At 35.6% G+C, this 57671-nt stretch carries 60 protein-coding genes (2 of these 60 cut by a window edge); 26 read left to right on the top strand and 34 right to left on the bottom strand.

Annotation, left to right across the window (positions count from 1 at the left end; all coding sequences use genetic code 11):
* From trpB to EL260_RS09670, 5 genes are all read left to right on the top strand, one after another.
* Positions 1 to 88, top strand: the 3' portion of a protein-coding gene (gene trpB / locus EL260_RS09690; RefSeq protein ID WP_123860079.1) for a tryptophan synthase subunit beta. Its footprint begins 1091 nt before the window's first position; only the last 88 of its 1179 coding nucleotides appear in the window; its start codon lies beyond the left edge, outside the window; the stop codon is at positions 86 to 88.
* 78 nt (positions 89 to 166) lie between these two features.
* Positions 167 to 901, top strand: a complete 735-nt coding sequence (trpA, locus tag EL260_RS09685; protein WP_123860077.1) for a tryptophan synthase subunit alpha — start codon at positions 167 to 169, stop codon at positions 899 to 901.
* A 31-nt stretch (positions 902 to 932) separates the two neighbouring features.
* On the top strand, positions 933 to 1661 hold the full coding sequence (lipB, locus tag EL260_RS09680) for a lipoyl(octanoyl) transferase LipB (RefSeq protein ID WP_123860075.1): 729 nt from the start codon (positions 933 to 935) through the stop codon (positions 1659 to 1661).
* Between the two features lie 206 nt (positions 1662 to 1867).
* Complete coding sequence (locus tag EL260_RS09675) at positions 1868 to 2827, top strand: protein-glutamine glutaminase (RefSeq protein ID WP_123860073.1); 960 nt, start codon at positions 1868 to 1870, stop codon at positions 2825 to 2827.
* Positions 2828 to 2895: 68 nt separating this feature from the next.
* Complete coding sequence (locus EL260_RS09670; RefSeq protein ID WP_123860071.1) at positions 2896 to 3207, top strand: hypothetical protein; 312 nt, start codon at positions 2896 to 2898, stop codon at positions 3205 to 3207.
* Positions 3208 to 3230: 23 nt separating this feature from the next.
* Here the strand turns inward: EL260_RS09670 and EL260_RS09665 are convergent, their stop codons facing one another.
* Complete coding sequence (locus EL260_RS09665) at positions 3231 to 3986, bottom strand: SDR family oxidoreductase (RefSeq protein WP_123860069.1); 756 nt, start codon at positions 3984 to 3986, stop codon at positions 3231 to 3233.
* 208 nt (positions 3987 to 4194) lie between these two features.
* Here EL260_RS09665 and EL260_RS09660 point away from each other — a divergent pair, with 208 nt between their 5' ends.
* From EL260_RS09660 to EL260_RS09645, 6 genes are read left to right on the top strand one after another with little or no spacing between them, the layout of a single operon-like run.
* Positions 4195 to 4827: an NAD(P)H-dependent oxidoreductase gene (locus EL260_RS09660; protein WP_123860067.1), complete on the top strand. Its 633-nt coding sequence runs from the start codon at positions 4195 to 4197 to the stop codon at positions 4825 to 4827.
* Between the two features lie 30 nt (positions 4828 to 4857).
* Positions 4858 to 5292, top strand: coding sequence for a MarR family winged helix-turn-helix transcriptional regulator (locus tag EL260_RS09655; protein WP_123860065.1), 435 nt, complete (start codon positions 4858 to 4860; stop codon positions 5290 to 5292).
* Positions 5293 to 5718, top strand: coding sequence for an organic hydroperoxide resistance protein (locus EL260_RS09650; protein ID WP_123860063.1), 426 nt, complete (start codon positions 5293 to 5295; stop codon positions 5716 to 5718).
* 37 nt (positions 5719 to 5755) lie between these two features.
* The gene (locus EL260_RS25565) at positions 5756 to 5920 is read left to right on the top strand and encodes a hypothetical protein (protein WP_164466627.1); all 165 of its coding nucleotides are present in this window, start codon (positions 5756 to 5758) and stop codon (positions 5918 to 5920) included.
* Positions 5920 to 6096, top strand: coding sequence for a hypothetical protein (locus EL260_RS25560; RefSeq protein ID WP_164466626.1), 177 nt, complete (start codon positions 5920 to 5922; stop codon positions 6094 to 6096). Before EL260_RS25565 ends, EL260_RS25560 begins: the two co-directional genes overlap by 1 nt.
* A 32-nt stretch (positions 6097 to 6128) precedes the next feature.
* On the top strand, positions 6129 to 7019 hold the full coding sequence (locus EL260_RS09645; protein WP_123860061.1) for a chitinase: 891 nt from the start codon (positions 6129 to 6131) through the stop codon (positions 7017 to 7019).
* A 62-nt stretch (positions 7020 to 7081) separates the two neighbouring features.
* On the opposite strand, the gene EL260_RS09640 is transcribed toward EL260_RS09645, so the two are convergent.
* The 9 genes from EL260_RS09640 to EL260_RS09600 form a co-directional block, all read right to left on the bottom strand.
* The gene (locus EL260_RS09640; RefSeq protein ID WP_123860059.1) at positions 7082 to 7711 is read right to left on the bottom strand and encodes a peptide deformylase; all 630 of its coding nucleotides are present in this window, start codon (positions 7709 to 7711) and stop codon (positions 7082 to 7084) included.
* A 258-nt stretch (positions 7712 to 7969) separates the two neighbouring features.
* Positions 7970 to 8842, bottom strand: coding sequence for a ChaN family lipoprotein (locus tag EL260_RS09635; protein WP_123860057.1), 873 nt, complete (start codon positions 8840 to 8842; stop codon positions 7970 to 7972).
* A gap of 137 nt (positions 8843 to 8979) precedes the next feature.
* Entirely contained in the window at positions 8980 to 10011 is a 1032-nt protein-coding gene (locus EL260_RS09630) for a hemin-degrading factor (RefSeq protein ID WP_123860055.1), read from the bottom strand.
* 4 nt (positions 10012 to 10015) lie between these two features.
* Positions 10016 to 10666 (bottom strand): class I SAM-dependent methyltransferase, encoded by a 651-nt coding sequence (locus tag EL260_RS09625; RefSeq protein ID WP_123860053.1) that lies wholly within the window; start codon positions 10664 to 10666, stop codon positions 10016 to 10018.
* A gap of 2 nt (positions 10667 to 10668) precedes the next feature.
* Positions 10669 to 11442 (bottom strand): heme ABC transporter ATP-binding protein, encoded by a 774-nt coding sequence (locus tag EL260_RS09620; protein ID WP_123860051.1) that lies wholly within the window; start codon positions 11440 to 11442, stop codon positions 10669 to 10671.
* Positions 11442 to 12482: a FecCD family ABC transporter permease gene (locus tag EL260_RS09615; RefSeq protein ID WP_123860049.1), complete on the bottom strand. Its 1041-nt coding sequence runs from the start codon at positions 12480 to 12482 to the stop codon at positions 11442 to 11444. The genes EL260_RS09620 and EL260_RS09615 overlap by 1 nt, the downstream gene beginning before the upstream one ends.
* Positions 12466 to 13344, bottom strand: a complete 879-nt coding sequence (locus EL260_RS09610) for a heme/hemin ABC transporter substrate-binding protein (RefSeq protein WP_123860047.1) — start codon at positions 13342 to 13344, stop codon at positions 12466 to 12468. Before EL260_RS09610 ends, EL260_RS09615 begins: the two co-directional genes overlap by 17 nt.
* Before the next feature lie 21 nt (positions 13345 to 13365).
* Positions 13366 to 14499: an HmuY family protein gene (locus EL260_RS09605; protein ID WP_123860045.1), complete on the bottom strand. Its 1134-nt coding sequence runs from the start codon at positions 14497 to 14499 to the stop codon at positions 13366 to 13368.
* Between the two features lie 12 nt (positions 14500 to 14511).
* A complete protein-coding gene (locus EL260_RS09600; protein WP_123860043.1) occupies positions 14512 to 16626 on the bottom strand; it encodes a TonB-dependent receptor plug domain-containing protein in 2115 nt (704 codons plus the stop codon).
* Between the two features lie 94 nt (positions 16627 to 16720).
* Between EL260_RS09600 and EL260_RS09595 the strand changes: the two genes are divergently transcribed.
* On the top strand, positions 16721 to 17536 hold the full coding sequence (locus EL260_RS09595) for a T9SS type A sorting domain-containing protein (RefSeq protein WP_123860041.1): 816 nt from the start codon (positions 16721 to 16723) through the stop codon (positions 17534 to 17536).
* Positions 17537 to 17721: 185 nt separating this feature from the next.
* The gene (locus EL260_RS09590; RefSeq protein ID WP_123860039.1) at positions 17722 to 19014 is read left to right on the top strand and encodes a T9SS type A sorting domain-containing protein; all 1293 of its coding nucleotides are present in this window, start codon (positions 17722 to 17724) and stop codon (positions 19012 to 19014) included.
* A gap of 189 nt (positions 19015 to 19203) precedes the next feature.
* Here EL260_RS09590 and EL260_RS09585 read toward each other — a convergent pair whose 3' ends face one another.
* The 4 genes from EL260_RS09585 to EL260_RS09575 all read right to left on the bottom strand — a co-directional run bounded on the left by EL260_RS09585 (position 19204) and on the right by EL260_RS09575 (position 21092).
* Positions 19204 to 19494, bottom strand: a complete 291-nt coding sequence (locus tag EL260_RS09585; RefSeq protein WP_089733115.1) for a putative quinol monooxygenase — start codon at positions 19492 to 19494, stop codon at positions 19204 to 19206.
* 89 nt (positions 19495 to 19583) lie between these two features.
* Entirely contained in the window at positions 19584 to 20471 is an 888-nt protein-coding gene (locus EL260_RS09580) for a sulfite exporter TauE/SafE family protein (protein WP_123860037.1), read from the bottom strand.
* Complete coding sequence (locus EL260_RS26110; RefSeq protein ID WP_262697004.1) at positions 20465 to 20596, bottom strand: hypothetical protein; 132 nt, start codon at positions 20594 to 20596, stop codon at positions 20465 to 20467. Before EL260_RS26110 ends, EL260_RS09580 begins: the two co-directional genes overlap by 7 nt.
* 88 nt (positions 20597 to 20684) lie before the next feature.
* Positions 20685 to 21092 carry an RrF2 family transcriptional regulator gene (locus tag EL260_RS09575; RefSeq protein ID WP_109712849.1) on the bottom strand — a complete coding sequence of 136 codons (408 nt, stop codon included), beginning with the start codon at positions 21090 to 21092 and terminating at the stop codon, positions 20685 to 20687.
* A gap of 140 nt (positions 21093 to 21232) precedes the next feature.
* On the opposite strand from EL260_RS09575, the gene EL260_RS09570 reads away from it, so the two are divergent.
* The 4 genes from EL260_RS09570 to EL260_RS09555 all read left to right on the top strand — a co-directional run bounded on the left by EL260_RS09570 (position 21233) and on the right by EL260_RS09555 (position 24267).
* Complete coding sequence (locus EL260_RS09570; RefSeq protein WP_123860035.1) at positions 21233 to 21661, top strand: DUF4268 domain-containing protein; 429 nt, start codon at positions 21233 to 21235, stop codon at positions 21659 to 21661.
* Positions 21662 to 21769: 108 nt separating this feature from the next.
* Positions 21770 to 22408: a hypothetical protein gene (locus tag EL260_RS09565; protein ID WP_123860033.1), complete on the top strand. Its 639-nt coding sequence runs from the start codon at positions 21770 to 21772 to the stop codon at positions 22406 to 22408.
* A 37-nt stretch (positions 22409 to 22445) separates the two neighbouring features.
* On the top strand, positions 22446 to 23264 hold the full coding sequence (locus tag EL260_RS09560; RefSeq protein WP_123860031.1) for a DUF2314 domain-containing protein: 819 nt from the start codon (positions 22446 to 22448) through the stop codon (positions 23262 to 23264).
* A gap of 244 nt (positions 23265 to 23508) precedes the next feature.
* Entirely contained in the window at positions 23509 to 24267 is a 759-nt protein-coding gene (locus EL260_RS09555; RefSeq protein WP_123860029.1) for a T9SS type A sorting domain-containing protein, read from the top strand.
* Between the two features lie 132 nt (positions 24268 to 24399).
* Here the strand turns inward: EL260_RS09555 and EL260_RS09550 are convergent, their stop codons facing one another.
* Positions 24400 to 25797 (bottom strand): phosphatidylinositol-specific phospholipase C, encoded by a 1398-nt coding sequence (locus tag EL260_RS09550; RefSeq protein WP_123860027.1) that lies wholly within the window; start codon positions 25795 to 25797, stop codon positions 24400 to 24402.
* Between the two features lie 320 nt (positions 25798 to 26117).
* On the opposite strand from EL260_RS09550, the gene EL260_RS09545 reads away from it, so the two are divergent.
* From EL260_RS09545 to EL260_RS09535, 3 genes are all read left to right on the top strand, one after another.
* Positions 26118 to 26972, top strand: coding sequence for a hypothetical protein (locus EL260_RS09545; protein WP_123860025.1), 855 nt, complete (start codon positions 26118 to 26120; stop codon positions 26970 to 26972).
* A 129-nt stretch (positions 26973 to 27101) separates the two neighbouring features.
* The gene (locus EL260_RS09540) at positions 27102 to 28286 is read left to right on the top strand and encodes a serine hydrolase domain-containing protein (RefSeq protein ID WP_228445389.1); all 1185 of its coding nucleotides are present in this window, start codon (positions 27102 to 27104) and stop codon (positions 28284 to 28286) included.
* A 60-nt stretch (positions 28287 to 28346) separates the two neighbouring features.
* Positions 28347 to 28706: a helix-turn-helix domain-containing protein gene (locus EL260_RS09535; RefSeq protein WP_123860021.1), complete on the top strand. Its 360-nt coding sequence runs from the start codon at positions 28347 to 28349 to the stop codon at positions 28704 to 28706.
* Between the two features lie 51 nt (positions 28707 to 28757).
* On the opposite strand, the gene gldG is transcribed toward EL260_RS09535, so the two are convergent.
* From gldG to kbl, 4 genes are all read right to left on the bottom strand, one after another.
* Entirely contained in the window at positions 28758 to 30428 is a 1671-nt protein-coding gene (gene gldG, locus EL260_RS09530) for a gliding motility-associated ABC transporter substrate-binding protein GldG (RefSeq protein WP_123860019.1), read from the bottom strand.
* Positions 30429 to 30431: 3 nt separating this feature from the next.
* Positions 30432 to 31160, bottom strand: coding sequence for an ABC transporter permease (locus EL260_RS09525; RefSeq protein WP_123860017.1), 729 nt, complete (start codon positions 31158 to 31160; stop codon positions 30432 to 30434).
* Positions 31161 to 31224: 64 nt separating this feature from the next.
* Complete coding sequence (locus EL260_RS09520; RefSeq protein WP_123860014.1) at positions 31225 to 31776, bottom strand: CopD family protein; 552 nt, start codon at positions 31774 to 31776, stop codon at positions 31225 to 31227.
* 193 nt (positions 31777 to 31969) lie between these two features.
* Complete coding sequence (gene kbl, locus EL260_RS09515; protein ID WP_123860012.1) at positions 31970 to 33166, bottom strand: glycine C-acetyltransferase; 1197 nt, start codon at positions 33164 to 33166, stop codon at positions 31970 to 31972.
* Between the two features lie 158 nt (positions 33167 to 33324).
* On the opposite strand from kbl, the gene EL260_RS09510 reads away from it, so the two are divergent.
* Positions 33325 to 34203: a cupin-like domain-containing protein gene (locus EL260_RS09510; protein ID WP_123860010.1), complete on the top strand. Its 879-nt coding sequence runs from the start codon at positions 33325 to 33327 to the stop codon at positions 34201 to 34203.
* A gap of 26 nt (positions 34204 to 34229) precedes the next feature.
* Here EL260_RS09510 and EL260_RS09505 read toward each other — a convergent pair whose 3' ends face one another.
* From EL260_RS09505 to priA, 3 genes are all read right to left on the bottom strand, one after another.
* A complete protein-coding gene (locus EL260_RS09505; RefSeq protein ID WP_123860007.1) occupies positions 34230 to 36158 on the bottom strand; it encodes a M1 family metallopeptidase in 1929 nt (642 codons plus the stop codon).
* A gap of 87 nt (positions 36159 to 36245) precedes the next feature.
* A complete protein-coding gene (gene dacB, locus EL260_RS09500; protein WP_123860005.1) occupies positions 36246 to 37715 on the bottom strand; it encodes a D-alanyl-D-alanine carboxypeptidase/D-alanyl-D-alanine endopeptidase in 1470 nt (489 codons plus the stop codon).
* A gap of 161 nt (positions 37716 to 37876) precedes the next feature.
* A complete protein-coding gene (gene priA, locus EL260_RS09495; protein WP_123860003.1) occupies positions 37877 to 40324 on the bottom strand; it encodes a replication restart helicase PriA in 2448 nt (815 codons plus the stop codon).
* A 102-nt stretch (positions 40325 to 40426) separates the two neighbouring features.
* On the opposite strand from priA, the gene EL260_RS09490 reads away from it, so the two are divergent.
* Positions 40427 to 41176 (top strand): sulfite exporter TauE/SafE family protein, encoded by a 750-nt coding sequence (locus tag EL260_RS09490; RefSeq protein WP_123860001.1) that lies wholly within the window; start codon positions 40427 to 40429, stop codon positions 41174 to 41176.
* 13 nt (positions 41177 to 41189) lie between these two features.
* On the opposite strand, the gene EL260_RS09485 is transcribed toward EL260_RS09490, so the two are convergent.
* From EL260_RS09485 to EL260_RS09460, 6 genes are all read right to left on the bottom strand, one after another.
* Complete coding sequence (locus tag EL260_RS09485; RefSeq protein WP_123859999.1) at positions 41190 to 42098, bottom strand: AEC family transporter; 909 nt, start codon at positions 42096 to 42098, stop codon at positions 41190 to 41192.
* Between the two features lie 182 nt (positions 42099 to 42280).
* The gene (locus EL260_RS09480) at positions 42281 to 44761 is read right to left on the bottom strand and encodes a beta-mannosidase (protein ID WP_123859997.1); all 2481 of its coding nucleotides are present in this window, start codon (positions 44759 to 44761) and stop codon (positions 42281 to 42283) included.
* Positions 44754 to 45140 carry a GxxExxY protein gene (locus EL260_RS09475; RefSeq protein ID WP_123859995.1) on the bottom strand — a complete coding sequence of 129 codons (387 nt, stop codon included), beginning with the start codon at positions 45138 to 45140 and terminating at the stop codon, positions 44754 to 44756. Before EL260_RS09475 ends, EL260_RS09480 begins: the two co-directional genes overlap by 8 nt.
* A 653-nt stretch (positions 45141 to 45793) precedes the next feature.
* A complete protein-coding gene (locus EL260_RS09470) occupies positions 45794 to 46456 on the bottom strand; it encodes a copper homeostasis protein CutC (protein WP_123859994.1) in 663 nt (220 codons plus the stop codon).
* Between the two features lie 15 nt (positions 46457 to 46471).
* The gene (locus EL260_RS09465; RefSeq protein WP_123859992.1) at positions 46472 to 47038 is read right to left on the bottom strand and encodes a hypothetical protein; all 567 of its coding nucleotides are present in this window, start codon (positions 47036 to 47038) and stop codon (positions 46472 to 46474) included.
* A 155-nt stretch (positions 47039 to 47193) separates the two neighbouring features.
* A complete protein-coding gene (locus EL260_RS09460) occupies positions 47194 to 48189 on the bottom strand; it encodes an isoaspartyl peptidase/L-asparaginase family protein (RefSeq protein WP_123859990.1) in 996 nt (331 codons plus the stop codon).
* Between the two features lie 108 nt (positions 48190 to 48297).
* Here EL260_RS09460 and EL260_RS09455 point away from each other — a divergent pair, with 108 nt between their 5' ends.
* The 4 genes from EL260_RS09455 to EL260_RS09440 all read left to right on the top strand — a co-directional run bounded on the left by EL260_RS09455 (position 48298) and on the right by EL260_RS09440 (position 52043).
* Positions 48298 to 48903, top strand: a complete 606-nt coding sequence (locus tag EL260_RS09455) for a Crp/Fnr family transcriptional regulator (RefSeq protein ID WP_228445387.1) — start codon at positions 48298 to 48300, stop codon at positions 48901 to 48903.
* A gap of 215 nt (positions 48904 to 49118) precedes the next feature.
* Positions 49119 to 49478 (top strand): DUF3302 domain-containing protein, encoded by a 360-nt coding sequence (locus EL260_RS09450; protein ID WP_123859988.1) that lies wholly within the window; start codon positions 49119 to 49121, stop codon positions 49476 to 49478.
* A 5-nt stretch (positions 49479 to 49483) separates the two neighbouring features.
* Positions 49484 to 50641 (top strand): HlyD family secretion protein, encoded by a 1158-nt coding sequence (locus EL260_RS09445; protein ID WP_123859986.1) that lies wholly within the window; start codon positions 49484 to 49486, stop codon positions 50639 to 50641.
* Between the two features lies 1 nt (position 50642).
* Positions 50643 to 52043, top strand: coding sequence for a TolC family protein (locus tag EL260_RS09440; RefSeq protein WP_123859984.1), 1401 nt, complete (start codon positions 50643 to 50645; stop codon positions 52041 to 52043).
* A gap of 65 nt (positions 52044 to 52108) precedes the next feature.
* On the opposite strand, the gene EL260_RS09435 is transcribed toward EL260_RS09440, so the two are convergent.
* From EL260_RS09435 to EL260_RS09410, 6 genes are all read right to left on the bottom strand, one after another.
* Positions 52109 to 52597, bottom strand: a complete 489-nt coding sequence (locus EL260_RS09435) for a DUF6691 family protein (RefSeq protein WP_123859982.1) — start codon at positions 52595 to 52597, stop codon at positions 52109 to 52111.
* Between the two features lie 24 nt (positions 52598 to 52621).
* Positions 52622 to 53185, bottom strand: coding sequence for a YeeE/YedE family protein (locus EL260_RS09430; protein ID WP_123859980.1), 564 nt, complete (start codon positions 53183 to 53185; stop codon positions 52622 to 52624).
* 15 nt (positions 53186 to 53200) lie between these two features.
* Positions 53201 to 54613, bottom strand: a complete 1413-nt coding sequence (locus EL260_RS09425; RefSeq protein ID WP_123859978.1) for an MBL fold metallo-hydrolase — start codon at positions 54611 to 54613, stop codon at positions 53201 to 53203.
* An 85-nt stretch (positions 54614 to 54698) separates the two neighbouring features.
* Positions 54699 to 55493, bottom strand: coding sequence for a sulfite exporter TauE/SafE family protein (locus tag EL260_RS09420; RefSeq protein WP_123859976.1), 795 nt, complete (start codon positions 55491 to 55493; stop codon positions 54699 to 54701).
* A 156-nt stretch (positions 55494 to 55649) separates the two neighbouring features.
* Positions 55650 to 56276: a Crp/Fnr family transcriptional regulator gene (locus EL260_RS09415; protein ID WP_123859974.1), complete on the bottom strand. Its 627-nt coding sequence runs from the start codon at positions 56274 to 56276 to the stop codon at positions 55650 to 55652.
* 19 nt (positions 56277 to 56295) lie between these two features.
* Positions 56296 to 57671, bottom strand: partial view of a family 20 glycosylhydrolase gene (locus EL260_RS09410; RefSeq protein ID WP_123859972.1) — the 3' portion only. Its footprint extends 889 nt past the window's final position; the window shows 1376 of its 2265 coding nt (coding positions 890-2265); its start codon lies beyond the right edge, outside the window; the stop codon is at positions 56296 to 56298.

Genomic DNA, 57671 nt, shown 5'->3' with positions numbered 1-57671 from the left:
GAAAAAATTCAATAAAGAGGATATTGTCGTTATTTGCTTAAGTGGGCGTGGAGATAAGGATATGGAGACCTATCTTAAAAATTTGTAAAATGTAAAAAGTATTCATGTCATATGACAAACCAGATCATAAATACATTTTGCATGAATACATCAATACAATAAAAAAATGAAAAAACTAAATATATACTTCACCGCAGGGATCCCAGAACTGGAAGATACTGCTGACATCATACAACTTATCCAGGACTCCGAAGCAGACATGATTGAGATCGGTATGCCTTATTCTGATCCCGTAGCCGATGGACCTGTGATTCAAAAAGCCCACGAACTGGCTTTACAAAACGGAATGACTATTGAGAAACTTTTTTCTCAATTAAAAACCATAAAAGATAAAATAAAAGTTCCCATCATCTTAATGGGATACATCAATCCTGTACTGAGCTTTGGTTTTGAAAAGTTTTGTAAAGAATGCTCAGAAAGCGGAGTTTCAGGACTTATTCTTCCTGACCTCCCTCCTATTGAATTTGAGAAAAACTATCAGCATATTCTGAAAAACTATGGCCTTAATTTCACCTTTTTGGTTACCCCTGAAACGTCTGATGAAAGAATACAATATTTGGATTCATTAAGCTCAGGATTTTTATATGCAGTAAGCTCATCTTCCACTACAGGAAATGAAAACACTGTTCTAAAGAATGAAAATTATCTGACCCGATTATCTGATCTTCCTCTTAAGAATCCGGTAATGATCGGTTTCGGAATAAAATCAAAAGAAGATTTTGAAAATGTGACTGAAAAAGCAGATGGCGGAATCATTGGAACAGCCTTTGTGAATGTGTTGCTGCAGGATAAAGATTGGAAGAAGAATGCCATAGATTTTATCCATTCCATAAAAGCTTAAAATTCACTAAATTTGTATATCAAAAATTGAAATGAATACAAATCAAAATAAAGCAGTAGAATTTGAAGATTTAGGTATTAAAGAATATCAGCCCGCCTGGGATTATCAGGAACAGCTGATGAAGAGTATTATTGATACCAAAATAAAGAACCGCGACCTGCCTGCAGAACAGCATATTACCACCCCGAATCACCTTCTTTTTGTAGAACACCCGCATGTGTATACATTGGGAAAAAGTGGACACGAAGAAAATATGCTGGCCGGAATTGATAAACTGAAGGAAATAGAAGCCACTTATGTAAAAACCAATCGTGGCGGAGACATCACCTATCATGGCTATGGTCAGATTGTGGGTTATCCTGTTCTGGATCTTGAAAATTTCTTTACAGATATTCATTTATATATGAGAAATCTTGAAGAGGTTATCATCAGAACGATTGCCGAATATGGATTGAAAGGAGAACGTTCTCCCGGAGAAACCGGTGTTTGGCTGGATGTTGGGAAACCTTATGCCAGAAAGATGTGTGCAATGGGCGTAAAAGCTTCCCGATGGGTAACTCTACATGGCTTTGCTTTGAATGTGAATACAGATATGCGTTACTTTGAATACATTGTTCCATGCGGAATCAAGGATAAGCAGGTTACTTCTTTAAAAAGAGAACTGGAAAGAGAATTGACACCGGAAGAAATGGAAGATGTAAAAGCAAAAATCAGAAAGCATTTTGCGGATGTATTTCAAGCAGAACTGATTTATAAGTAATTTTAACAACATACAAGATATCATCCCTATGTAGCCAATACATAGGGATTTTTTATGAATATGATTCACAAAAATGAATTATAAATTATTTTTTTCAAAAAAAACTTGCATATATTTAAATTTTTCATAATTTTAATATCACTAAATAGTGAATAAAGAAAACACTGTTTAGCTTAAAAATCATTAACCACCAAAATATGAGAACTATGAAAAAATTTTTGCTATCCATGATGGTATTTGTATCCGTACTGTCCATCAACTCCTGTTCAGATTCCAATGCGAATCAGGAAGCTGTGAATTCACAGACCAAAGAAACTGCGATGAAAGAGTTCGGAAGAACTGTTCCTGTAGGGATAGATAAAGAAGGGGAAAGATATAAGGTTTCCTTTATTCTTTCAGCCCAGCCTTATGAAATTAAAGATACTAAGGAAAATGAGGCTTATATTTCTATGATTAGCGAGGCTGTAAAAAATGAATCCCCGGTTCATATTTTCCTTAAGGCCAATTCTAATGAAATCGCGAAGGTAGAAAGTCCAACACTGGAAGATATTCGTTTCTTTAAATCTGCTTTAACAAAAGAAGAAAAAGCAGGAAATCAGGTAACCAGAAAATTAGCCAGTGTTATTCCTGATCTGGCCACTTTGAACAGCTTATTTACACAGATCAAAAATCAATCTTGTGGAACTTCTACAGCATCTTCTCCATGTATTACGTTCAGATATCCTGTAGACGGTTGCTATGCAAGAGCACACAAAATGAGACAGATCTTAAACAATGCCGGATATGAATGTGAAAAGCAATTCGTCTATGGAAACTTAAGAGCTTCTACCGGAACTTGTTGTGTATCATGGGTGTATCACGTGGCTATCCTTGTAAGCTTTAAAAATGCTTCCGGAGTGGTTGAAAAAAGAATTATTGACCCTTCTCTAAATGGAACAGGTCCTATCACGGATACTGCATGGAGAGCGGCATGCACCAACTCTACTTGTGGTTCTACTTCTGTTTCATCTTTTACTAACACAGCAGGAAATGTTTACTACAGAAGTCCATCAGGATCTTTATTATATGATAACAACCTGGTCAATACCAATTGTACATTAACAGCTTTTTCAGCCCTTTCAGGCTGTTCAGCTCCAGTACCTAGTACAGCACATTGCGGATTCTAACTCACTTTTATAGAAGCTCCTGCATGTATTAATATATTGCAGGAGCTTTTTACAAATACTTTATTATTATGAAAGCCTGGACCTATTTATTGTTACTGTTTACCATGATTACATCCTGTTCTTCCAACCCTGAATCCCAGAAATTAACCTGGTATAATAATGCAACCATCAACAATATTCTTGAAGACCCGGATAAGCCGGAAGAAGTTGTACGTGTCGCTATTGGAATAAGTGCTCAGGTTTTTTATATTTCAAAAAAGTCTTCTGATTATAAAACCTTGATGGAAAAGGCTAATCTAAGTTTTAAAAAAGGTAAAACCTATAATATAGGGGTTGAAAGTAAAACCAATATGGTCAAAGAGATCAATGAGGTGAAATAATTTTTTTCTTCATTTCCTTCTACCTATGCCCTTATTACAGAAATTCCGGCATCTACTTTGATCTCTGCACCATGAATATAAGATGCGTCTTCTGAAGCAAGGAACAGAACTGCACTGGCAATTTCATCAGGATCACCCTGTCTTTTGAAAGGGATGGTAGGAATAATATCCAGAACTGCAGCATCAATTTGTTCAGGAGCCAACCCTGTATTGTTAAAAATATTGGTTTTGATATGCCCCGGGCTTACTCCATTCACACGAATTCCACGTTCTGTAAGTTCTACCGCAAATGTTTTAATGAACGACTGTACGGCTGATTTTGCTGCAGAATATACTGAAAAGCTATTCATAGCAATCTCTGTAGCCACAGAAGTATTAAAAATAACTGAACTTCCTGTTTTCATCAATGGTAACAACTGCTGAACTGTGAAAAAGGGTCCTTTTACCAATACATTAAAGAGTTCATCAAAATGGCTTTCATTTACACTTTCAACGGGTGCAAACTTTCCATAGCCTGCATTGGCAAAAATAACATCTACTTGTTGAGTATATTTTCTTACCTCTTCCTGTAATTTTAACAAGTCTTTCATATTTCCTGCATCAGAAATGATTCCAAAGGCATTTTCTCCTAATTTCTCCAAAGCATTATTAACCGTCTGTTCACTTCGGCCGGTGATAATCGCACGTCCACCCTCTTCTATGAATTTCTGAGCGGTAGCTAAACCCATTCCATTGGTTCCTCCAGTAATAATTGCTGTTTTGTTTTTAAATCTCTGCATTATTTTTAGTTTAAAATTGTATGACAAAGATTGGAATACTCATCATGGTAAAAAATCCGAAACATGCGGAAAAACATCTATCTCTATCCATTTTATAAAATAAATAATAGTCATCAATAAAATCTTTTAAAATTAAATTGCACGCAATTTAATTGTTTATATATTTGCATAGTTAATTGATCATCAAGTAAAATTTAAAATAAAAAAAATGTCATTAATAGAAAACTTAAACTGGAGACATGCTGTAAAAGCTTATGACCCGACTAAAAAAGTATCAAACGAAGATTTAAATACTATCCTGGAAGCTGCAAGACTGGCTCCTACTTCATCAGGGCTACAGCCTTTCCGTATTATCGTAGTAGAAAATCAGGAATTAAAAGATAAAATGGTTGCCGGTGCTTTAAACCCTGAAGTGATGAGAGATTCTTCTCATGTATTGGTTTTTGCTGCATGGGATAGCTATTCTAATGATAAAATCGACAAAGTATATGACCATCATACTGATGTAAGAGATCTTCCGAGAGGACGTTTTGGAAGCTATACAGATAAGATCAAAGAGATGTATGGAGCACAAACTCCTGAACAACATTTTGCTCACACAGCCCGCCAGACTTATATTGCTTTAGGAATTGCTCTTGCACAGGCTGCTGAACTTAAAATCGACAGTACTCCGGCAGAAGGATTCAGTAATGCAGTAGTAGATGAGGTATTGGGATTAAAAGAATTAGGCTTGAAAAGTGTAAGCCTTTTATATCTTGGATACCGTGACGAAGCCAATGACTGGCTGTCTTCTATGAAAAAAGTCCGTATTCCAATGGATGAATTTATCATTAAAAAGTAATACCTTCACGAATCTTTCGTACTCAATCTTATGGAACATTCAAATACACCCAAATTAGAAAACCAGATCTGTTTTCCATTATATGTAATTGCTAAGGAAATCACAGGATTGTACCGACCTTTTCTTGATGAACTGGACATTACATATTCACAATACCTTGTAATGATGGTGTTATGGAATGGTGACGGGCTTACGGTAAGCCATATCGGAGAAAAACTGTTTCTGGACAGCGGAACATTAACTCCACTTCTCAAAAGGCTGGAAGCAAAAGGGTTTATTACAAGAAAACGCAAAAAAGAAGACGAAAGAGTTGTTGAAGTATTTTTAGATGAAGCCGGAAAACAGCTTCAGAAAAAGGCCTGCGAAATTCCGGGTAAGATCCAGGAAAAAATCGGGATACAGCCTGAAGAACTGTTGGAGCTTAAAGAAACAGTTTTAAAAATATTAAACAAAATCGAAAAATAAATGAAAACGTTATATACAACAAAAGTTACTGCTACAGGTGGAAGAAATGGCCATGTAAAAAGTGAAAACGGAGTCTTGGATCTTGAAGTAAAAATGCCAAAAGCACTAGGAGGAGCCAATGATGACTTCTCTAATCCTGAAATGCTTTTTGCAGCGGGATATTCTGCTTGCTTCGACAGTGCTTTGAACAGAGTAATCAGCTTAGGTAAAGTAACAACTGGTGAAACAACTGTGACTGCTCAGGTAAGCATCGGACAGATTGAAAACGGAGGTTTCGGATTGGCTGTGGAACTGGATGTAAACATTCCGGGAGTTTCTATCGAAGAAGCTCAGTCTTTAACAGAGAAAGCTCACCAGATCTGCCCTTATTCTAATGCAACAAGAAACAATATTGAGGTTAAGCTTTCTGTAACCAACAATGATTAATCCAATTTTTTTATAATTATATTTGAAATGAGCTGTTTTGAAATTCAAAACAGCTCATTTTTATTTTTTACCACAGGTTTTTTCAGATGAACACAGATATGAAGAGTATGTATTTACCATCGAAGGTGAAATGGTAAACTATTTTATTGAAAATAAAGGACTGGATCAAACCTTTTATTGGAATAAATCTCATAATAATTAATGATTGGAGCCAATATTACTACTGATGATAAACTAATGATGAGCTTAACTCTGTATGCAAGTCTGAAAACTGGAAAAGAATATTTCAATAAACTTAAAGATATTTTACAGCCCAATATAGGAATTATTACATTTGTGAATCCGTGGATTATGAAAATGGTGAAGATTTTGTTTTAAGATACCAGAAAAGTATCGAATATAAATAAACAATGAAAACATTACCATTCATAATAATTTCTTTAGGTCTTTTTTTGACTTCTTACAGCCGGTGTTGTGCACAATCCCGGCAGAATAACAACCCTTTGCAACAGATTAATGAGACTAAAGCGGCAGCACATATTAACCAACTTATAGATGCTAAAACCTGGAATCTGTTATTCCCCAACAGAAATAATATTCAGGGAAAAAACAGGAATCACCAGGATTTTTATTCTTATCAGGCATTTATAAAGGCGGTCGCCCACTTCCCTAATTTTCTGAATGAAGGAACACAGGAAGATCAGAAGAGAGAGCTCGCTGCGTTTCTGGCCAATATTGCACAGGAAACAAGTGGCGGCTGGGATAATGCTCCGGGAGGCTATTATAAATGGGGACTTTATTTTATCGAAGAAAACAATAAGGGAAATGGAAATAATTATTCTGATCCTTCTAAGACCAACTATCTGCCGGTAGCAGGACAGGCTTATTACGGCCGTGGTCCTAAGCAGCTGAGTTGGAATTACAACTACGGACAATTTAGTGAAGCTTGGTTTGGTGATAAAAATATACTTTTAAACAAACCCGGACTTCTGGCTGAAAACAATGTTTTATCTTTTGCCTCTGCCATCTGGTTCTGGATGACTCCCCAATTTCCTAAGCCCTCTTGTCATGAAGTGATGACCGGAAAATGGCTGCCTACAGAAAAAGACAAAGAAAGCGGAAGAATCCCCGGTTTTGGAACTACAGTAAACATTATCAATGGTGGTATTGAATGTGGACAATCTACCACACCGCCCCAAACACAATACCGCTATGAATACTACCGCTATTTTTGTCAATATTTTGGAGTGGATCCAGGAAAAAATATCAGCTGCAGTACACAAAAGCCATTTGGTAATTAAGAAAAAGGCTATAACATAATGCTTGTAGCCTTTTTTATAGAATTTATTATATTATCTGGAATCTATCTCTTATTCAAATCACTTTTCTGATAGGCATCTACCTTTTTATAGGAATCATTTTTCTCTTTTTCTTTTTTGTCAGAGATTAAGATTCCGAAAAGGTGATCTATTTCGTGTTGCAAGATAACAGCAGTGAATCCTTCTACGATTTCTGAATATTTTTGTCCTTTCAAATCCACATATTCGAATTGAATGACTTTACTTCTGTAAAACTGATCTCTGAAATCAGGAATTGACAAATCTCCTTCGGGTCCAAGATTCTGCAGATCAGATCTCCAAACAATCACCGGATTGATGAAATATTCCAAAGGGGTTCCTTCTTTATCAAAACGTTGTACCCAAATCACTTTTCTGTTGATTCCTACTTGTGGAGCCGCAATACCTACTCCACCATCCGTTGAAAGAAGAGATTCCTTCATCCTTTTCACGAGAACAGCCGTATTAGGATCAGTTGGGTTGATTTCTGAGGAGAGATTCAGCAAGGTTTTATGCTGATGAGCGTCTGTAGTCTGATAAATTGGTAATGCTGCATTTACATCCCCTTTATTGATTAGGGAAATTTCATCTGAAGTGAATTTTTGAGCACTACATACTCCTGCAAAAAGTATCAATAGAATGGATAGTTTTTTCATACAAATTGAATGTGATGCAAAGGTAGAGATTGTCTGTTGAAAATGGATCATTGTTTTGGAGTTTTAGAATAGGAAGCTGAGAGAGGGAGGCTGGAAATTACTGTTGAAGCTTTGATTTTATGAGTGATTAGGTTTTGGCTAAAGCCATTGGATTTTTTATATAAAAGAAGAACGGGCTAAAGCCCGTTCCTATTGAATTTGATATTGTTCTGATTATTTAAAAATCTGCGTAATCTGTGTGATCTGCGGGAAACAAAATTAAAAGGTCTTCGTCATATCACTCGGAATAATCAGATTAAATTCTGTTGGAATATAATCCTTTGAAGGAACCTTCAGTTCAGGATTTTCTGATTCAAAAACAGAAATCACCGCCATTTTTAAGTTTGGATTTTTCTGTTTGATATACCAATAGGTACCGCCAAATTCCTTGCTGTGATAATTACCGTTATAATGAATAAAAGTCTTTCCTGACTGGATATTTTTCAGAATAGACTCAGCCATGGTAGCATCCTTTGTAGCCTGCGCTGAAATAAAGTTCATCACTTTAGTTCCTTCCGCATGATCCCCCATCATGGCTTTCATTTCAGGATATCCCGGAGTATCTAAGGTTACCTTGATGGGTAATTGAGCAATATATGTTTTTTCTTTATCACTTAGCTTATTCAAAGATTCAATTCCTTCTTTTGCCGTTTGTGACGCATATCTTCTCGGAATATTGGTTGCTATGAAATTAATTTTTTTATTTTTAGCAAAATCAACCAATGGTTTATAATCTGTTGCATAATTATTCCAAAGGCGGGCAGAATCTTTTAATGTTTTAGCATCAAATTTTCCACTCAGATACAGATTCAGCTGAGCCTGGTTGTCTCTTTCAAACATTTCAGCACCCAGAATAAGCTGTCCGTTTTTCTTTTCAAATAAAGCTTCTGTTATTTTAAGCTGAAGCCAGTGATTGATAGAGCTGTTATGATTTTCACCAAAGAAAACTACATCATAATCTGCCAATTCCTTCACCAATTTATCCGTTTTTATTTCTTTACCTTTTTGGTCATAGAACTGATATGCTTTAAAGTTCTGTGCCTTAAGTGAACAGAAACCCGCCAGCAAAACCGCTATTAAAAGATTCTTCATTTTTTATCTTTAGTATTTTAATTTAATGACAAATTACATAATATTTGGGGCTTTTTATCGTGCTTCCCAAAATCTAAAAGAAAAAGACCGCCTTGAATTTTACAAACAAAACGGCCTCTCTTAAAATCATCTAATTATTATTGTTCTTCAAGAGTTGCTACAAGATCTTTCCATTCCTGAAGTTCAGGAATTCCAGGTTTTCTTTTTCCAAAGAACTGAACGATAAAGTCTCCTTCTTTATTGAATACTTCAATCGCTGTAACTTCTCCGTCTTCAGTCGGTTTTTTCACGATCCATGCTTCTGCAATTTTCGTTACATCTAAGTGTAGGTTAAAATCAGGGTCCATTACATTGAACCACTGCTGATGCCAAAGGGTTTTCTTTACATTTCCGGTATGGATCTGGATAATTCCTCTGTTTCCGACGAAAACCATAATGGGTGTACCCTTTTCTGAAGCTTCTTCAAGGATGTTAACTACTTTTGAGTTATCAATTTTCTGAGTAAAGCCTTCCGGAGCCAATCTTAAAGCCTGAGTTCTGCTTACCCCAAACTTTCTGGTCATCATAAAGAAATCGTGAGTATCTTTTAATTCTGTCCATGCCTTTTTAAATCCTTCAACATCAATTTCTGTATCCGGTTTTTCTGTCTGTTTCGGAGCTACTGCCTCAAATGGGAAAGCTTGGCTCTGATCCTCTGCTTTGAATTTTTCAACGATAACATCGAAGGCAGCTTCATCACTATTTTTAGTTAAATAAATCTTATGCAATGCCAACCCGTCTTTTCCAAAGAACTGAAGGCTTTTTTTGTCTCCCTCCACTACTGCAAACGCAAATTTCCAGTGGTTAAGGAAAATTCTAAGATCAATATCCTCTCCTACGAAAAGCTGAGCATGCGGGCTGCTGAAGTCTCCGTTTTGGTAAATTCCTTTTCTTTCATGAACACACTCATCATTACGGGTAAGCGCCATTACTTTTCCTAATTTCTCTGCTTCTGTAAGAATTCCCGGAAAATCAGGGTTTAATAAAGTTACTCCTTCTCCAATCCCTGTTGCCAGTAATTCAGCTTCACTTACGCCAAACTGTGCTGCTGCATTTCTTATTCTTATATGTGGATTTTCTGCTTTCAGAGCTTCCCATTTTTCCTTTAAATCGTTTACTAATATGCTCATTATTTTATTTTTTTATAGTTAAAATTGTATAGATTCTTTGTATGGTTTCGTTTCCTGTTTTACTTTTTATTTCTTCTTCTTTTTCAGAAGTTTTCATTCTTTTAAAATGACTTTTAGATACAAGTTCCTCCATCTCATCATTATTGTACAGGGTAAAATCATAAGCCGTAAATGGCAACTTCTCCATAAAATTTCTTTGTCCGAAGGTCAGTACAAACGTTCCGTTATCCTTTAAAACCCTACAGACCTCATTTAGAAATTCTACAGGATTTTTCCAGAAATAAACGGTATTCACGGTAAATATTTTATCAAAGGTTTCATCTTCGAAAGGAAGTTTTGTTCCCTCATATAAAATAAATTCTGCCTGATTTTCAAATTCATGATTCAATCTTTTGGCTTCCTGATACATGGTTTCGGAAATATCAACTCCTTTATACTTTAGTCCTTTTGCCAGGTTGAGTATATTTTTCAGATGTCCTGCATTTCCGTGTCCTATTTCAAGAATATGTTCATCATCTTCTATCAGAAGAGCTCTGATACTTTCTAATGTCATACTAATATTAGTAGTATTCATCATCTCACCAATCTCTACGCCTTTTTCTCCCTGAGGATTGGCAAGGTTCTGTGCGAGAGTTTTTAATTCTTCTTTTTCCATGGTTATCCGAAAATGATCATTGGGTTATTGGTAATAGGGTGTTCGCAGATGGTACAAGGGAAATTATAAGCATGGCTGATATTTTCTGTTGTAAAAACTTCTTCCGGAGTTCCATAAGCTGAAACCTGTCCTGATTTCATTAATAAAATTTTATCCGCAAATTGAGCGGCTAGATTCAAATCATGAAGAACAACAATCGCACTGTTTGCTTTCTTGGTGAAATTTTTTATAATTTCCAGTGCTTTATATTGATGTTTTACATCCAGATTATTAAGAGGTTCATCCAGAAAAACCAATTTGTGGGCAATATCATTTTCCAGCTGCGCCATTACTCTTGAAAGATGCACCCGCTGTTTCTCTCCTCCTGAAAGAGAGTTATATTCTCTTTCTTTTAGATGAAAAATATCTGTTTCATACATCTTATTATTCATTGCTTCAAGATCTTCTTTTCCGGGCTGTGCATCAAAATAAGGATACCTTCCCATCATGACGACATCTTTTACTTCAAGAGGAATATCATTACTGTTATGCTGTGAAAACTTTGCTTTATGCATAGAAAGTTCTTTTACATTCCAGTCTTCAATAGGTTTATCTTTAAATAATACTTTTCGTTTCTCAGATTTCACTTCATGAGCCAAAACACTTAAAAGACTTGACTTCCCAGCTCCATTAGGACCTACAATGGCTAAAAACTCTCCATAATCCAATGAGACATCTACCCCATCCAAAATACGGAACTCTTTATGCTTGTAGTTAATTTGATGTGCTTTGATCATTACAGTGATTTTTTAAATTTAACCAAAATAGCAATAAAAATAGGTCCCCCCATTAAAGCGGTCAAAATCCCGATCGGTAATTCTGAAGGCTCTACAATACTTCTGCTGAATGTATCTGCTGTAAGAAGCAAAATACTTCCAAATACGGCAGACAAAGGCAGGATAAAAGTATAATTGGATTTGAACAAAAGTCTTAAGATATAAGGTACAATAAGACCTACAAAGCCAATGGTTCCTGAAAATGCAACACAACTTCCCACCATCAATGCTACAATAATAATGATCTGCTTCTTCAGCCTTTCTACATTGATTCCTAAATGCTGCGCATCTTTCTCTCCCAACATCATGGCATTTAAAGCCTTTCCTTTAGGCAGTAAAATAATATAGGCTCCAATCATAACAATGCCGAGAATAATATTCTTCGTCCATGTTGCTGCAGCTAAACTTCCCAAATTCCAAAATGTCAAATCTCTAAGCTGTTCATCTTTTGATACATATATTAAGAAACCTGTAATAGAAAATCCTATTGCTGTAATAGCAACACCGGTCAACAGCATCATAACCACATTGGTCTTTCCGCCGCTTGTTGAAATTCTGTATACCAGCATCATGGATAAAAAAGACCCTATAAATGCAGAAATTCCTACCAGCGAAAATTGTACGGCTTCAGGAAGATATGCTTTAAAATGTCCTCCTAAAACAATGGCAATAGCAGCCAATAAAGTCGCACCCGAAGTAAGACCTATTAAATCTCCTGTTGCCAAGGGGTTTTTAAATAATCCCTGAAGGCTTGTTCCTGAAACAGACAACATACTTCCAATTAAAACTGCCATAATAATTCTGGCTGCCCTTACATCCCATACTACATATTTATCACTTAATGACAAACTGGAATCTCCTTGTATTACTTTTCCTAAAACGTTAAATGCAGATTTACCACCAAAATCGTAAACCCCTGTATTAATAGACCATACTGCTATAGTAACAAGCAGTATGGTACTTATTGTCATGTAAAAGTATAGTTTACTTTGCGTTTTCAATTAAAAGTTTGTTTAATCCAACTGCTGCTTCTCCTAGTCTCGGTCCAAAACCTGAAACTAACCCTCCATCCATTGCGATGATTTTCTTATTTTTTCCGGCATTGGTCTGGGAAACTCCTGGCATCTTCAATGCTCCTTCGTTTCCACCTGCTCCCTGCAATCCTGTTTCAAAAAAGAAAAGCACATCAGGATTAGCTTTTACAACCGCTTCAGGGGTTAATGGTTTGAAATCTTCAAATTCATTCACTGCATTTTCACCTCCTGCCAGATTAATTAAAGAAGCCATTGGAGTATTTTTACCTGCTACCATTAGCATATTTCCTCTAGCATAGATAAATAATACTTTCGGTTTTTTAGTTAAGGGCTGAACCTGTTTCAGATCTGCATCAATTTTATCAGTTAATTTCTTATAATCTGTATTTCCAATGGCTTTTGCAACATCTTCAATCAGTTTTTTAGTACCGTCAACAGTATATTCCTGCTTAAAGATCTCTGTTTTAATGCCAGAAGCTTTGATTTTCCCCATCAATTCAGGGTTGATATCTTTATCAGAAGCTAGAATTAAAGTAGGGCTTACTGCCATGATCGGCTCAATAGTCATTGATCTTACATGTCCAAGATCTTTAGCTGTAGCTTTTAAACTTACAGGATACGTACTGGTAACGTCTGTTCCTACAATTTCTTTTTCGTGACCTAAGGCACTTACAATTTCTGTAATTCCACCATTTAAGGTTACTATTTTATTGTTACTTTTTGGAGCTTCAGAAGTCGCTTCCGTTGTATTTTCTTTTTGAGCACCTTCTTCTTTTTTGCAAGAATACACTGCTACAAGAACAGAAGCTGCAAGGATAAATTTCTTCATGATATACTATTATTTGATTTATTATAATGGATCGAATGCGAAAGATGTAAAGCCACGCTCTCCTTTTAAATTCTTCATAGAAGTGAATTTCAGCTTAAAATAAAAACCGTTTGGGTCTTTCAGAATAAAGAAACGATCTGAATATACAAATGGAACAGGGTTATCTGCTGTCCCGGTAGTCGTTCTCCATTTATCTCCAATCGCTCTATGATCATTTAAAATAAATTTATTATTGTCCACATCCTTTAATTTAAATGCGGCATACGCTTGTTCAAGATTTCCTGTAACATTTACTTGATATGCTTTCACTCCATCTAAGCTATTAATAGTTACAAAGTCTGCATAAAAGTAACTACCTGCACTGTTCCCCGGACTCATAAATACTTCATTAGTAAATGTAGTAAAGGCCAAATCCCAGCTTTTTTTCTTAGGCTGAATCTTTGCAGGACTTCCTGTTTTAAGATTGAAAAAAGCAAAGTTATACTCAGGATCCTTTGTTATGATATATTCACTAATCCCTTCGCTTCCGGCATTAAGATCTGCATAACGAACTTTGTATCCATTAGTAGCTCTTAAAATCTGGACTTTCTTCCATCCTCTCGGCTCACCTGATAATGATACAGAACCCGCTCCAATATTAGCAGCAGGAGGAATTTCTCTTCCTAAATTAATTAAATAAACAGGATTATCCGCATCATTTTCTTTGATTGGTTCAATTCCTGAAGTTTGAGTTAGGAATTGGCCATTTGGATTATCTACATACTTCATATTTTCAGCATCAAATGTTCCTACCTGCGCAATATCTTTTAAGTTTGTTACATCTGATTCTTTTACCTTACTGATATCTTTAGCATTAGGTATTTTAATGACCGTCATCGCAAGAGACCCGTTGATAATTACCCTGAAATCATCGCCTGTATAAAATCCTAAGTCCCAATCTGTTCGTTTATTAATAGTTTTTCTAGGCTCTTTTTCTTCCTTAACCATATCACTCAGATCAATCCACACCTGATTGGGCTCAGTAGCTCCTCCCACAGGTACATTCACCGAAGAACCGGTAATAGGAGGCGCAGGAACTTTGTCTTCATCGGCAGAAATACAAGACTGTGTCGCTAGCATTACAGAAAAAATCGAAAATATTTTTAAATACTTCATAGTAACTTTTATTTAAAATTGAAACGTTAATCTGGCAAAATAGCTTCTGCCATAATATAAATTCACAATACCTGTAGGAGCTGTTGTAGCATGAGCATCAGCCTTCATCGCTGTAGAATTAATACTGGTAACATCAAAGATATTTTTTACCCCTGCAGAAAGCTCCAGATGATCTTTCCAGAATGGCTGGCTTACAATAAAGTCCATCATATGAAAACCATCTGTTCTTCCAAGCTTAAACCCACTCGCCTCATTTTCAAATACATAAATCCTTCCAGGACCTGTATATTTATAGTAAAGGGCAAATGAAGTTCCCGGATTTTTCAGTTTATAGTTAACTGTGGCTCCTGCCTGTACCTGGTACTGATAATCTGTAGGTGAAGTATGATACATTGAGTTCATGGATACCGAAGTTCCCCCTAAAGCACTTCTCAGGGAAAATGCCAATTGGTCCTTTTTGAAATCAACATTTGCTGAGAATAACATATTTCTATATTTATCCATATTTCTAAACTGGTAAGTAGAAGGATCTTTGATGAGAAGCATTTCTATCTTATCCCTTACATCCAGATATAAACCACTGACACTATAGGCAATCTTCCAATCATTTCCTGTTGTAAAACTCTGATCCCAAAATGCTCCTGTAGAGAACCCTTTTTCTGGATTCAGGTCAGGATTTCCTTGAATGTCATGATTAAGATTTACGAAATAGGTATAAAGCTCTTCATAAGTAGGAAAACGGTTTGCTGTACCAGCCACTAATCTCAAGTTTGAATTCTCAGAAATTTTATATCTTGCAGAAAGGGAATAATTAAACTGATTATTGAATTTTTCACTTACTGAAAGCCTTGCACCTGGTCTTACAGAGAATTTATCAGAAATATTCCATTCTCCGGAAATAAAGTTTGAGTAGGTAAAAAGAGTTCTGTTGATAGCTTTGGTAAAAAATTTACCGGCAATTAATGAAGCATAACCATCCGTATAATCTAATTCATACCCCAATTGAAAGTCGAAAGTTTTATTATCAAGGAAATTACTGAACATTCCTCTTGAATAGATTACATTTGTTTTATAGTAAGACAGCTCTTCTTCTTTATTGAGAATAGATCTGTTTGGAATATCATAATTATAATCCTGAAATTTTCTATCCTGGTTTTGGTAAGAAAAATCTCCCATATACTGAATATGCCCCAGATTTGTCTGAATATTAAACTGGTGAATCCATCGGTTGGTATTATATTTTCTGTCCATGCTTCGATACAAAGCCCCACCGTTTCCGTCATTAAGTGACTCTACATTTACTTCAGGATTGTAGAAATTGAATCCTTCATTCAAATACGAAAGTTTATAATAGAAGGAAGTTTTATTTTTTGAATATCTAATCAAAGCAGAGGCATCATATTGATCTTTAGGATTCCATTCATATCCTCTTTTAAGATCAGTTTCTAAATATTTATAGCCCATTTTATTTCCTTCATAGCCCATAAACTGATTATGGTTGAAGTTGATATTCGCAAACCAGTTATTATCAATATTATAATCAATATTTATATTCTGGATATGCCTTCCATTTCCTTTTTTCTTGATATCATAATTGTTTCTTACGGTCTCTTCCTGAGCAGAAGCTCTTACGCTGAGCTTTTTTGAGCTGCCTTTCTTAGTAATAATATTGATCACCCCGGCAAGTGCCCCATTTCCATATTCTACTCCCATGCTTCCTTTGACAATCTCGATTCTTTCGATATTATTCAATGATAGTTTGGTAAGGTCTATATTACTTCCTAAACCTGTATCTCCTACGACCGGAATATTGTCAATAAGAACTTTAACATAGCTCCCATCCAATCCCATCATAGTGGCTGTAGAATTTCCTGAACGGGTATCCGGAGTGATTTGAATGTTAAGACTTTGATTTAAAACATCAGCTACATTGGTTGCCGCCATGTTTTTGATCTGTTCAGCATCTATTACTTCAACCTTATATATAGATTTGTTAATGGATCGTTGTGTAAATTGCCCTGTAATGACAACTTCTTCTATTTTCTTTTGATTAAGAGAATCCTTTTCTTGTGCATTCATCCAAAAAACAATGGATAATGATAGAATGGAAAGCACCTTCTTCTTCATAAGGGTAAAAATTTCGACAAATATAAAACTTTATTTAGAATGATTAAAAATAAATATATACTTTTGTGTAATAATTCTAAATAAATATAACAGCATGAAACTAAAATTACTTTTAGGAGCATTGATACTTACAGCCTTTACCGCTAAAGCACAAGTACCAACTATCAACGAAAACTTCGATAACTTCACTGCGGGAAACACCACTTTCCCTCAGTTTGGCTGGTCTACCGTGGTAGCTCCTCTGGTTATGAATGAAGCCCCATTCCCGGTTCCACCAAGAATGATCGTAACGAACACTAGTGCCAACAGAGCTGTTCAATCATATTCAGGAACAAACCCTACAAATCCTTCTTATTTAATTTCTCCACAGATCCAGGCTCCTGCAGGAGACAAAACACTGAAGTTTACAACAACTTTGGTATCTCCATCCCCTGGTCCTGGAACTATTCAGATAGGATTAGCATCTAATCCTACAGATATGTCAACATTTACTCCTGTTGGAAATCCAATTACAGTATCTGCAATTGGAACGATTCTGAATATAAACGTACCTATACCAGCATCTACATCCTCGTATCTTGTGTTTAAGTTTACACCTTCAGCGATGCACGTAGCTGTACAAATTGATGATGTTGTCTATGATACAACAGGTTCTTTGGGAGTTAATGACAATGCAGTTGCCCAAAATGAAGTTAAGTTCTTTGTTAATGCAGACAATACGTCCCTTGGCTTTGTAGCGAAGAAAGATCCTAAAAACATTCAAATCTATTCTTCTGCTGGGTTAAAAGTAGCAGAAGGGAAACTGAACGGACAAAAATTTAATATCAATGGACTTCAGACTGGGGTTTACTTCATCGCTATTGAAACTGCTGAAGGAAAAATCATCCAATCAAAATTCATCAAAAAATAAGGTTTATTAGACTATTATTTGCCTTTAATAAAGCCGAAGGGATCATTCCTTTCGGCTTTTTTATACCCAAGTTCTAAGATAATTCTAATAAAAACACGATAAAAATCATGTTTTTATTTAGAATGATTAAAAATAATTATATACTTTTGTTGAATCATTCTAAATAAGAATTTAAAAAATAAATTATGAGAACAAAACTATTATTGGCATCGTTGCTTGCTCTTACTGTTCAACAGACTGTGTTAGCGCAGACAGATGCATTAGGATACACACAAGCAAATATGACGTTGGGAAGTGGGTATCAAAATCGTTCATTCTTTAATTTTTCTGATGGAAATATCGTTTCTCAATCTGCTACTACATGGGATGTAGCATTCTATAGAGTTTCTCCTTATGCAACAGGAACAAGAATTAATGATGCTAAGAACATTGAAGTATATACCGCTGCAACCAGTTTAGCAGAATGGGATAATATCAATATAAACAATGAAGCTTCTTGGGGTGAGCCACTTTATAACCCTGATCAAATTACGGATTGGAGTCAGGGAGCCTTTGAACAGGGTCCTATTACAGGTCCTAACCCCAATATTCCTTCTACAGGCTGGGGAGTTTATAATCCGGTGAATCACCATATTAATGGAAAAGCAATTTTTGTTCTAAAATATGCTTCAGGAACGTATATTAAATTTGCTATTGAAGACGCATTCTCAGGATACACTTTTAAATATTCCAAGTGGGATGGTACTGCATGGACACCAACTGAAACAAGAACTGTAGCTAACGGAACTGATGACGCTTATTTCAACTATTTCTCATTCGATACCGGAGCAAAAGTTCCTAATATGGAACCTTCAAAAAATGCGTGGGACTTAGTCTTTACAAAATATTTCACCTTCTATAATGGGGTTCAGATGTATCCTGTGGCAGGAGCTATCCAAAGCCCAGGCCTTAAAGTTGCCATGGTAGATCCTGAAACTCAACAGGTAGCTGATGGAAACATTCCTGCAGCCAATAATTTTTCATCCAATATTACTACAATTGGGCATTCATGGAAAGTGATTACTACTTTGAAGAATAACGTTGTGTATTATGTCAAAAAAGGGAATGATTATTACAGAATGTATTTCACTCAAAGTGATGGTTCCAGCACTGGAAATATGTTTTTCAAGTATAAAAAAATTACCGGATCATTGGGAATCACAGAAGTAAGTAAAAAAGCTTCTTTTGGAATCTATCCAAATCCTACAACAGCAGATAAAAAAGTAACAATTTTATTTGATGTTAAAGAAAAAGCAAGCAACAAAGGAAGTGTAGAAGTATACGACCTAACTGGAAAAAAGGTGCATGCTGCTGAATTAACTAATCAGGCTGGGTTCTACAGACAAGATCTGAACCTGTCTCAGCTTCCTTCAGGAAATTATTTGGTAAAAATTACCTATGGAGGAACTTCAGAAACAAAAAAACTTATTGTAAAATAATATTTTACTCAAATACTTTCTATTTTTTCTAATAAAAGGCGGTCTTCAGAATCCTGAAGCCGCCTTTATTTCATTAAAAAATTTAAGTTCAGATAAGTAAGTGATGTAGGCAGAAGTGGTAATTATAACTAAAAGAAATTTCCAGCTTCCAGTCTTTAATTTAAACTTTCTTATCCAAACTCAGAGTGTTTAATATATTTTAAAACCTTTGTAAACCTCCACCCCGCTTTCCATGATTTTGGAAGCATCTTTACGGAAGTCCAGCAGGTGATCCTGACCGTTGTGTCTGTTGTGATGATCCACACTCTCCCAAAGTTCAATCAGGAAAAATGTTCCTTTATTGTCTTTATCTTCAACAAGATCGTACTGTAGGCATCCTTCTTCTTTTCTTGTTTCCTTCACCAGATTTTGAAAAAGCTCTACCGCTTCCATCAGATAATTTTCATTAAACTTAAAAAGTGCAATGATATGTAAGTTCATATTCTAATATTTATTGATGTAAAAGTAGAATATTTTCAAAATCAAATTTATTTTTGATCCATTTATTTTTACATCCACAAGCATATTTTTTAACTGAACACTGATTTATAAATAGTTATAGAACTCATGACAATCACCAAAACTCCAATGACCAGAAACATTTTCTTCACCGGAAGCTTTGCAGTAAGCATTGCGGAAAAAGGAGCGGTAATAATTCCACCTATTAAAAGCCCAAGGATAATATTCCAGTGCTGAATTCCAAGAGTAAAGAAAAAGGTAACAGCAGCTGTAATGGTCAGGATAAATTTCGCAACAGTAGAACTTCCCACTGCAAATCTTGGAGTAAAAGCATTTTTAATAAGTGTTCCGGTTACCAAAGGCCCCCAACCACCACCGGCAAAAGAGTCTATAAATCCTCCAATCACGCCAAGTCTTGTCAGATTAGTCTTTCTTTTCAATGCTTTACTCTGTTTATCTTTAAAAGCATTGGAAAGGATTTGGAATCCAAGATATAAAGTATAAAAAGCAATCACTGTTTTAGTGATCTTTGCGTAATACTCGCCAAGATAAGTAAGACTAATAGCCCCTATAATTGCTCCAATGACCGCAGGAACAGCTAATTTCTTCACCAGGCTTATGCTTACATTCTTAAGCTTAATATGACTTGCGCTTCCTGCTGCTGTAGTAAAGCTTTCCGCAGAATGAATACTGGCGCTTACAATATGAGGCGGAATGTTCAGAAACATCAGTGTGGTGGTACAGATCACGCCATAGCCCATCCCCATTGATCCTGCTACAATCTCTGCAAAAACACCCACCAAAAGCATCCAGTAAAAAATATAATGATCTTTTGCCAACATCTGCTGCAACTCATCAAAATAGCCCAGCTCATATAGGGAAAAAACGGCTGCTGATACCAGAGCAATCGTTACTAACAATATATTGAGCCTTATCTGAATCTTTTTTGTAATCACCATAGCTCTGAAATTGTAAGTTTGTTTTGTTTATCACTCTCTGAATTGTTTACCGGAACAATAGTTCTGTTCAGCAAATCTCCTGCCCGCCATGAGTTTATAGTACCTGCATCTTCTTTTGGAATCATAATTTATTCTTTTGAAGTCATGCAAATATCCAATAAAAATATTATCCTACAAAACAAGTAGACTATTATTTCAAAAAAAAGGATCAGATCAGTCGACCAAATCCATTAAAGTTTTTTTCTCAAGAATATTCAGTGAGGCATCTCTAACCTCTATCAATACATCATGTAAGCCACAATGATCTTCGTTGCAGTCTTCACATTTTTCATAGAAGTTGAGACTTACACACGGAAGCATGGCAATGGGACCGTTCACAAGACGGATAATTTTGGCTAATTTCACATTTTCAGGATTTTCCCTCAAGAAGTATCCTCCTCCCTTTCCTTTTTTACTGTCAAGGATCTCCGCTTTTTTCAGTTCAAGCAGGATATTTTCTAAAAACTTTAAAGGTATCTTTTTGTGTTCCGCTATTTCGGAAATAAGAACCGGACCTTCATTTCTTTTTTCTACAAGATATGAAAGTGCCTTAAACGCATATTGAGATTTTTTTGATAGCATCACAGCAAAAATAAGAAAATTGTTTAACATGTTTAAGCGAAAAGGTAAAATTGCAAAAGAGCTCATTAATCGCATTATTTTTTATCGTTTTGTTGCATTGCAGTTTTGCCTTTTTCCTATTAAATTGCTATGTTTGTCCTATGTTCAGTAAACAAGAAGCACAACAACTCAAAAAGGAATTTTGGACAGCTTTTGGAAAATCCTTTCCAAGAAAATGGATCCTGTATGATACTAAGATCAAGGATATGTCATTTAAATTCTCTGCAGACAACAAAAAAGCAGAGGTTTCTCTTGAAATCGAAATGAAAGATGAGATTTTTCGTAATGCTTATTATGAAAAGATATGGTCTTTGGAAGATATTTTAAAAGATTTTATCGGAGATTTTCAGAAAGACGAATATTTTACATTGGAAAATGGAAAGGTCATCAGCCGTATTTGGGTAGAAAAACATGGGGTTTCAGTCTTCAATAGAAACACATGGCAGGAAATTTTTGAATTCTTTGTCGAAAAAATGGATGGATTCGAAAGGTTTTATTACGAATATGAGGATTTTATAAAGGACATATGAAATAATTACGAAATAAATACCGTTTTACACTTTGGAAGAAGATAAAAAAGAAAACTATCTTTGCTCTATACCACTTAAACTAATAGATGAAACTAAACATGATTAAAAATGAGAAAAGTGTACAAAAACATTTTTGGAGAAGTCATCTCCAAAAGCAAAGCTACCAAGCTAGATGAATACCATCTGTATTATTACGAAAATGACTCCGATATACTGAAAGAAATTGAATTCATCAACGATGAAAGTATATATAACATCAATTATTTTTTAAATGAAGGAGACAATGAGGATGAAGTTCTGGAATACCTAAAGGAAAAATCTGATTTTTTTGACATCGAAAAAAAGGAAACTGCTGACGGATTCATCATTACTACCAATAAACTATATTCACTGTCTGTAGACGAGAAACCTCTAATCTCCAAAACTGTTTTTAAAACTGACGACCCTGAAAATTTTATATGCTCACAGGTGATTGACAATGAAACTCATGAGCCACAGCTTGAAAGAACAGTAAAATGCTGGTATACTAAGGATGAAAACGGAGAAAAATATGCCGCTATAGAGTGCAGTTATCAGGAAGACGGAAAACTGGAACTTGCTATTGATAAAACATCAGATCCCGATAACGAACAGAACTGGGCTCATTATGATTATGAAACATTTCATGAGCTTCAGAAACAATTCCCCGTGGATATAACCTATTACAAAACCGCCGCATTACTTCCAAAGGAAACCTATCAGAACTAAAAACATTTCAACAATACACCAAACCACAATTTATTATATGGAAGAAAATCCTATATTTTGGGCGGATGGAGATGATCCGCAAATGATTGAAGCATACAAGAAAGCACAGGAAACTTTTAAATATTTTTGGCGTGAACAATCCTGGGAATACAGAAGAATCATTCCGGGACTTAATGTATCATGTGTAAAAGCTCTTTTTTCAGATACCACTGAAACGGGAGAAACTATTGTTGAACACATGTGGATCAATGATATTGGATTTGACGGTGAGCGTGTAACAGGATATCTGATCAATGAACCCAACACCTTAAAGAATGTTCAGGTGGGAGATTATATTGATATTCCTCTTAGTGGTATCAGTGACTGGCTTTTCGCCATTACTCCCAATGTAAAGAAGCCTAAAGGTCTTTCTAAATTATTCTCATCATCTACAGAACCTCTTCCTAAAGCTTATGGTGGTTTTACCATTCAGAAAATGCGTTCAGATATGTCTGCTTTAGAGAGAAAGGATCATGACAATGCCTGGCAGCTGGATTTTGGTGATTTCAACAATATTCTTATGGTAAACAACCAGGAAGAAGAGCCTGAAAATCTTGTAGAGCATCCTATGAGCAGAAATATGAAAGACGATTTTGCGAAATTCTTACAGGAATACCCGGATGAAATCAAACTTATTGATGACAATGGACAGACCCTTCTTCACCGAGAAACTATTGCCGGAAACTTAACCACAGTACAGACTGCACTGGAAGCCGGAGCAGATAAAACGGTTCAATCTAAAGCGGGAAAAACCGCACTGGATTATGCTAAAGAGCTGAATTGGGAACATCTTATTCCAGTATTGGAAAATTATTAATAACTATTAGGAGTAAAAACTTAGAAAAATATTAGACAAAATAAAAGAGAAACTTTACAGCTTCTCTTTTTTATTAAGAACTAAATACATTTAATTTCATCGTCAAAGCTGCTTGATCCATGATTAATTCTAATTATTTTACTATTTTTGTGAAGCTAAATCGTGAAAGAACATAACCATTACTTCCATCATTCTATAAACACTCAAAACAAATAAATTTCAATATTTCATTAAATTCTTAACCATGAAAAAACTTTTATTTTCGATCGCCTTACTAGCGACAGGATTTGCTTTTGGACAAATAAATTTAGTACATACTTTTCCGGCTAACGAAGATGCTGCCGTTTACATTAATGACAATCAGTTATTATATTGTACACAAGTGATAGATCAACCTATCATAAAAATTTACGGACAAAACTACGATTATATCAAAACGCTTAATATCACAATGCCAGCAGGCTATGAATGGATGATTTTTCATCCTGATTTAGATTATCAGGTTTCTAAAAATATATTCAATACGAATGACAAACTTGAGTTTATCGTCTATTTCCATAAAAGTGGCACACCTGATTCGAAGCTAAAAATCATTGACGAAGATGGTACCATTATCAAAGATTTCCCAGGAACTTACAGGGTTGAATATACCAAAATCTATCACGATCCAATAGATAACACCAACAAGATAAAATTACTTAACGAGACGACTCAACAAACAGAAATCTATTCATTACCTACGACGGTTCTTGCGAACAAAGAGATTATGACGGTAAAGAATAAATTAGCAGCCTTTCCTATTCCTGCGAAAACTACATTAAAGATCAATAATCCTCAAAACAATGCTAGTAAAGTTGAAGTTTTTGATACAACAGGAAAGTTGGTGATTAACCAGACTTTTTCCAGCCATGATGATCTTATTACCCTGAATGTACAAAACCTAACTAATGGTCTTTACATTTATAAAATCGGAGATGTAAGCTCTAAGTTTATCAAAGAATAAAATTAAAATACTCATTAACAAAAAAAGAGAAACTATAACGTTTCTCTTTTTTTATCTACATATTATGATATAAAACCACAGATATAACGTTTGAGTAAAGTATTTTTAACCAATTTTGCGGTTCAAAAAAAATTAATGATTGGATTGAATAATATTATCAACCAACCCGTTTTCAATTGGATTTCCACCACCGTTGTTATAAAAATCAAGCGGGATGATTCCCAATCTTTTCTTTCCTGAATATTGGGTATACTGTTTCAGCCATGGATTCATGGCCGGATCAACTCCTGAGCCTCCCCACGCATATTGATAAGGAGTATGATGGAAGACGCCATAGGCAATACTGTTAAAGCTTACATACAGAACAGCATCATTATTAGCATTTTTCTGCATAGCCCGTTCCAGGTTTTCCTGTACATATTTTACTTTTTTGTGGGTATCATAACTTTCATAATTATCCTCAATATAGAATTTCTGTCCATTGGCATTCGTTGTTTCAAAAGTCGTATCATCCTGCCATGCTCCAAACCTCACTCCTACTTTATTTTTATCAATTCCTGAGTTTCCTGCATTAAGTTCGAATCTATATAAAAAGAGAATTTTTCCTTTCGTTTCATTTAAGTTTGGAATGGCATTTCCCTGAAAGTAAAGGGTATTGTATTTTTTAAGGTATTGAATGAAATTATCAGAAATGTCCTGGCCGCTTTTCTCATTATTTACAGACATTAAAATAGTTTCAGACGGATGATCCTTTAAAAACGCCTGACAGGCATCCAATACATTACCAAAAGTAACTCCACAGGAAATAATACCATGATAAAGATCTAGCGGATCAGAAGAATTGGACGAATTCACGAGTCTGATATCCAGAAAACGAATCCCATTTTCCAATTGTTGTCTAATGTCATAGTTCTGACACCTTGCTCCAAATGATGCAGAAGAGATTTTATACGTTCCTGAATCGTGTGTTCCGGGGATACTTAAAGCTTTCAGTGAGACATTTTGATCCAATTTACTCATCCACTCCGACTCATTTAACTTAAGATAAAACTGGTTCACACCGGACACTGAAACATTACAGTTAAAATGCATATTACCATCTGTTCTTAAGATATAGGTACCCGATATCTTTTTAATATTTCGGCTCCCAATCCACCAGTTATTCTCCAATTTTGAATTGTGCCCCTGCCCAATCTGTACATCACGAAGCTCACAATGCCTGTTCTGGTAATCGAAAGATAAGATGCAGGTAAATGCAAAGTTCAATTTAGCCGGCAAAGCATCATTAGAGCTGCATCCAATAGCATCACCTCCTGATATCTTACTTTTGAACCATTGAGCCACCGTATCGGTGCCGTGTCTTCCGGCCTGGACGTCAATTTCCCAAGTATTTCCGGATTTCTGAATAATATCCGGCGTATTTTCCCAAGGTTGCCCAGAGGAAACGCTATGATCTGTAATGACCATTTTTAAGTTACTCACTCCCTCCATCATCTGGAGAAGAAATCTGTTGTGTTGTTTTGTTGGCATGATATGATGATTTAGTGATATTTCCGAAGAAAGCAGATAGATTAGCCTATCCTGCCAGACAAAATTAGATGGAATACAAGCACTTTCATAGCGTATAAATACGTGTTTTGAATTCGGGTATTTTTACTTAATTATAAATAAAAACCATAACTCATTTTATTCCTTTTTCTTGCTTATTTATAAACAATTTAATACAGTATATTTTTCACACCCTATTAGAATTAATTGAATAATATTTTATATTTTTAGTCTGCCCACAAAATCAATTATAAAAGCTTAAAAGAGACCTGTTAAAGTCTTTTCTTAATTAATTTAATAATATGAAATTTTCTCTCTATATATTAGTCATTTTTGTTTTTACATTAACTTCATGTAAAAAGAACTATATTATTTATTATAACAAAGTAAATCAAATAGACAGCATTTACAGAATGGCTAATAATCCTAATTTGGCCATTCAGCAATATCAAGAACTTTTTAAAGAATTCGAACCTAAAAATCAGGAAAGAATTGAAGAATATTCCACTTATCTTATACTTTCGGACAAATACAATAAAGATTTTGGAGGAAAAAAAAGCCTATATAAATTAATTCCCTTGATATCTCCCTACGATAATGAATATAAAAAATACTTACCCTTATTTAAAAAATATGATATAGACAGTACAGAAGTTATACAGAAAATAGCAGACTGGAAAAAAGAATTGAATCAGCAATTAATAGATTCTTTTCGTGTTGCCTTCAAAAGAGACCAACTAGGAAGACCATTTGATACAGCACTGGTGAGAAGAAATGTAGAAAAAAATGCAGCTCTTTTCAAATGGACCTTTGAAAAATTTGGGTTCCCTTCACAACAGAAGATAGGCAGTTTTCCTATGCTTACATTGCTAAGTCATATAGCCGACTCTAAAAGTTCTTACCCTTATTTCGAAAAGAAGGTACTTGAATATATCAAATCAGGAGACTGCCCGCCGCTATATTACTCTATGATGGTTGATGGTGGCAAACATTCTTTAGGTAAAAGTACCTACTATGGAATGGGACGTTCCTTTCTAAAAGAAATAGATTCTACAACCATAAACAAACACAGAAAAAGCATAGGACTGCCTTCACTAAAGCATGCTGAAAAACTAAAAAAGGATTATTTTTCAGGTTTTAAAAAAGAATTATATTAATGCAGTAGAGAAGTATTTTCTTAATAACCCGTAACAAAACATATTACTCAAATGTCTTATTATTAAAATCTTATGATAAAAATTATCATCTTTTTAATAGTTTCTCTTTCCTTGATTTCATGTCACGGCATGAAAAACAATTCAACTTCTGCTTATCATAAAGTTCAAAATTCTTTAGATGTGGAAATCAACAAAATATATCAACAAGGAAATTTTAATGGTTTTTCAGTGGCTATAGTTAATGATCAATCCACTCTTTATCAAAAAGGATTTGGCTTTTCAAATATTAAAGAAAAGAAACCCTACACCCTCAATACCATTCAAAATATTGCTTCTGTTTCTAAAACATTAGTTGGAATCGCTCTTTTGAAAGCTCAGGAATTGGGAAAACTGAAATTGGATGATCCGATACAAAAGTATTTACCATTTAAAACTGTGAATCCTAATTTTCCTCAGAAAACCATCACTATCCGCCAACTCGCTACCCATACTTCTTCTATTCTGGATAATGAATTTTATTTATCAAAAAATTACTTTCTAAAGCCCAAACAAAACCTGAATGGAGCAAAGCTTACTTTTGATGATGAGCAAGTATTCAATCCTTCTGATTCTATCCTGACAATGGGTTCTTTTTTAGAAAATGTGTTATCAGAACATGGAAAATGGAATGAAAATAGTTTTTCCACTCATAAACCAGGAGAAATCTATGAATATTCTAATGTGGGAACTGCATTAGCTGCTTTTATTATTGAGCAGGCAACCGGTCAGGAATTCAGTGCGTTTACCAAAGAATATATTCTGAAACCTTTACAGATGAACGATTCAGGATGGAAATTCGAAGATATTCAGTTTTCTAAATTCTCAAGACTTTATGAAAATCCTAAAACGGTTCTGCCTTATTATCTTTCAGCAACTTATCCTGACGGAGGATTTATCACCAATATTTCTGATTTAAGTAAATATTTAACTGAATTAATCAAAGGATACAATGGAAAAGGTACAATCCTGAACCCAAAAAGCTATAAAGAATACTTCACACCACAACTTACTGCTACGAATTTTACCGAAAGAAATACTCAAAATCCTTACAACGAATCTTACAATGTAGGAATATTCATGGGATTTGGTTATACAGGCTATATTGGTCATACAGGTGGAGATCCTGGGGTAATGTCGATGCTATTTTTTGATCCTAAAAATAATTTAGGTAGAATTATGATCTTCAATACTAATTTCTCGGATAAGAAAGGCAATGATGCTTTTTATGGAATATGGAATGTGTTAGAGAAATATCAGAATCATTTCCGGAAATAGCTTTAAAACTTCTTTTCATTTTATCTATATTTGTATAAAGACACAAATAAAAAGGTCATTATGGAAAAGCTAAGAAAGCAAAGAGGGTACACACAAGAATATATGTCTAATATTATCTCAACAGACGTCTCCAATTACTCCCGAAAAGAGAATGATGAAGTAAGAATTTTTGATGATGAATGGGAAAAACTAGCAAAAGCACTTGATGTTCCTGTAGAAGAAATAAAAGAGGAAAGGAAAACAGCAATAGTGCATAACAACCATGACAATACTACTTTCAATGATAATGCAGGAAGTTATTTTAACCATTTCCATAGTATTCCAGATTCTATTGTAGAGAATTTACAAAGTTATATTAAGATTCTGGAAGAACAAATTGAAACTTTGAAGGAAGAGAATAAAATATTGAAATCTAAATAAAAAGAGACCTAAAATAAAAAGAGAAGCTGTTGAGCTTCTCTTTTATTATTTCTATCCAAATTTTTTCTTTCTTAGCCAGAAGAATAATCCTCCGATAAGACCAATAACCATCAATGGGAGCAATAAATTCAGCCATTGCCAATTGGTTTTCTCTTCTTCTATCCTGTGTCTGTCAAGAAGTCTTTCTTCGATGTTTCTGTTTCTTAATTCCATCAGATTACTGTCATCCAACAGATAATCCAAAGCATTTCTAAGGAACTGTTCATTTCCAAACTGTTCATTTGTCAGCATGTCTACTCCCAATGGAAGTGGTTTTCCTTTAATGACTTTATTACGTCCTATATCTCCGTCTGCAATAACGATCATTTTATTTTCAGGACTTTCTGCTTTAAAACCAGGATACGATTTTCTTTCAATCCTTGAAGCATACGCAGAGTTAAATTTCCCTTCCAATGCTACCGCAAAGATCTTTGGAGTACTTGGTTTTTCCATTTGCCCGAGGCTGTCTACCGTGGCAATTTCTTTCAGATCAACATAATTCGGAACCTGTTTCAGCAATGTTCTTTCACTGGATTCGAAAAGAACTTTTGTTTTTATATTCTTTCTTCCCCCCAATGTATCAATAGAAGTTGGGAATTCGAATTTTACAGGGTTGATATTTTTAGTAATCGGATTATTATTTTCAGCAATTCCAAGAGGGAAATAAGGCCATGGCAGGCTTGTAAACTGAGGATTTCCACTTACCTCTCCCGTTACCAGCTTCAGCAGTGCATATTTCTTCACATCCTTCACCAACGCAGTATTGATTCTTAGTCCGTAATTGAAAAAGAAGTCAGTCATATTGATATCCACCGGGAAAGGCATTACTTTTTTAGATCTTGTCAGAGTATCCATTTCAGCATTTACCGCATCAATCATCCAAAGTGTTTTCCCACCATTCATGATATATTGGTCAAGAATTACCTTTTCATTATCTGTAAAGGCTTTTCTAGGTTTTGCAATCACTAAAGCACTCATCTGCTTCAATAAAGGCAGGTCCTGAAGACTAAGTTCGACTTGATTTTTAGGAATAATAGGTCCTGCATCGTAATTTTCCAATGCCAGCTGCATAAATCCCTGAAACTCATCCGGACTTAATTCGTCCTGATTGATCAGAACGCCTACTTTTTTCCTTTTATCAGCAGCAATATTTTTGATGTTTGAAACCAGGTTATATTCTAATCCTTCTATAGATCTTGTAAGCTGTTGATCTGCATCTATTCCTGTCTGCTGTACAATCAAAGGAATGGAAACACCTGTTTTATTATACCTGATCACTGCATACGGATAAATTGTAATCTGAGTAAATTTTCCATCCTTAGAATCCGGCAGGAAAGAAGCCTGCATACCCATTGCTGCCAAACTATCTTCCGGGATTTTAGGTCTCAATGGATCGATGAACTTGAAATCAATTTTCGGATTAATTTTCCTGAATTCCTCCAGCATAAACTTCGTCTCTCCCTGAAGCTGTTTAAAGCTTGCCGGGAAATCACCTTCAAGATAAACTTCTACAGTCAAAGGTTTTTTAACGGATTCCAGTACTTTAATGGTACTCTCAGAAAGGGTATATCTTTTTTCTTTTGTTAAATCAAATCTTATTCCTGAATAGGTAAGAATAATAACCAAAGGGATAATCGCAATTAAGAAAATCCCCAACGGAGATTTAGTATTGATCTTCTTCATACGCTACTTCTTTTTGTTAATAAAATGATTAGACAATACTAATGACGCGCTGATGACCAGAATAAAATAGGCAACATCCTTTACATCTATAAGACCTCTTGTGAAGCCCAGGAAATGCTGGTAAAAACCTATATTCTGCAGGATAAAATCTGCTCCGCCTAAAAGTTTATAACTTGCTAGCTGTTCGATTCCAAAATACATGATAAAGCACATGAAAACGCCTAGCAGATAAGCCATAATCTGATTTTGTGATAATGAAGAAGCTAAAATTCCGATTCCTGAAAAAGCTGCGATTAAAATAATCAGCCCGATATAACTTCCCAAGGTCATTCCAAGGTCAATATTACCTTCCGGAACTCCAAGAACATATACAGTATAAAGGTAAACTAGTGATGGAATCAGGCATAAAATCCCAACAATCCATACAGACAGGAATTTTCCTGTTACCAGTTCTGAAACTTTTAAAGGTTGTGAAAACAGCCAGTTCAGCGTTCCCGTTTGTTGCTCTTCAGCAAAAGTTTTCATGGAAAGCGCCGGAATAATGAACATCAAAAGCCATGGAACCAACACAAAATAGCTTTGCAGCGATGCTGCCCCGATCTCAAAAATATTAGAATCGTTGTCGAAAAAGAACAGAAATAGAGTTCCTATTAAACTGAAAGCGGCAATAATTACCCATGCGCTCCAGTTTCCAAAGTAACTCCAAAGTTCTTTCTTTAAAATTGCAATCATAGTTTTTTAGTAAAATGTAAAAAGTAAAAAAGCGTAAGACACACTTATTCTTTCACTTCAACAATTATTTGTTTTTTTTATTCTTATTAACAAGTTTTACGGTCATCATAATCAGAAATACAAGAACGAAAAATCCTGCAATTAATTGCCACCAGTATTCAATTGCCATCGATTTCAGGATTACAGTAAACACCACCAAGAATAAAATAAAAGTAGCAATTTCGTTAGCCTGTCTTAACTTGATGTTCGCTGTTTCCAATGTATTTCCGTTCAACGCTTTCAGTTTCAACACTTTTTTCCAGCACCAGTAGTGGTAGACGGCAAGCCCGATCAGGAAGGTCAGCTTTAAATGAAACCATCCCATTTTCATCAGTCCCGGATTTTTAAAGATCATAACCAATCCGCATACTGCCATAATGACTCCGGCAGGTACGGTGATAATATTCCATAGCCTTCTGGCCATAAATGTATACTGCTCCCTCAGAATTTTCTTTTTTTCTTCAGGAAATTCATCGGTATCCTTATAGTAAACAAAAAGTCTTACGAGATAAAAAATTCCCGCAAAATAACTTACCATAAAAATGATGTGCAGCGCTTTGATGATTGTATAAAGCATTCAGAAAAAATTAACAGCAAAGATAAGCTTATTCTATAATTTTTAAAAATAATTTTCTTTTGATTGGGAAAAGCTAATATTCCGATCAAAAGTTATTAAAAATTATATCTATATAAAAAAATGCTTCGGTTCGGGGCGGCTTTGCCGTCCCGAACCGAAGCTTATATTTCATTGATTTTATTCAACTCAGAAATTAAGAGATCACTCCCAATTCTTTTCCTACTTTTTCAAAAGCGACAATCGCTTTATCCAAATGTTCTTTGGTATGAGCAGCAGATAGCTGAACTCTGATTCTTGCTTTTCCTTTTGGTACTACCGGATAGAAGAATCCAATCACATAGATTCCTTCGTCCATTAGTTTTTCAGCCATTTTCTGAGAAAGCGGTGCATCATACAACATTACCGGAACAATCGCAGCATCTCCATCAGGAATATCAAATCCTTTAGCTTTCATTTCTGTTCTGAAATAGTCTGCATTTTCCATTACCTTATCACGAAGAGAAGTATCATCAGAAATCATGTCCAATACTTTCAAAGCAGCTCCTACAATTCCAGGTGCTAATGAATTGGAGAATAAGTAAGGACGGGAACGCTGTCTCAGCATATCGATGATCTCTTTTTTACCAGAAGTAAATCCACCTAAAGCGCCACCCAAAGCCTTTCCTAAAGTAGAGGTAATAATATCTACTCTACCCATTACTTCATTCGCTTCATGCGTTCCTCTCCCTGTTTTCCCGATAAATCCGGTTGCGTGGGAATCATCAACCATTACCAAAGCATCATATTTATCTGCAAGATCACAAACTCCTTTCAGGTCTGCCACAATTCCGTCCATTGAGAAAACACCATCCGTTACAATAATTTTGAAACGGTGATTTTTTTCTGAAGCAGCAATTAATTGAGCTTCAAGATCAGCCATATTGTTATTTTTATAACGATATCTTGCTGCTTTACAAAGACGTACTCCATCAATAATTGAGGCATGGTTCAGTTCATCAGAAATAATAGCATCTTCTTCTGTAAATAAAGGTTCAAAAACACCACCATTTGCATCAAAAGCGGCAGCATAAAGAATGGTATCTTCAAGTCCTAAGAAATCAGCAATCTTTTTCTCTAAATCTTTGTGAATATCCTGAGTTCCACAGATGAAACGTACAGATGACATTCCGTAACCATGAGACTGGATCATATCCTGAGAAGCTTTCATAACCTCCGGATTGTTGGATAATCCAAGATAATTATTGGCACAAAAGTTCAAAAGCTTTTTTCCGTTGGCTTCAATTTCTGCACTTTGTTGAGAAGTAATGATTCTTTCTCTTTTAAAAAGTCCGTCATTCTCAATATTTTGAAGTTCGTTCTGTAAATGTTGAAGGTATTTTTCAGAAATCATTTTTAGTAATTTTTTAGATGTGCTAATTTACTAAAAAGGCAGTAAAATAAAACCTTTTATACCCTTAATTCTAAAATTTGATCTTTAGTTTCATTTTTAACATTATTAGTCTACTGATTTTGTAGGATAATATTTATATTTGTTTAAAATTTCTGAATATGCAATTGATTCCGGTAAAGAAAACAAAGAAACTCGTTTCAAGAAACTTTATAACCCACCACATGAAAGCTCATGTTCCTGTCATTATTGAAGATTTTGTAGATCCCGAAAGCCCGGCCTTCAAAAAATGGAACTATGAATATTTCAAAGGAATAGCAGGCAATCAAAAGGTAGATATTTACGGCAGTGAAATGGATTCTATGGACAGAGTGGCCAGTCAGCCTATAGCACAGACTACATTCTCAGAATATCTTGACCTGATAGACTCCACCCCTACTGAGCATCGATTATTTCTGTTTAATTTACTAAGCATAAAACCGGAGCTTAAAAATGATATCATCTATAATGATGTTACCAATGGTAAAATATTAAAATGGTTACCTTTTATGTTCTTCGGAGGCCAGGGTTCTGCTACCCGGAATCATATTGATATTGACATGTCCCACGTTTTCATCACACAGTTTGAGGGAATTAAAAGAATCTGGCTATTTCCCTGGGAACAGTCTGATCTGATGTATAAATTACCTTATAATTTCCATAGTTTGCCTAATATAAAAACACCAGATTACCGGCAGTATCCAGCCTTACTCTATTTAAATGGGTATGAAGCCATCCTTCATCCAGGGGAAACCCTTTATATTCCGTCCGGATGGTGGCATTATATACAATATGAAACCGGAGGATATTCCGTATCAGTCAGAGCGCTACCAACAAGCCTTCTTGAAAAGTGGCGTGGATTTAAAAACCTGGTCATCACAAGAAATTTTGATAATATTATGCGAAATATCTTTAAAGAAAAATGGTTCAGATACAAAGTAAAAACAGCAAAGAAAAGGGGCACAAAAGCTTTCAAAAAACAAAAAAGCTTTCTGATATGAAAGCTTTTTATATTCTGTAATGTCTCTTAATGCTTAATGAATTTGATATGTTTTTCATTCACTGTAATCACATAGGCTCCCGGAACCAGTTCTCCGATCTGTATAGCTTTTCCGGGTTGATAAATAGCTTTTCTTACTAATTTTCCATCTATAGCATGAATAGAAAACCCTGCTGCTTTATCTATTCCTTTTAAATAAAGCTCATTTTTTGCTGGATTAGGATATAAACCAAAGCTATCCTTTTCTGCAGAAGATACGCTTAATGTATTATCCTGGACAACAGTAGAATTCTTTTCCAGAATCTGATGTTCATTATTAAACTGAACACTTGCTACAGGAAATGATATATTTTCAGCAAAATATTGGTTATTGAAAGTATTATTCAATACTAAATCAGCAGTCTGTCCACCTGTTCCGGTAACTTTTACAGGCAGAGGCATTTCGAAAAAGCTTACTGTAGGGCTGCTTTGTGTCTGAGAAACATTCAATGTAATCTGATTACCCGTTTGCTTCCACTTTATCGCATAAGTTGGATACCCTTCCCCATAGATCCAGTCATTAAAAAATTCTGTAAAATCTTTTCCGGTAGACTGAAGTAAGGATGCATTAAAGTCTGCGGTTCTCACATAGTTGTAAGCCAAAGCAGGTCTTCCGTGATAATCTTTAAGTGCCTGATAGAAAATATCATCACCTAAGATCCATTTTATCATTCTTAAAGCATACCCCCCTTTCGCATAGGTCAGCCTACTGTCAAAAATTCTGTAGATATCATTAAGTCCGGTATCAGGAACATAAGTAGTTCCCCCCACATTATTGGTAATTAAAGCTGTTTGATTAACAAGATAACTCATAAACTCATCATGGGTCATAATCAGCTTTTCATTGGCAACATGTTCTCCAAAAGTTGCAAAACCTTCATTCAGCCATATATCATTCCATATTCCACAAGTCACTTTATCTCCAAACCATTGATGAGCGAGTTCATGGGCAATAAGAGACTTAGTCCAGCCACTCATAGAAGACATGGTCTGATGTTCCATTCCACCGCCATTAAGATATTCCATATGCCCATATTTTTCATTACGGAAAGGATAAGATCCAAAATACATTTCAAAAATATCCATTATCTGTTTTGTCCATTCAATATTGGATACTTTTACCGGGTCTCCGGCTGTTGATGGGTAAATATAATTGACAAATGGAAATGGAGGGTTTCCGATGGTGCTATTCGTCTTGGCAAAATTTGTGATAGATAGTGCTATAAGATAAGCGGCAGTAGGATACATCGTTCTCCAAAAAGTCAACTTCTTCCCGGTTGTTGTAGAAATGATTTCAGACATTAATTTTCCGTTGGCTGCTACACTATATTGTGATGGCGTAGTCACTTTAAAATCAAATCTTTCGATCTTATCATTTAAGCTTTGCTTAGTAGGAAACCAGTCCTGTGCACCATACGGTTCATTTAAAGTAGAAAAAACAGGTATATTAGATCCTTGGCTTCCAATCATAACCGTATTATTTGCTGGGGAACCAGAATAATGAATTGTCAATGAATCTAAAGTATTTGCCGGAATAGAAGCCGGAAAATCTATTTTAATCTCCTGGGTAGAAAGCTGTTGAAACGGAATGTTACTACCATGGTATTGTACCTGAGAAACCGACAGGAGATTGGTAAGATCAAAATAAACACTACTTATACTCTGATTGGGTTTAAAATGCGAAGTCACAGATCCGGAAATATAATGAACAGCAGGATCAATACTCACATCCATTCTCTGATACTGTAAATCATAATTCAGGGTATTGGGATTCACGCTTCCGATTCCCATTTTTTTGGTAAAAGATTTCATTTCCTGTTCTACCAATCCTTTCATTTCAATAGTATCAATCTCTTTTTGACTATAAAGCTGCTGAACCATCAAAAAGCTCAACATCAGCAGATAAAATTTTCTCATATGCAGAAGTATTGTAATATTCAAATATAAAAAAAACCTCTTAATCATTGATTAAAAGGTTCTTATAATATATAAAATAAACGTGTTCTAAAGATCCAAAGCCGGTTCAAGAATCTTTTCCATTCTTTTCTTCACCATATCTACTGATCCTGAATAATTGTTCACCATTAAAGAGAAAACTAAGGTTTTACCAGAATTGGTCTTCAGGTAACCAGCCAGTGTTTTCACTTTATTTAAAGTTCCTGTTTTTGCAAAAACCTGTCCGTTTCCTGTCCCAAGGAACATTCTTTTCAAGGTTCCGGATTGTCCACCGATAGGTAAAGATGTTAAGTAAGATCTGTAATATTTCTCATCCATTAAAGAAGTCAAAAACTTCACCTGAGAAATGGGAGTCACATTATTGCTTCTTGAAAGTCCGCTTCCATCTATATAATTTAGACCCAACATGTCAAAACCAGCCTCTTTTAAGTGATCTGTCACTACAATTCTTCCTGATTCTGAAGTCTGATCTCCTAATTTTTGAAAACCTACTGTTCTCAATAACGCTTCTGCCAATGAATTATCACTATGCTGATTCGTATAATATATAATATCACCCAATGTTGGAGATTTGTAAGCAGAAATCATTTTTCTGTTTTCCGGAGTGGGATCCGTCATCTTTGCAGATACTTTTCCGGTAACAGGAATTCCGCTTTTCACCAAGGTAGTTCTGAAAGAATTTGCCAAATATGCTGGTGCATCCGGAAGTTTTGTTGTTAAAATTCCATCTCCATCATACTTTTCAGCATATACCATCTGATGAGCATAAGGTGAAACGTAGAAAAATTTCTTTTCTGTAGAAAAACCTGATTTCTTTACGATGAGTTTTTCATTAGCCGGATTAATGGCATGTGTGGTTCCTGCAGGCAGATAATAATTATTATTTTCCAACCATACAACATTTTCCGGAAGCATTGCAATATTGCCTTTGAAAAGCGCTGTCTGAATGATAATATCACCATTTACCTTTCGAATTCCCTCACGCGAAAGTCCACCTATGAAATCTGAAATAATGTCTCTATAAGATCCTGCTCCTGCTTTGTTTGTTCCCAGAGATGGATCTCCACTTCCTACTACATACAAATTTCCGTTTAACGTTCCGTTTTCATCTACAGTTCCTGAATATTCCAACTGAGTCATCCAACGATAGTTTTCCCCTAGGAGATTCAATGCTGTTTCAGTAGTCAGTAATTTTGTTGTGGAAGCTGGGACTAACGGCGAGCTTTCGTTGTACGAAGAAATAACCTTCTTCGTTTTCGGGTCATACACTACGAATCCCCATGTTGCATTTTTCAGCACAGGATCCGCCATCATTGTGTTTACATTAATGTCTACAAGTTCTTTAGCCGACAAAACGCTTTTCTCCACCATCGAACTTACAGGCGACGGAAGGTTTAAGCTGTTTTTCTGATTGTCGTAATTCTGAGAGTAAAGAACAGTAGAAACGGTAGATTGAGCCAGGAAGAAACCGGAAGCCAACACCGCTGCACTTGAAATATATTTTCTGAAATTTACCATCTATCCTTTTTTTGTTTCTATAGTTTGAGCCTGTAGAAAATGATAAGTTAAATCATTCAATAAAAAAGCCAAACACTTAATCAACGTCCAAAAGTAGAAATTATTGTCATACAACGGACCACAGAGGTCTTATAAAAGAGTGTAAAGTTTGTTAAAAATTGTTAAAAATCAACAAAAACATCCTTTTTAATGCTTTGATAAGCAGTAATTTCATCAAATTCTTTCAAACTTATCAAAACCATGTTTTTAAACTTTTCATAGTTTTTCCCACGCGGTAACTTCAGTAAAATCTGGAACTGATATAAATTATTTAACCTGGCAATCTGAGCTCTTTCCGGTCCCAAAATACATTCTTCAGGAAGATATTTTCTCAGAATAGAACCCAGGAACTGAGAGGCACGGTCTACCTTATCATCTCTCCTGTGTTTCAGTTCGATCATAATCAGTTTGGTAAACGGGGGATAGTGGAATTTCTGACGTTCGGTAAGAATATATTTATAGATTTTCGCAGGATTATTCATTTTAATCAGCTGAAATACGGAATGATCAGGATTATAAGTTTGAATCAGGATTTTACCTTTCCCTGAAACTCTTCCCGCTCTTCCGGAAACCTGTGTTATCAACTGATAGGCCCTTTCTTCAGCCCTGAAATCCTGTACATATAATAAGGAATCAGCTTTAGGAATAGCTACCAATTCTATATGGTCAAAATCCAGACCTTTGGAAATCATCTGTGTTCCTACTACAATATCGGTTTCTCCGTCTTCAATTTTCTCATACAGCTTTTCATAGGCAAACTTCTTACGCATAGAATCTACATCCATCCTGTCCACCTCATTTTCAGGAAACAGTTTGGATACTTCTTCGTGAATCTGCTCTACTCCTACTCCCCTTTCATTCAGGTTTTCTGAGTTACATTTCGGGCAGGTTCTAGGCTTTGAAGCTCTTTGACCACAATAATGACATTTCATTTCATTGGCCGCCTTATGATACGTCATTACCACATCACAATTGGAGCAATAATTAACATAACCACAGGTTTCACACTCTATAACATTGGCATATCCACGTCTGTTGTGAAGAACGATAGCCTGGTTCTTTTCATCAATTGTGTGCTTAATGGCGTCAATAAGCCTTGTAGAAAAATTTCCAGATACGTTTTTAGATTCCTGAGCTTCTTTGAAATTAATCAGTTCATATTCAGGAAGATTCACATTCCCGAACCTTTCATTCAGGAAAATGTATTTCATTTTATCTTTTCTGGCTCTGTAATAACTTTCAACAGAAGGGGTAGCAGAGCCCAGAATAACTCCGGCTTTATGCAAACCACCCAAAACCAGTGCAGCATCTTTAGCATTAAAATAGGGCGTAACTTCCCTTGGTTTATAAGCAGAATCGTGTTCTTCATCTACTACAATCAATCCCAGATCCTGATAAGGTAAAAACAAGGCATTTCTGGTTCCCACAAGAATACGGATATCATTCTGTTTAATTCTTCTCCACACCTCTACCCTTTCGAAATCTGTCAGTTTCTGATGGTAAAATCCTAACTGCCTGCCATATTTTTTTTCAAGTCTTTGGGTAATCTGTTTAGTCAGAGAAATTTCAGGAAGTAAAAAGAGGACGTTTTTCCCTTCTCTGATGCACTCTTCAATTTTCTCTAAATAAATATGAGTTTTTCCTGACGATGTTACACCATGAAGCAGCACATTTTTTCCTTCTTCAAAAGCTTCATCGATCTCAGATTTTGCTATTTTCTGCTCTTCAGAAAGTTCTTCTATCTCTTCAATTTCACCTTCATAACTTTCAATCCTGTCTTTCTGCATATAGTATTCCTCCACAAGGCCTTTGTCTGCCAATGCCTTGAAATGAGAGCTTCCAAAATAGCCGTCTTCAAACAATTCGGCTTTTTTAATATGAAGATCAGGATTTTCAGTCTGCTTTTCTAAAATTAAAAGGAACAGGTCTTTTTGCTTAGGAGCCTTATTCAGCTTTAAAAGAATTTCTGTAAGATTCTGATTGTTTAAAACACTATCATTAATTCTTACATAAGCTACTTCTTTCGCCTTATATTTTTCGGCAATTTTCTCATCAATCTCAATATACTGCAGATCGATCAGAGAATTGATGGTTTTAATAATTTCTTTCTTGGGAATAAATGCTTCAATATCTGTAAGATTAACCAATTGTCTTACTTCCAGCGCCTGAACCAAATACATTTCATTGACATCCAGATTTTCAAAATCAACAACTATTCCTGGTTTTAATTTTAAATACGTTTCGCTCTCCAGTTTTAAGGAAGATGGAAAAGCTAATCTGTAGATTTCTCCGAGGTTACACAGATAATAATCGGAAAGCCAATTCCAGAAACGGATTTGTTCTTCCGGAAGAATGGGTCTTTCATCCAAAATACTAATGACATCCTTCGCCACAAAGTTATCCGGAGCATTATCATGAAGTTCAAAAACAATTCCCGTATAGATCTTTTTTCCTCCAAATGGTACCAGAACCCTCATTCCTAATTGAATTTCAGGCATTAGTTCTTCCGGAACCTTATAGGTGAAGGATCCTTTTAAATTAAGTGGTAAAACGATTTGAGCGTATGGCAAGGGAAATATTTAAAGTGTAAAATTAGATGTTTCTGAAGAGAACTGCAATTTTTTGTTAATGATTCCGCCTATTTTGTATTATCTTTATTCACCATTTTTTTCATGGAAAATTACATTTTATTATTTTTGATAGGACTTATAGCTGGTGCTTTGAATGCGGCAGCTGGTGGTGGATCATTCATTACTTTTCCAGCTTTTATCTATGCAGGCGTTCCTCCGATTCAGGCTAATGCATCCAGTACTGTAGCATTATTTCCTGGTAGTTTAGCCAGTGCCTGGAAGTTCAAAGAGTATATTCAGCCTTTTCCCAATATTTCAATAACGGCAATGATTATTTTTACTCTTTTGGGGGGATGTGCAGGAGGCTTTCTTCTTTTATATACTCCATCAGCAGATTTTAAGCTAATAGTTCCATGGCTTCTTTTATTAGGTTCTCTCGCATTTGCATTTGGAAAACAAGCCGGTAACTGGCTTAGAAAAAGAATTAAAATTGGTTCCGGATTAGTTTTAGGTGCTCAGTTTATTTTAGGAATATATGGCGGTTATTTTGGTGGTGCAGTAGGAATTATGATGATGGCTGTATGGGCATTATTCGGCTTATCAGACATCAAAATCATCAATGCTAATAAAACACTTTTTACAGGAATAGCTAATGCTGCGGCAGTTATTTTATTTATTTCAGCGGGTAAAATATATTGGCCGGAAACCTGTACCATGATGGTTGCTACCATTCTAGGCGGATATTTTGGTGCTCATTTCACCAAAAAACTTGATCCGGTAAAGCTAAGAACCGGAATCATATTCTTCAATTTTCTGATTACCTTCGTTTTCTTTATTAAAACTTTTTCTTAGTCGAAACCTATATTTAGAATATAATATCTATTATCTCATACCACATTGCAGAGGTAAAAAACCCTACAATAATACTGACTCCGATAATCAGGTTGGTCAACTTTGTATTCAGCCTGAACTGTTCTGCAATGATACTTGAAGTCACTAATGTTGGCATGGCTGCTTCGAATATGGTAATTTTTGCGACATCTCCTTTTATTCCTAACAATAAAGCCATTCCCAATACAATTGCCGGAGCCAGAATCAATTTATAAAGCATGGAAGCTGACATCTGAGGAATAAGCTTTTTCCAGCCATTAAATTTCAATTGTAATCCAACTGAGAACAGAGCTAACGGGCTTACAGTAGCGGCTAATTTATCAAAAAGAGGTTCTGCTACGGTTAAATCTATAAATTGAGACAGTACCAAAGCAGAAATACAACCAATCAATGGTGGAAATGTAATCAGACGCTTCAAAATAAATACGGCGCTTACTTTTCCTGACTTACTTCCTCCTTTTACAGCAGCAATAATTCCCAATGTAGAAAGAGCGAAAAACATGGTTTGGTCGCAAATAATCGCGATACTCAAAAGACCTTCACCATAAAAAGCACTGATCAAAGGAAATCCGATGAAAGAGGTATTGCTGTAACCGCTCGCCAACTCCAACGTACTTCTTGACCGCCTTGAATATCCTCTACTTTTACTGTAAAACATTACATAAAAGAAACAAAATACAGAGACTAAGAAAGTGGCTGCAATCGGAAAAAGCATTTCCGTTGTCCATTGTACCTTCGGCAGGTATTTGAATGAAACTGCCGGTAGAGCAAGATAAAGAATCCAGGTATTGATCCCCTTGTGGGCATCCGGGTGGATAGATTTTGTTGCTTTGAATATCATTCCTGCAATAATGCACACTGCAATCAGAACAAAATTTACCATAACTATAAAGAAATATGCTGCAAAGTTACGGCTGATTTTTGAGGTGGGAATAGGAAAATTTATATTTTTTTGAGTAAGATTTCGATTGAAAACAACATTAATTAGATAAATAGCTTAGTTTTTCTAAACGTTATAGGTTTTTGAAACCTATAACGTTTTGGTACTGTTAAATAACTTCTTCACTAATTTTCAAAAATTTCAAATAAACTCATCACCTCAACCTTATCCAAAGATTTCGAAAGAGTAATTCTTTTTGATGTCCCTGGTAACAGATCAAAGAAGTTATCACTGAAATGAGTATCTCCGATCAGGTATACGTCCTTTGCCAAAACATCTGTTGAGACTTCAATTTCTGTTGGCGATATTTTTTTAATGGTAATATTAGGTTTTGAGAGTTTCAAATCTTTAGGTTTTGCCGGAAAGAAAAGCTTTTCGAGCTTCACATCTTCACTGTCTGAACTTATTTTCAAAACAGATTTTGATACATCAAATTTTGCCAGATCCGCTTTGTTAATACTCAAAACTTTCTCACTCACATCAGCCTTCAACTCTTTATTAATATTAGATTTCCATAGCTGTTTTCCTTCAAAATCAATGAGTTCAAATTTTATATCAGCTTTTATCTCTTTCAATACATCACTAATCAGATAGATTTCATAAGCTTTACTATTTTCAGCAACAGAAATCAGTACAGGCTCAAAACTTCTTTTTGCCTGATAGTGAAAAGCCTTCCAATTTCCTAAATAATCAATGGACGACCATGAAACTACCGGCCAGCAGTCATTAAGCTGCCAGTACAATGTTCCCATATTATAAGGTTTTGCTCTACGATGAGCTTCTATTGCAATCTGCATTCCTCTCGCCTGTAGCAGTTGGGATACATAATTATACTTCACAAAACCTGTCGGTATTGCATAGTCCCGTTCCATATATTTATTGATAATCTCCCAGCCTCTTGCATGTTTTTCATGGGCTTTAATAGTCGGGTTTTGTAGGTCTAAATCAGAAACTCCGGAAAACATTGATTTCGTTGTGGCTAAAGTTGGCATTCCCTGAAAACCATATTCAGACATAAAGCGGCCTACTTTTTCATTATACATTTCGAAAGGCTGTTCGCCCCACCAAACACCCCAATAATGAGAATCTCCTTCTGTAAGGCTTTCCTTATGTCCCCATCCGATAGATGGTGAGCTTGGCCAATACAGATTTTTATCCGGTGTAAGGCTTTGTTTCAATGTATTAGGAATAACTTCATGAAACAGCTTTTTATAATCTTTCCAAACCAGCAAAGAATCTGCTTTTGAGTATTTAAACTGTTTCTGATATCCCCAATTGACAATGGCTTCATCAATTTCATTATTTCCACACCATAAGGCAATGGAAGGATGGTTTTGCAGTCTGTTGACCTGATCTTTCACTTCTTCCTCTACATTCTCCAAAAACTCCTGATCTGCCGGATAAAAACTTCCTGCAAACATAAAATCCTGCCACACCAAAATTCCGTTTTCATCACAGGCTTTGTAGAATTCTTCATCTTCATAGATCCCACCACCCCAGATCCGGATCATATTCATATTGGCTTCTTTGGCAGCCTTAATCAGTTTTTGATATTTTTCTTTTGTAATCCTTGGCGAGAAACTGTCAGCAGGAATCCAGTTTGTACCTTTGATGTATAATGGGTTTCCATTAACTTTAAAATAAAAAGATTTGCCCTTTTCATCTTTCTCCTGAATAAGTTCAATATCTCTCAAACCATATGTAACATTGATATCTCTAATAATTCGTCCTCCTTTCTTGTATAAGGAAATCTTTGTAGTATATACAGTAGGCTTTCCTCTTCCATTAGGCTCCCATCTCTTCGGATCTTTGATATTATAAGGAAGTCTAATTGTATTAAAACCTTTATTAAGATGAAATTTATGCATTCCTCTGTTTAAGTTGAACCATGTAAAGTACTCCCCCTCTTCTTCAGCGAAAATGTTCATATTAAATGATACCTGGGCCAATGAATCAGTAAGTGACTTTTGCTCAACCTGAATATGATTAACTTTTGCATTTCTCCAAAACTCCAGTTTTACATCCTTCCAGATTCCTGCTGTTACTAATCTTGGACCCCAATCCCAGCCAAACTGATACTGTGCTTTTCTTACAAAGCTTCGTGGCGATTCCGGCATGGTAAACGGAACCTTTTCTGCCCGTTCTTTTCCTTCATTGACTGCAGATTTAAATTTGATCTGTAACAGATTTGTTCCCTGCTTCAAATATTCTTTCACTGGAATCTCCCAAATCCTAAACATATTATCTGTTTTCTTCAGTAGTTTCCCATTAAGATAAATGTCAGAAAATGTATCTAATCCATTAAAAACAAGATCAATATTGTCGTAATCAAATTCCTTGAATGATATATTAAAATTAGTCTGATAATTCCAATCTTCATTTTCTACCCATTGAACTTTCTTTTCATTTTCGTCCTTGAAAGGATCCGGAATAAGCTTATTGGTCATCAAATCCAAATGAACCGTTCCTGGAACCTTAGCCGGAAACCAGTTTTTATCTTTTGAATTTTTGAACTGCCAGTTTTCAGAGGACAGGCTTCTTTCCGAATACTGAGCAAAAAGAATATTCTGAATAAAAAGGAAAGCAAAAAGTAAAGTTTTACGCATCAATGATTTTGTTTACAATTCTATGGATTCCGTGTTTAATAAGTTCACTATTGAAATTAATAAGAAGTCCGAGTTTTATATGAGTTTGTTTTAAATAAGTCAACACCTGAGCATTGAAAATAGGATGCAATTCCAAGACAGCTTTAACTTCGATGATTACTTTATCTTCTACAATCAAATCAATTTTATATGCATTTTCTATCGAGATTTCCTTGTATTGAAGTGATAAAGCAACTTGTTGTTTAACATTAAGACCTAAGGTTCTTAATTCGTAAGCTAATGCTGTTTCATAGGCATTTTCTAGTAGCCCAACACCTAAGTTTTTATGGACTTCTATAGCGGCGCCTATTATTTTGTAAGATAATTCGTTTTCGGTCATTTGTGTTTGTATATTTTTTTAAACGCAAAGTTTTTATTTTGAGTACGTATTATCTTTAAGGGAGCTAAGAAAGAATCGATTTGCAATCGATTATGATGAAGCGGATGTTATCTATCTGCTTATTTAGCGGCTTTGACGCCTTACTTTACTTCCTTAAAACATAATACACTATTAGATAAAACTTTGCGTCTAAATTAATTCTAATATCGTATACTTTTCAAATAAACTTCCTCTTATAGTAGGCTATCCTACATCTTATTTCTTAAGAACCTCTATAGCGGCTCCTATTATTTTGTAAGATAATTCATTTTCGGTCATTTGTATTTGTATATTTTTTTAAACGCAAAGTTTTTATTTTGCGTACGTATTGTTTTTAAGTGGGCTAAGAGGGAATCGATTTACAATCGATTCTGATGAAGCGGATATTATCCATCTGCTTATTTAGCGGCTTTGCCGCCTTACTTTGCTTCCTTAAAACATAATACACTATTAGATAAAACTTTGCGTTTAAATATATTTTCAATATTATCTACTTTTCAAAAAATAATCTCCAAAAAAACTAATAGTAGTTTTGTCATTCCGAGGAACGAGGAATCTCCAGTATTATTGAGATTCTTCGCTATGCTCAGAATGACAAATTGAATATTTAGTGATTATTTATTCTTCAAAGCAATCACCTCATCAGGATTAGCAAAAGATCCTCCATCAGTAATCGCTGAAGAGTGGAAGTAACCAGCTTTTGTAGCTTGTCTTATCTCTTCAATATTTGAGGAACGAAGACCACCCCCTACAAGAATTTCAATTCTTCCATTGGAAAAAGTAATTAATTTTTTCAGGTTTTCTTTTCCTTCTGAAACATTAGGCTTCTGTCCTGATGTGAGAATGGTTGTAAAACCACATTCAATGACTTTCTCCAGAGATTCTTCCAGGCCTTTTGCTCTGTCGAAGGCCCGATGGAATGTACAAGGAAGTGGTGAAGCCAATTCAACCAAGGTTTTATTCTGCTCCTTATTCACCTCATCATTTTCATCCAGAATACCGAATACAAAACCATCAATATTCAATGATTTCAATGCGGTTAAGTCGGTCTTCATCTGCTCAAATTCAGCGTCCGAATAAGTAAAATCACCTCCTCTGGGGCGGATCATCACAAAGATTGGAATATTTATTTTCTCTCTTAATTTTTTTGTAGATTCAAAATCGGGAGTTGTTCCTCCTTCGCTTAATCCTGAACAAAGTTCTATTCTATCAGCTCCATTTTCAAAAGCAATCATTGCTGATTCAGGATTAAAACATGCTATTTCTATTTTTGACATCGTCTTTTTTATCTTTTAATTAAATTCGGGAATATCTTGCAGTACATCGGCTATCAAAAAAGAATCTTTATCTTTTCTAACTTTAACTTTTACAGGATATATAGCTTTTAATGCTTTATCATTAAGAACAACATCAAACAAGTAGCTGTTATCATTTTCAGAGATCAACTGGCATTTTGTTACCTGTACTTTATCCCAATCCTGGCCGGCGATTAAGAATCCAACTCCTATGCCCGCCTTTTTAGTATCGAATTTCCCTTTCCATTTGTTATTGAATTCTTTTTCTGTAAGACTTCCATCTACATCCATATCAACACTCATCGCATCACCTTTATAATCGTAATACTCTTTGGTGGTTATTTTCTGCATATTCTTATCCAGGTTACCAAGATCTGACCTAAAGTACTCTTCAATACTTTTTTCCAGCCATTTTTTCGCTTCTTCTGCTTCATTAGTTTGAGCCTTCGTATGCAGTACCACTTTTTCTTTCACTTCAGGTTCTGGTTGGGTTGCAATTACTTCTTTCTTTTCTTCTTTACATCCTATTATTAAAAATAATGAAGCGATGATCGTTCTTTTCATATTCTATTGGTCTATTTTTTGGCAGTGCCGCTTATATTTAGTTTATATGTATTGGTTTATATGCACATACAGGCAAATTAAAGATTTCCTTCTTTCTCAACCACGAATACACGAATAATTCATTAGCGCATTCGTGGCCATAGAAAAATTGTGTATTATTTCACTGCAAACTCAGGTGTTTCCAGGCGATTTCCTTTCTGGTCATATACCGCGAAATTAAATCCATCCTGGATGCAATAGGCACCATATTCTCCTTTTTTATTGATGGCGATAAAGCCTACCTGAATATCTTTAAGGTTTTTATTTCTTCTCTGGTTGATCTTTACAATTCTATCTACCGCTTCTTTACAAGCCTGTTGTGGACTTCTTCCCTGTCTCATCAATTCTACCACAAGATGTGTTCCTACTGTTCTGATCACTTCTTCACCATGTCCGGTTGCTGTTGCAGCTCCCACTTCATTATCTACAAATAACCCAGCTCCGATAATAGGGGAATCTCCTACTCTTCCATGCATTTTGAAAGCCATTCCACTGGTTGTACAAGCTCCTGAAAGGTTTCCTTGGGCATCAAGAGCAATCATTCCTATGGTATCATGATTTTCAATATTAGCAATAGGTTTATATTTACTTGTTTTCAACCATTCTTTCCATTCTTTTTCGGATTCTTCCGTAAGAAGGTTTTCTTTTTTGAAGCCCTGTGAAAGGGCAAATTGTAATGCTCCGTCTCCTACCAACATGACGTGAGGTGTCTTTTCCATTACCCCTCTTGCTACGGAAATAGGATTTTTAATATGTTCCAGGCAAGCCACTGAACCGATATTGTAATTATCATCCATGATACAGGCATCCAATGTTACCCTGCCATCTCTGTCCGGGCGTCCACCATATCCAACACTTCTTTCTTTAGGATCTAATTCTACCAGTCGGACTCCTTTTTCAACCGCATCCAGAGCTTTTCCTCCTTTTCCAAGGATTGTCCAGGCTTCTTCATTGGCTTTGATCCCAAAATTCCAGGTTGAAAGAACGATAGGTTTATTGGTAACGGTATTGTTTTCAGGTAATTCTTTCGCCATTAGATCTAATGGATTTACAGCCAGTGCTGCTGTAGCGATTCCCAGTTTTTTGATAAAACTTCTTCGGTTATTATTCATTGTATATCAAAATTATAGTATTAACAAATCTAAAAAAAACTTCTCTGAAATCCTTAGTCTCGCTTAACGAATATTGATATCCTATTTTTAGCTATCTTTACTGCTGTAATGGATGCGTTTAAAACTTTCAGGAATATTGTTTTCTTTCAGGATTTATCTGATGAGGAAATTAATGTTTTGGTAAGCATCAGTACACCCAAACTTCTTCGAAAAAAAGAAATACTGGCAGAACCGGGACAGTCTTTTAATCAGTTATTTATTCTTTCCAACGGATTACTGAGATTTTTCTTTGATGATGAAAATGGTATTGAAACTAATCTTTTTTTACCTTCAGAAAAAGAAGCTGCCATTATGGAGAGTCCGGAATCATTTTCGGAAAAAAGTGAAAGAAAATATACGATTGAAGCTGTTGTAGAATCTCAGATCTTTTTATTTAACAAAACTGAATTTGAAGAATTGGCATTCCAGCACAGAGGAATTTATAACGCGTATCTGAAATCTTTAAAACAGATCATTAACACTTTAAAGGTACGCACCGAGCAGCTTTGCTCCACCTCTCCTCATTCACGATATGAAGACTTTCTGGAAACCCGTCCTTTCACTTCTCAAAACGCCAATAGAAAGTATATTGCTAATTTTCTGGGCATCACTCCCAATTCGCTTTCAAGGATGACTGCAAGGGTTCATAAAAAAAGGAACGAAAGAAAAAAATAACTTAGGAATACTTTTTCTCACTTTATTCGATCTATTTTTGCTTACTCAAAATACTGTTACACAAATTATTAAAAGCAAAAATGAGAAAAATATCATTTACAAAACACTATCTATTATAGAAATATTATTAGGACTTTAAGGTAACCAACTGACATTGATTAATGTTTCGGTTACCATCTTGTTTTACATTTCATTCTACCTTATACAATTATATTATGCAAAGAATATCCATACTTCTCTGCCTGTTACTTTCATGCAATTTTGTTCAGGCATCTACAGGTGGCATAGAAGACCATATAGCTGATGGTGCATCCTGGCTCATCTTACTTGTTTTACCTTTTGCCGGGATCTACCTTTTCTGGAAAGTTCACATTTATCCGGAGAAAGTAGCCGAAAAAAAGAATCATCCTCAGCTCAACGCCATAAAAAGTATGTGCCTCCTTTCCCTTGTTTTTGGAGGCCTTTTATGGCCGATTGCCTTAATTTGGGCGAATTATGATTACACCAATCAGAATGAACAAAAAAAAGATTCGGAGACTACCGAACCTGAAGAAATTGACATAATTGAAAATTAACCAACATGCTAGAATTACTCATTGCTATATATGCCGGAATCTGCTGGCTTCTCATTAAAAAGTTAAAATTAATTCCCTGGACATTTACCACTCAGGTTGTGGTATACTCTCTTCCCATTTTTGGATCTATCGCTTTAATATTAAGCCTCAACTACTACTGTCCCATTACTTCTGATGTGAAAGTCGGGAACAGAAGTGTTGATATTACCACTCAGGTGCTGGGAAAGGTAAAAAAGGTATACGTAAAAACCAATCAGGAAATAAAGAAAGGGGATACTTTATTTGTATTAGACAGAGAGCCTTATGTACAGGAAATTAAATCGCTGGAAGCGAAACTCAGCAATATGAAAGCTACCGTGAGCTCTTACAATACAGATATTTCTGCTTCCCAAAAAAATATTGCAGGATTACAATCACAGTTGGATTTAGCTAATAAGAGAGTGAATCAATATAAGGAACTCGTGGATGCAGGCGCTGCTAACAGATTTGATCTGGAACAGGCAATAACCAATGTAAATGATCTTCAGTCGCGAATCAGTGCAGCTCAAGCACAACAACAATCTTTGGAAACAAAATCTAATGCTTCTTACAATGGAGAAAACTCTTCAGTATCTGAGATTCAGGCAAAACTGGATCAGGCAAAATGGAATCTGTCTCAAACTGTTGTTTTAGCTCCTACAGATGGAACCATCCCGAATGTCCAGCTTAATGAAGGAGCAATTATGGCTCCCTTTAAATCTGCTTTTGTTTTGATCCAGAAACAACAATCTGTTATCGGATTCTTTGCACAGAATGAACTTGAAACGGTAAAAAACGGTGATGAAGTAGAGCTGGCTCTTAAAACGGAACCGGGAAAGGTGGTTAAAGCCAAACTAGAATACGTTATTGATGCTACCAGCCAGGGAATTATGAATAATGCCGGAGGAATGCTGGGTGGAAATGGCTCTACTGCAAGTCTTCCTGATACTGCCAGACAACTGCCGGAAACAGACGGAAAACTGATTGCCAAATTTATACTGGAAGACCATCAAAAAAAATTGACTGTGGGCGCCAGAGGAACTGCGGTGATCTATTCGGATCATATCAAACCTTTACATCTTATCCGAAAAGTAATGGTACGAATCAACAGTAAAATCAACTTCCTGATCCTTAAACTTCACTAATATGTATAAAAGATTAATGATACTGGGAATGCTTTCTTTGGGACTTAGTTCATGCATTGGCTACAAAGAACCTACCAAAGAAAATATTGCCCAGTTGAAGAAAAATAGTGAAATAGCGTCTCCTATTACGATTCCGGATGACTGGATTTTTAACCGAAATGCCAACATAAGATCACTTTCTTATGACTGGATTACAGATCTTAAGACTCCTCAGCTGGAAACTCTTATCAATGAAGGAATGCAATATAATGCTGACATCATCATTGCTAAAGAAAAGCTCAATCAGATTGAGCTGGCAATGGAAATTGCGGGAAGTAATCTTTATCCAAGTGTGAGTGCTGTAGCTAATAACTCTAATAATCTGGTGAGCGAAAGTCAGATCCGCCGTCTTGCATTGAAGGTCAATTGGGAAATTGATTTATGGGGTAAAAATAAATCTGCGCAAATGGCCAGTACGAGTGATTATTTCTCTGCCAAGCATCAGAATACACTCTTACACCAGTCAATTGCTGCCATGATTGCCAAAGCATATTATCTTAATATTGCAGGGAATATTCAGGAGAATAAGATTGAAGGTTATATTCAGAAAACCAAAGAACTTGAAAAGCTGTATACTATTCAGAAGAAAGTAGGAACAGCCAATGCGTTGGATCTATCTAATATTGCTGCCGAAATTATTTCTTTGGAAGGATATCTTGAAAAAATCAGAAATGCCAATACACAATCCAGAAGATCTCTTGAGCTTTTAACCGGAAAATATCCTGAAGGAAAACTGGAAACACAGAATTTTTTCACTCCTGTACAGAACAACATTCCTTCGTCCTTTCCATTAGAGCTTTTGGAAAACAGATCTGATATTCAGGCTTATCATTTTCAGATAGAAAAATCTTTTTACGAAGTACAGCAGGCTAAGGCAGCAAGGCTTCCTTCTCTTAATATAAATACTTCTTTAGGAACTGCGGGAAGTAATGTAGAAGCGATCAACTCTTTATTCTCGAACCCATTATTAAGAGTGGGTGGTGGATTGGTCTCTCCTATTTTCAATAATGGAAAGCTTAAAAAGAATGTAGAAATAAAAACTTCTCAGCAAAAACAGGTTGTTGAAGAGTATTCAAAAGCAGTTCTAAATGCGTTAAATGAAGTGGAATCATCATTAGCCAATCTGAACTCTATTGAAAAACAAAGTGATTTCAGCCGAAAAGCCATCAATGAGCTGAACACTAATATAAAGCTTACCCAAAAGCAAATTAAGGTAGGAACCAATAACAGTTTTATCCTGATCCGGAAACAACGGGATCTTCTTAAAAATGAAATGAACCTCATCAATCTTGAGCTTCAGGACAAAATGGAACGCATCAACCTTTATATGGCTCTGGGTACCAAGAACTTCATATTTTCATAATTTTATACTCAATAAAGACTGCTGAAATATCATCAACAGTCTTTATTCATTGTATTCCCTTAGCTTTAATGGGGGAGTTTATCTCTGAAATACCCATACACCCAGGTTCCGGCAACAGCACTTAAAAGAGTAACAGATACTGCCAAGGCTCCTGTTCCGATCTGGGCAAAAAGCGGTCCTGGGCAAGCTCCGGTAATCGCCCAGCCAAAACCAAAGATCAATCCTCCATAAATCTGACCTTTATTGAATTTTTTAGGGGTTAATGTAATGGGTTCTCCGTACATTGTCTTGATATTGAATTTCTTAATCAGCCACACTGAAAGCATTCCCACTAAAACAGCACTTCCAATAATTCCATACATATGAAATGATTGCAGGCGGAACATTTCCTGAATTCTGAACCAACTGATGACTTCAGCCTTCACGAAAATAATTCCAAATATAATTCCTGCTGCCAAATATTTTAAGTGGTGATGCCAAGAATATTTTAATGTACTTTCATTGATACAAAGAGTATCCTGATGAGTCATATTTTGCTCTTGTTCTTTTATCATTGATTTGATTCTTAAAAATTAAACTTACAGGGATAGGATTATTGGTAAAATAAGATTGGCCATTAAAAATCCTCCAATCATAAAGCAAATAGTCGCTACCAAAGAGGGCCATTGTAGATTGGAAAGTCCCATAATAGCATGACCACTGGTACATCCACCGGCATATCGGGTTCCAAACCCCACTAGAAATCCTCCTATTACCATCATGATGAATCCTCTTAGGGTCAAAAGACTTTCAAAGTTCATTAACTGAGACGGGACAAGATTGGTATAATCTGTAATTCCGTAGTGTGTCAATTCAGTTTTCAGACCGGGATTAACACTCATTTCAGATGGATTCATTAAGAAATTAGCTGCAATCATTCCTCCGAAGAATATTCCTAGTACAAAAAACAGGTTCCAGGCTTCTTTTTTCCAGTCATATTTAAAAAAGTTGACGTTAGCCGGTATACAGGCTGCACAAATATGCCTTAATGAGGAACTGATCCCAAAGGATTTATTACCCATTATCAGTAAGGCAGGAACGGTAAGCCCAATTAACGGGCCTGCAATATACCATGGCCACGGCTCTTTTATAATCTCCAACATATCTATTGTATTATTTTATTTTAAAACTTTAGTTTGACACAAAAAATCACTTTTGGAAACTCCAGTAGCAGCAATCGCTTTAAAACCCCCTTCAATTTCTGTAAAGTTTCTATATCCTCTAGCCTGAAGGATACTGGCTGCCATCATGCTTCTATATCCTCCGGCACAATGCAGATATAAATGTTCCTCTGGCCGAACCTCATTAATCCATTCATTAATATACATCAAAGGTTTGCTGTAAGCTTCATTCACATGTTCGGCTGCATATTCACTTTCTTTCCTTACATCAATAATTTTTACTTCTTTGCCTTCAATTTCTTTTTCAAACTCTTCAGCAGAAATACGGTTCACAGTATCAGTTTCTTTTCCATGATTCTTCCATTCTTCAAAGCCTCCTTGTAAAAAGCCCAGAACATGATCAAATCCCACCCTGCTTAATCTGGTTACGGCTTCTTCTTCATCTCCTGGTTTTGTTACTAACAGAATAGGTTGATTTACATCTGCAATCAATGCTCCTACCCATGGAGCAAAATCACCATCTAATCCTATATTGACAGATTTTGGGATAAATCCTTTAGAAAATTCACCATTGTTTCTCACATCCAGTATCAAAGCCCCGGAAGCTTCTGCTAATTCTTCAAACTTTTGAGTGGGAAGAGCTTTTAGCCCTTTCGACAAAACTTCATCAAAGTTATGGGATCCTTTTTTATTCATCATAACATTCATTCCAAAATAAGCTGGTGGCGGGAAGAGACCATCTGTTACTGCTCGAATGAAGCTTTTTCGAGTGTTCTGATTAAGCGCATAGTTTGTCATCTTTTGGTTCCCTAACGTATCAATCGTTTCCTTTTGCATATTTTTACCACATGCTGAACCAGCCCCATGAGCCGGATATACCGTAATATCATCATTTAAAGGTAAAATTTTATTGTATAAGCTATCATACAACAGCCCTGCAAGGTCTTCCTGGGTCATATCTGCAGCTTTCTGAGCGAGATCCGGGCGACCTACATCTCCCAGAAACAAAGTATCACCACTGAAAAGCGCCTGCTCCTTCCCTTCTTCATCAATCAATAGATAGCAAGAGCTCTCCAAGGTATGCCCTGGAGTATGAATCACTTTGATCTTAACATCTCCAACTTCAAATATCTGATTGTCTTCGGCAATAATAGCCTCAAATTCGGGATTTGCAGTAGGCCCGTAGACAATTGGAGCATTTGTTTTATTGCTTAAATCAATATGTCCACTAACGAAATCAGCGTGAAAATGGGTTTCAAAAATATATTTTAACTGTACCTCATCTTTTTCTAATCTTTCTGCATAAGGCTGGGTTTCGCGTAAAGGATCGATAATGACCGCTTCTCCGGCTGAAGTAATATAATAGGCTCCTTGGGCCAAACATCCTGTATATATTTGTTCTATTTTCATCTTATTTATTTTAGATTTTGTTTTCTGATACAAATTTCCTGGTTTCTGTTCTCCTCTACAGCTACTTTTGTTACATAAGAAAGGATTAAAGAAATATTTCCCTGGTGATTATATAAACACCCATTACCAGAATAAACCATCCGAAAGCAGGTTTTAATTTTTTTCCATCAACCTTTTTTGAAATTTGTGAGCCAATGATAATTCCAACAATAGCAATACCTGCGATGGAAATAAGGAAATCCCACTCTATTTTTGCATTATTCATAGATGAGAAAAATCCTATCAAAGAATTTAGAGAAATAATAACCAATGAGGTTCCTATTGCTGTTTTCACGGGAACTTTCAGTAGATTCACCAATGCCGGAATAATCATAAATCCTCCTCCTGCACCTAGCAATCCGGTTAAAATACCGACTAACATTCCTTCGCTGGCAACCAGCAAAACTTTATTTTTATTCAATTCATTATCATCTATTTCTCCGGAAGCCTGATTCTTAATCATTTTATAAGAAGCCAGAATCATCAAAACGGCAAAAATTAACAGTAAAAAAATGTTTTTGGTTACTCTCCAATCTTTTATACTGAGAAGTTCTTCCGGAATTAGAGGCAGCAGATAAATTCTGGTTAAAAAGATGGAAATAACAGAAGGGATTCCAAATATCAAAGCTACTTTAAAATCGACCAATCCTTTTTTAAAATAAGTTATTGATCCCACTGCACTACTCACTCCCACAATAAAAAGAGAGTATTCTGTAGCCAGCAAAGCATCAATTCCAAAAAGATATACTAGTACAGGAACGGTCAGAATACTTCCACCTCCACCAATTAACCCTAAAGAGACACCGATTAAAACGGATGCTGCGTACCCTATAATTTCCATTTGCTTCAATATTCTGATGCAAAAATGGAGTTGTTTGAGGAGAACTACAGTTACTTTTGTTACATAACAGAATTTTGAATACGGATACCATTAATATTTATCTGTTTGTTCTAAACAGATAAGTTTATTTTTATAGCACTTTTATGCTTTTTGTAGTTATACAAGAAGGGTAATTTTGTTTCTTCCCAGCTTTAGTCTTCCGTCCTCTTCAAGTTGTTTCAGAAGTCTTGATACTACTACTCTGGCGGTTCCCAATTCGTTGGCAAGCTGTTCATGAGTGATTGCAATCACATCAGAACCGGTAAGCTCAGATTTTTTCCGGAGGAGATTCAGCATTCTTTCATCTACTTTCTTGAAAGCAATAGCATTGATAATACCAAGTAATTCTTCGAAACGTTTATGATAAAGCCTGAAAATATAATCCAGCCATTCCGGATGTTCTTTAATAAATAAAGAAACTTTATCTACAGGAAGGAAAAGAACTTCAGCATCTTCTTCTATCTCTGCTTTTACAATACTTTTTTCGTTATGCATCCCGCCCAGAAAAGACATAATACAACTTTCTCCTGCTTTAATATAATATAGCAAAATCTCACGTCCATCTTCTTCCGTTCGGATCACCTTCAACATGCCTTTCATCACAATAGGAATAGAACGTATGGATGCGTTCTCATCTAAAATAACATCTCCTTCATGATAATTTTTGGTTATTCCGTATTGATATAACTTTTCAACAAGGTCTGGTGAAGAGGAGAATTCAGTAGAAAGTATTGTATCTTGCATGCTGTTACATTGAATAGGGCTAATTTACGCCAATTTCATCAACAAACAGCCACGCTTTTGAATCAGCCCCAGGATTTCCGGCTGGAATAATGCCTGCATTTTCAATAATCACTTTCAGGTATCTCGCCTGTTGTTTTCCGAAATTCAATTGTATCTTTCCTTTGGAATTTTGAATTTCCTCCTTTCCTATTTCTTTGATGATTTTAAAATCTTTATTGTTATCAGAAACAAAAATTTTAGCAGACTTTGCAAGATGAATCCAGCTTCCTTTGTTTTCCAGTGTATTAAAATAGATTTCTGAAAAATCGGTTTTCTGCCCGAAATCAATGGTGGCTACTACATCTTTCCCCTGGAAACCCAGCCATGTTTTACCCAATTGTTTTACATTTCCGATAATTCCGTCTAACAGAGTAAAAGCTCCACCGAATGAGTAATTTTCACTAGGCTGCTGCTCAAGGGTAATTGATTTACCTGTTGATTTTGACACCGTAAATGGTTGTGAAGAAACAGCACTTTTCAATTGTCCGTCTTCAAAATAAGCAGATTTAACAGTCAAAGAGTTGGGTATGGAAACAGGACCTTCATAGACTTTAGAATGTATTGTTGGAATACTTCCGTCCAATGTATATCTGATACCGTTTGGATTTTGTGAAGTAGAAAGTTCGTAGGCAATTCCGTTGTTTGATGGAATTACTTTTCCTGAAATATTATAAATACTTTTAGCATAATTAATATTCATATTGTCCAGAATTTTGAAATGGCTGATGACCCTGTTTTCAAAGTTTTTATAATTTTTAGGGTCTGAAGTTCCCCAGCCCACTTCAGAAAGCGCCATCAATCTAGGAAAGATCATGTACTGCACCTGTTTGAAATCCAGAATATATTCTGCCCACAAATTAGCCTGAACCCCTAAAATGTATTGAGCCTGTTCAGCATTTAATTCAGCAGGAATCGGATTATATGAATACACTTTATCCAATGGTGTAAATCCACCGAATGCATTAGGTTCAGACTGCGGATCTCCTTGATAATGGTCAAAATAACAGTATGCTCCCGGTGTCATCACAGCAAAATGTTTTGATTTTGCAGCTTCAATTCCTCCATGTACACCTGTCCAGCTCATTACCGCGGCATTAGGAGCCAATCCACCTTCCAGAATTTCATCCCAACCTATAATTTTTCGCCCTTTACTGTTGATGTATTTTTCAATTCTCTGAATGAAATAACTTTGCAATCCATGTTCATCCTTTAAATTATTCTTTTTGATCAATTCCTGGCAATGGGCACATTCTTTCCATCTTGTTTTAGGACATTCATCTCCTCCGATATGAATATACTGAGATGGAAACAACTTAATAACCTCATCTAACACGTTTTCGAGAAACTTAAATGTTT

Source organism: Chryseobacterium nakagawai (genome assembly GCF_900637665.1).
GTDB classification, from domain to species: domain Bacteria; phylum Bacteroidota; class Bacteroidia; order Flavobacteriales; family Weeksellaceae; genus Chryseobacterium; species Chryseobacterium nakagawai.
Note: the sequence above shows the minus strand (reverse complement) of the source record. Positions and strands in the feature narration are given on the sequence as shown.

Excerpts from the sequence above, each read along its gene's own strand:
- EL260_RS09665 (WP_123860069.1), bottom strand. The coding sequence starts at position 3,986 with ATGCAGAGATTTAAAAACAAAACAGCAATTATTACTGGAGGAACCAAT.
- EL260_RS09425 (WP_123859978.1), bottom strand. The coding sequence starts at position 54,613 with ATGAAAATAGAACAAATATATACAGGATGTTTGGCCCAAGGAGCCTAT.
- EL260_RS09555 (WP_123860029.1), top strand. The coding sequence starts at position 23,509 with ATGAAAAAACTTTTATTTTCGATCGCCTTACTAGCGACAGGATTTGCT.
- EL260_RS09480 (WP_123859997.1), bottom strand. The coding sequence starts at position 44,761 with ATGCGTAAAACTTTACTTTTTGCTTTCCTTTTTATTCAGAATATTCTT.
- EL260_RS09565 (WP_123860033.1), top strand. The coding sequence starts at position 21,770 with ATGAGAAAAGTGTACAAAAACATTTTTGGAGAAGTCATCTCCAAAAGC.
- EL260_RS09595 (WP_123860041.1), top strand. The coding sequence starts at position 16,721 with ATGAAACTAAAATTACTTTTAGGAGCATTGATACTTACAGCCTTTACC.
- EL260_RS09650 (WP_123860063.1), top strand. The coding sequence starts at position 5,293 with ATGAAAACGTTATATACAACAAAAGTTACTGCTACAGGTGGAAGAAAT.
- EL260_RS09610 (WP_123860047.1), bottom strand. The coding sequence starts at position 13,344 with ATGAAGAAATTTATCCTTGCAGCTTCTGTTCTTGTAGCAGTGTATTCT.
- dacB (WP_123860005.1), bottom strand. The coding sequence starts at position 37,715 with ATGGTAAATTTCAGAAAATATATTTCAAGTGCAGCGGTGTTGGCTTCC.
- EL260_RS09520 (WP_123860014.1), bottom strand. The coding sequence starts at position 31,776 with ATGCTTTATACAATCATCAAAGCGCTGCACATCATTTTTATGGTAAGT.
- EL260_RS09445 (WP_123859986.1), top strand. The coding sequence starts at position 49,484 with ATGCTAGAATTACTCATTGCTATATATGCCGGAATCTGCTGGCTTCTC.
- EL260_RS09570 (WP_123860035.1), top strand. The coding sequence starts at position 21,233 with ATGTTCAGTAAACAAGAAGCACAACAACTCAAAAAGGAATTTTGGACA.
- EL260_RS09660 (WP_123860067.1), top strand. The coding sequence starts at position 4,195 with ATGTCATTAATAGAAAACTTAAACTGGAGACATGCTGTAAAAGCTTAT.
- EL260_RS09440 (WP_123859984.1), top strand. The coding sequence starts at position 50,643 with ATGTATAAAAGATTAATGATACTGGGAATGCTTTCTTTGGGACTTAGT.
- EL260_RS09585 (WP_089733115.1), bottom strand. The coding sequence starts at position 19,494 with ATGAACTTACATATCATTGCACTTTTTAAGTTTAATGAAAATTATCTG.
- EL260_RS09635 (WP_123860057.1), bottom strand. The coding sequence starts at position 8,842 with ATGAAGAATCTTTTAATAGCGGTTTTGCTGGCGGGTTTCTGTTCACTT.
- EL260_RS09465 (WP_123859992.1), bottom strand. The coding sequence starts at position 47,038 with ATGAAAAGAACGATCATCGCTTCATTATTTTTAATAATAGGATGTAAA.
- EL260_RS09625 (WP_123860053.1), bottom strand. The coding sequence starts at position 10,666 with ATGGAAAAAGAAGAATTAAAAACTCTCGCACAGAACCTTGCCAATCCT.
- EL260_RS09470 (WP_123859994.1), bottom strand. The coding sequence starts at position 46,456 with ATGTCAAAAATAGAAATAGCATGTTTTAATCCTGAATCAGCAATGATT.
- EL260_RS26110 (WP_262697004.1), bottom strand. The coding sequence starts at position 20,596 with ATGATTCCAAAAGAAGATGCAGGTACTATAAACTCATGGCGGGCAGGA.
- EL260_RS09535 (WP_123860021.1), top strand. The coding sequence starts at position 28,347 with ATGGAAAAGCTAAGAAAGCAAAGAGGGTACACACAAGAATATATGTCT.
- EL260_RS09640 (WP_123860059.1), bottom strand. The coding sequence starts at position 7,711 with ATGAAAAAACTATCCATTCTATTGATACTTTTTGCAGGAGTATGTAGT.
- EL260_RS09620 (WP_123860051.1), bottom strand. The coding sequence starts at position 11,442 with ATGATCAAAGCACATCAAATTAACTACAAGCATAAAGAGTTCCGTATT.
- EL260_RS09575 (WP_109712849.1), bottom strand. The coding sequence starts at position 21,092 with ATGCTATCAAAAAAATCTCAATATGCGTTTAAGGCACTTTCATATCTT.
- EL260_RS09630 (WP_123860055.1), bottom strand. The coding sequence starts at position 10,011 with ATGAGCATATTAGTAAACGATTTAAAGGAAAAATGGGAAGCTCTGAAA.
- EL260_RS09485 (WP_123859999.1), bottom strand. The coding sequence starts at position 42,098 with ATGGTAAATTTTGTTCTGATTGCAGTGTGCATTATTGCAGGAATGATA.
- EL260_RS09415 (WP_123859974.1), bottom strand. The coding sequence starts at position 56,276 with ATGCAAGATACAATACTTTCTACTGAATTCTCCTCTTCACCAGACCTT.
- EL260_RS09505 (WP_123860007.1), bottom strand. The coding sequence starts at position 36,158 with ATGAGAAAATTTTATCTGCTGATGTTGAGCTTTTTGATGGTTCAGCAG.
- EL260_RS09460 (WP_123859990.1), bottom strand. The coding sequence starts at position 48,189 with ATGAATAATAACCGAAGAAGTTTTATCAAAAAACTGGGAATCGCTACA.
- trpA (WP_123860077.1), top strand. The coding sequence starts at position 167 with ATGAAAAAACTAAATATATACTTCACCGCAGGGATCCCAGAACTGGAA.
- EL260_RS09510 (WP_123860010.1), top strand. The coding sequence starts at position 33,325 with ATGCAATTGATTCCGGTAAAGAAAACAAAGAAACTCGTTTCAAGAAAC.
- EL260_RS09420 (WP_123859976.1), bottom strand. The coding sequence starts at position 55,493 with ATGGAAATTATAGGGTACGCAGCATCCGTTTTAATCGGTGTCTCTTTA.
- EL260_RS09490 (WP_123860001.1), top strand. The coding sequence starts at position 40,427 with ATGGAAAATTACATTTTATTATTTTTGATAGGACTTATAGCTGGTGCT.
- EL260_RS09670 (WP_123860071.1), top strand. The coding sequence starts at position 2,896 with ATGAAAGCCTGGACCTATTTATTGTTACTGTTTACCATGATTACATCC.
- EL260_RS09475 (WP_123859995.1), bottom strand. The coding sequence starts at position 45,140 with ATGACCGAAAACGAATTATCTTACAAAATAATAGGCGCCGCTATAGAA.
- EL260_RS09675 (WP_123860073.1), top strand. The coding sequence starts at position 1,868 with ATGAAAAAATTTTTGCTATCCATGATGGTATTTGTATCCGTACTGTCC.
- EL260_RS25560 (WP_164466626.1), top strand. The coding sequence starts at position 5,920 with ATGATTGGAGCCAATATTACTACTGATGATAAACTAATGATGAGCTTA.
- EL260_RS09540 (WP_228445389.1), top strand. The coding sequence starts at position 27,102 with ATGAAAAACAATTCAACTTCTGCTTATCATAAAGTTCAAAATTCTTTA.
- EL260_RS09600 (WP_123860043.1), bottom strand. The coding sequence starts at position 16,626 with ATGAAGAAGAAGGTGCTTTCCATTCTATCATTATCCATTGTTTTTTGG.
- EL260_RS09655 (WP_123860065.1), top strand. The coding sequence starts at position 4,858 with ATGGAACATTCAAATACACCCAAATTAGAAAACCAGATCTGTTTTCCA.
- EL260_RS09580 (WP_123860037.1), bottom strand. The coding sequence starts at position 20,471 with ATGGTGATTACAAAAAAGATTCAGATAAGGCTCAATATATTGTTAGTA.
- EL260_RS09435 (WP_123859982.1), bottom strand. The coding sequence starts at position 52,597 with ATGATAAAAGAACAAGAGCAAAATATGACTCATCAGGATACTCTTTGT.
- lipB (WP_123860075.1), top strand. The coding sequence starts at position 933 with ATGAATACAAATCAAAATAAAGCAGTAGAATTTGAAGATTTAGGTATT.
- EL260_RS09545 (WP_123860025.1), top strand. The coding sequence starts at position 26,118 with ATGAAATTTTCTCTCTATATATTAGTCATTTTTGTTTTTACATTAACT.
- EL260_RS09455 (WP_228445387.1), top strand. The coding sequence starts at position 48,298 with ATGGATGCGTTTAAAACTTTCAGGAATATTGTTTTCTTTCAGGATTTA.
- EL260_RS09605 (WP_123860045.1), bottom strand. The coding sequence starts at position 14,499 with ATGAAGTATTTAAAAATATTTTCGATTTTTTCTGTAATGCTAGCGACA.
- EL260_RS09590 (WP_123860039.1), top strand. The coding sequence starts at position 17,722 with ATGAGAACAAAACTATTATTGGCATCGTTGCTTGCTCTTACTGTTCAA.
- EL260_RS09430 (WP_123859980.1), bottom strand. The coding sequence starts at position 53,185 with ATGTTGGAGATTATAAAAGAGCCGTGGCCATGGTATATTGCAGGCCCG.
- EL260_RS09525 (WP_123860017.1), bottom strand. The coding sequence starts at position 31,160 with ATGATTGCAATTTTAAAGAAAGAACTTTGGAGTTACTTTGGAAACTGG.
- kbl (WP_123860012.1), bottom strand. The coding sequence starts at position 33,166 with ATGATTTCTGAAAAATACCTTCAACATTTACAGAACGAACTTCAAAAT.
- EL260_RS09645 (WP_123860061.1), top strand. The coding sequence starts at position 6,129 with ATGAAAACATTACCATTCATAATAATTTCTTTAGGTCTTTTTTTGACT.
- EL260_RS09550 (WP_123860027.1), bottom strand. The coding sequence starts at position 25,797 with ATGCCAACAAAACAACACAACAGATTTCTTCTCCAGATGATGGAGGGA.
- EL260_RS09450 (WP_123859988.1), top strand. The coding sequence starts at position 49,119 with ATGCAAAGAATATCCATACTTCTCTGCCTGTTACTTTCATGCAATTTT.
- gldG (WP_123860019.1), bottom strand. The coding sequence starts at position 30,428 with ATGAAGAAGATCAATACTAAATCTCCGTTGGGGATTTTCTTAATTGCG.
- EL260_RS09560 (WP_123860031.1), top strand. The coding sequence starts at position 22,446 with ATGGAAGAAAATCCTATATTTTGGGCGGATGGAGATGATCCGCAAATG.